Here is a 57,671-nt window from a genome sequence, read left to right on the forward strand (position 1 = left end):
GTTCATGGGCTTAAGAAAAGTGAATACATAGGTATTAAACAAGCAAATAAAGTTATGCACCTCGCCGCCATGGCTTACAACCTCAAAAAATATCTGAAATTCACTCAAAAACTAGCTAAAAGTGAGGCAAAAGCACTTGCCAACTTTTTTCTTGAAATAAAGGGCCTGCTAAACGCGAAAAGCCTTGATATAATACCACTTATTTTAAACTAAAATTAGAAGTTCCCAAAAGTAAACTGCCCTTAAAACGGCTTAAATAAAGTCATTTTTTAATGAAGATATGGGGTTAGTGTAATGGTTACTAATTTTTTGTGTATAATCAATTCAATAGGATTATTTTTTTTGAAAATTGTCCATGCTATAGTAATAGATATCCATTACATAGTCCCTTAATCATTCTCAAATTTGCAGTGTAACAAAAACATAATAAAAGATGAAAACTAAAATTCCTTTAAAATTAATACTCCTAGTTGTAATTCTAGGCATAACAATTCTAACATTTTCAAAAACTAAAAACACAAACATTATGCAAAACACAAAAAAAGAAACTATCGGATTATTAGTAATTATGAAAGCAAAACCAGGAAAAGAACAAGACGTAAAAAACTTCTTGCTTGGTGGATTATCATTAGTAAATCAAGAACCTCAAACAATGTCTTGGTTTGCATTTCAGATAGATGATAGTACTTTTGGTATTTACGACACTTTTGTTCTAGAAGAAGGTAGACAAGCACATTTAAAAGGCGAAGTAGCCAAAGCATTACTAGCTAATGCAGGCGATTTGTTACAGGGTTTTGATCCCAAGACAAGCATCCAAGCTATAGATGTGCTAGCTTCTAACCATAAAATTGGTAAACAAAACAAAGGTTTGTTAGTTATTATGAAGGCTAAAGAAGGTAAAACAACAGATGTAGAGAATTTCTTAAAAGTAGGCAAGCAATTAGTTGGCAACGAACCTAATACGTTGTCTTGGTATGCGGTTAAATTAGATGCTAATACATATGCGATTTTTGATACTTTCGCAGATGATTCAGGTAGAGATGAACATCTAACAGGTAAAGTGGCAGCAGCACTTATGGAAAATGCTCCTATTATCTTAGAAGGTTTTGAAGCATCTGCAATTCAAAAAATAGATATCTTAGCATCCAAATAATTATTATCGGTCAAAAAGAAAGGAGTGTTTGTTGCACTCCTTACTTTTTTTTAATAATTATTAAAGAAAGATAGATTAGTATGGCTCAAATTATTATTGATAAGCGCAATGGTGAACTCGCTTTTAGATTAGAGCGATTAGAAAACCTCAGCCAATTTGATCATCTACAACGCAAAAACTATTATTCTCTTATTCTATTAAATAGTAGTAATTATACGTTAAATGTAGATGTGTCAAGTTATGAGTTGGAAGGAAATCAAATGATATGCTTATCACCTTACCAACCTTTTATGATTACTTCTGAAGAATCTTGTTCAGGATGGTTATTAAACTTTCACCCTGATTTCTTCTGTACGTATAGACATCAAAATGAAGTTGAAACTGAAGGTGTTCTGTTTAATAATTTTCATGGACTTCCACATTTTAAAATTTCTAAAGAAGTTTTGTTCTTTAATTTAATAGATCAAATTTCAAAAGAGATGGATAGAGATTCTATCGCCCAGCACGAAGTTCTTGTAGCTTTTTTAAAAGTATTTTTAATCGAAGCATTGAGACAAAAGAAAGAATTTGATGCCAATATTGTACCTCGAATTTCTGATGGTCAATCAGAAATTTTGCAAAACCTAGTTGATGCAATTGAAAAGAAATACTCTGAGTTGCATTCCCCAAGTGAATATGCGGATATTTTGTGTGTTAGTCCTAAAACATTGGCAGGTGTGGTAAAAAAATATTTGAATCAAACCCCTAGTATTTTAATTTCAAATAGAATAATTATTGAAGCTAAGCGGGAACTTTATTTAACCTCAAAGCCTTTAAAACAAATCGCTGCTAATTTGGGGTATGATGATGAATTTTATTTTAGTAGGTTTTTCAAGAAGAAAGTAGGTGTTTCGCCAGATGTTTATCGAAAAACGGTCGGGTTTGCTAAATTAGATCAGTTATAATAACTGTTTTGTATATATAAATCTAAAATTGATTTGCATAAAAATTATGCTGTGCACTGATCATTGCGCCACTGTAGGGGGCGCAGATCTCTAACCCGAACTACTAACAAAAGGTTTTGACCCTACAGGGGTCACATATAATCCCATGCTCATACAGTAAATATCATAAAATGAAAAACGAGATCTCAGAAGTAAACTAAGTTCGCACGCATAACAAATAAAAAAGTTTAAAAATTACATGAATTGTTCAGAATGACAGTCATAACCGATCTTAATTTTGGATAAAGATTCAAAATCCAACATAACTTCCCGAAAATCACTAACCTGACTACTAGAAGAGGTGAATTCATAGAATTGAATAATGCCATTTTGAAGAAGGTCATTTTCATATTCTTCTTTAAGCTTTTTGATAGATTTTGAATCAAAGCCATTTTCAAAATATTTTTCGTAAAACCAATATGTTATATCACTTAATTCGTGGAAAGTGATTTCTTCTATGTTGTTTCCTACTTTTTCAATTATTTCTTCCAAAGAGATATTTACTTCATCACTTATGGTGTAGGATTTAAGAGACTTCTTTTTATTAAGGTATTTTTCAAAAGACCCCTCCCCCTTAGCTAACAGTCTTTGCGGTAGCTTAGTTGAAGCTAATTCTGTGTTGAATCGGAAATTTAGTCTATAAAAAGCGTAAACGATGTCCCTTTATCGTACCCAATTACCGCTAACGGTTAGTATATGGCAAGTAGGGTAGTAGAAAGGGATAAACTTTCATCCCGATAGAAATCGGGATTGCACTGAGCCAAAGCGTTGTATTTTGTTTTTAATTTATTCATTTTAAAGCCAAACGCTAGTTCATGAGCACCATTGAAAAATAGACTCTTGGCGAACTAAATCAACGATTTGGCGGTGTTGGTGAATAGCACTGAACTTTCATAAACCACCAAACGCCCTATTGGCTATATAAAGTGTTAGCAAAATAATTTTATTCACTTTGAAGACATATAAAGACCTTCTCCGTATTGTCTTGAATAATTGTAGTTGCAACCATCCCAATGTTTTTTTTGAAGTATGCTCTATAAGTTGTTTGACCTTCAATAGTTTCTATCACCAAACAATTATTATAAGTAGAAACAGGTGTTGTAAAAGTGGCATTAAGGTCTGTTACTTTAGAGGTGCCTCCTCTTTGAGAGGGATAAGTATCACCAACCTTTGGAGTCTCTTTCATAGCAATTACTTCCTCTCCATTTTTACTACTTTTTGTTATTAAAGAACCATCTTTTCCGAATCTATAATATGAAAGAATAACAGTCCTATTATCTTTTGAATCACCAGTTGAGCTCTCAGAAACAAAATATTTTATACCGTTTATAGTTTCAGTATTATCTAGGACTTTAACTTCAGTTGTGTAGTTTTCGTAAGGTGTACCTTTGTAGAGTGCTTCTCCGTAAGTATAAACCAGAGTTGTTCCTTTTTCTAAAGGGAAGTAGCTTGATTGACCATTCGAATAATTGCAAATCAAGATTAAAGTAATAATTAGTGTTTTTCTCATAGTTTTTATTTTTTTGCTAACGGCAGTTTGTCTAATAACCCTAAAAATAAGTATTACATCAGACTTAATACACAACGTTTTAAGCCGTTTTAATTTTTAAGTGATAATAATTGGGTTGCTGAACAAACTGGTTTATTTCGCTTGAAATCAGTTTTACCGCCCTTGCAATTCGCTAGTAAAACAAGCTCAGTTCCCTCTCGCGCTCTTTCGACCAGTTTCGGGTTAGCCCGAGCGTAATAAGCGTGTTATTCAATCGCATTTGGAATGCGAATAATCTTGAATTTTAAAAAGTAGCACAATTGGAATACTTAGAACTTTGCAATTCTCTTCTTCAGATCCTAAATAACAAACGTTCACAAAACCTCTTTAATGAAACTAATAACTTATATGATTATTGGTAGTGGCATTACAAATGCCAAAATAAGAACACACTCATTACGCTCTGCTAAATGAGCGCGAGAGGTACATGGCGCACCCAAACCTTCTGTTGCGTATAACGGCAGTTTGTCTAACAACCCTAAAAATAAGTATTATATCAGACTTAATACACAACGTTTTAAGCCATTTTAATTTTTATGTGATAATAATTGAGTTGCTGAACAAACTAGGTTATTTCATGTGAAATCAGTTTTGCCGCCCTTGCAATTCGCTAATGCAAAAAGACAGTGAGGTGAACAAAGGCCTATTCGCAGAATTAAAATCACCAATGCCAAACGAGTCAAACTCCAGTCAATTATGGCTGGAGCCGTCTACTCGACTGTAACCAGTTTTATTAATTTTTCACTCCTTAAGAATCCATCTTTAAGAATTTCTAATCGACCTTCTGTGTCAACTTTTAATTTTGATTCGCTCAAATCAAGCCTGTCAAAATTAGAGTCCCTATTTGGAGTCCACTTACCATTGTTATAATCGAGTATGCCTTTAGGTTGAAGAGTAACGGTATTATTACTCAAGGACCAAGTCCCATAAAAGTCAACCATGTCAAATGCTTCAAACGTAGTATTGATTTCTTTGTAGGTGGAATCCTTCATGAGTATTAATTTTCTTTCATATCTCTTTGAGTAATTCCATCCTTTGGAATATTCCTCAATTACTTCAGTCTTGTAAACCCCATATTCACCAACTATCTCATCAAATTGAAATTTTGATTCTACTCTGTGATTCCCACTAATGAGAAAACTCGTCATTAAAAGAATAATTAATTTCATGATATAACTGTTTGGTAGTAGAACTGCATCTTATCAATTGGTTACGGATGGTGCTAGGAAAAGTATGGCTTTTCTCGGACATAATTGTAGCCCTATTTTTTTTAGCACGTGTTATACGCTTTCTTAAAGAGCATGAGCATTTCTTTTTCACACTCTCGCGCATTTAGCCCGAGCGTAATAAGCGTGTTATTCAGTCGCATTTGTAATGCGAATAATCTTGAATTTTAAAAATTAGCGCAATTGGCATATTTAGAACTTTACAATTCTCTTCTTCAAATCCTAAATAACAAACGTTCAGAAAACCTCGCACTCTCGCGCTCATTTAGCCTTAGCGTAATGAGTGTGTTATTCAGTCGCATTTGTAATGCGAATAATCTTGAATTTTAAAAATTAGCACAATTGGAATACTTAGAACTTTGCAATTTTCTACTTCAGATCCTAAATAACAAATGTTCAGAAAACCTCGCATTCTCGCGCTCATTTAGCGTTAGCGTAATGAGCGTTGCACTGAGCTTTTGCCGAACGTGTGTGTTATTCAGTCGCATTTGTAATGCGAATAATCTTGAATTTTAAAAATTAGCACAATTGGAATACTTAGAACTTTGCAATTCTCCTCTTCAGATCCTAAATAACAAACGTTCTCAAAACCTCTTTGGTGAAACTAATAACTTGAATGATTATTGGTAGTGGCATTACAAATGCCAAAATAAGAACACACTCATTACGCTCTACTAAATGAGCGCGAGAGGGACACGAATATAATTAAAATAACTTAAGCAAATATTAACTGTAAATATAACTGCTAGAGTTGATTATAATGAGAAAGAGCGCTTGATGAACTGTTTGTTTAAACGTATAAATGACGGGTTATTATTGTTTCGCGTTAGGGATTGAAGCGGATATCCTTTTTTATCTTCCGCCCGATGCGGAGAAAAAAAGATTAGAGCGGAAAGCCCGCCCGCTTCGGCTTCGCTCAGCGAGCCAGGTAGGGAACGCCCAAAAAAACTAATAATTCACGGTTCATTCTACTATGCGCTGCGCGTCGTTCAAGCGAACAGTGCTCGACTAAAAAGCTATTAAATGTGGAACCTTTTGATGCTTTGAACTGAGGACAAAATACTTTCGTAATTTCTAGATATTACCTGTTATTGAGTCAAAACGATTATTTTTAATGACATTCTAATTAATCATTTTCATGAAGGGTTTAACTTTTATCTGTTGTCTATTTGTTATTGCTCATTCTTTTGGTCAAATCACCGGAGCATCACAAAACAAAATGATAAATGCACATTCAACGTTCTTGGATTCGTTGTTTGAATTGAATCATATCAGATTAAATAATGAGATAAAAACGAATTTATTAACGTATGACAACTCTTCTTACCAAGGTGTAGAACCTGGAATAATTAAAAAGGCTGAAAATAAATTTTCGAATGATAATGGTGACAAGCATATTATATATTTTGTAACAACTGAGTTTACTTTTAGTCTTTATGATAGTTTGAATTATTCAACAGCGATAACATCTGTTTTCAATTCTGACTTTGTTGTGTTAGATGTTTTTTTTGACAGTTATTTTCATGTTTTTAATTATATAAACAAAAATGGAAGGTTGAATATTGCAACTTTAAAAAATCCGCTAGAGGCTTTTGATGAAGGATTGAGGATTATTCAATTCCCAACGGATTCTGCATTCGGTATTATTGAGGATAAATATCTTTCTAATTCAAATTATAATTTCAATATATCATTAGGTTGTTATGTTGATCATCAGTTGTACAAATATCACGTGTTTTCATTCGAGGAAATTGAAGACCTTTCTTACTTTGAGGTTTCCTTTTTAAACTGGAATGAATTCCCGTTGATTATTATAAATGGTGATGATTTGAATTCATTTAAGGACAACGAAAAGAAAACGGGCCTAATCACAAGGCGTCGAGAAATAATATTGGATATAAATAAATTACAAGTAAAAGCATCATCAATAATATCGGACATTCCTTTTTTGGACTAACATTTCCTTTCACTTTTATAATAATTCAAATGTCATGAGATAATTCCACGTCCATCAGCAGTATTAGAGCTGCGAAAATCATTAAGACATTTCTTTACTAAAGAATAGCTACTCACAACTGTTGACTATTATTATGTGAGTTTTACGTTTTGATTTAACAATTCGACATTGAAATTTATTTTTGCATTTAAAGCTTTAAAAACTTTTAAAATTGTTTCAAAACGTGCGTCGGTTAAATGATTTTCAAGTTTGGATATTTGTGCTTTTTGGACACCTACCAAGGCTCCTAATTGTGCTTGTGTTAAATTTCTTTCTTTTCTAGCACGTTTTATAGCTTCTCCAATTAAATCAAGTTGAAGCTCGTTTTCAAATTCGTCTCTTTTTGTTGTCCCTTTTTCACCAATATATTTATCAGTTACCTCCTCTAGGCTATATGTTTTAATCTTTTTAGTTTTCATTTTTTATCTCCAAAATATTGTTTCATAATTCGCTCTGTTTTTTCTATCTCTTTTTTTGGGGTTTTAGCTGTTTTCTTTTCAATTGCATGCGTGGAAATAACGATAGTATCTGTTTTGTCGGTTTTGTCCCAAAATGCGAAAAGTCTATATTTGGTATACCAATAAAGATATAAGTTTCTTTATTAGGAAACAAATATTTTAAAGAAACTAAACGCTCTAGGCTACATTTTCTCACTTTTGCATCGATCAACGTTGCCTTGATGAAGTTGGTTTCTTCCAATCCAAGTCCAACTGCCGTATTATTAGTTCTGCGAATATTATGAAAATTTATTTTTTCACGCACGACTCGAGACTTTTAATCAAAAACGTGCTATTTTTATGGTTTCTGAGGAAATTTATTATAGTCGAAATCAGGTTAGTAGAATAAAATCATGAAAATATTACACACCGCAGACTGGCATTTGGGACATCGTTTACACGAACAATCTCAACAAGAAGAACAAGCCGCTTTTTTAAATTGGTTGCATCAATATATAGATGCGGCGGGAATTGATATTTTAATGGTTTCGGGGGATGTTTTTGATACTGGCGTACCTTCTACACAAAGTCAGCGCTTGTATTATGATTTTTTAATTAACCTGCGGAATACGAATTGTAAACATATTGTAATTACCGGGGGGAATCACGATGCGCCTGGCACTTTAAATGCACCTAAAGATTTATTGGCGGCCTTATCCATTCATGTGGTTGGTAAGGCGCCAGAAGAGGTGGCGGATGAGGTTTTTGATTTTGAGGTGAACGGCGAAAAGGTTGTTATTGGCGCTGTGCCTTATTTACGTGATCAGGATATTAGAAAGGCGGTTGCTGGGGAGTCGTTCGAAGAAATAGGCGAGCGGTATAAACAGGCATTGGTCAATCATTATACGGATGTGGCCAATTATATCGAGCAAAATTATTCTGCTGAAATTCCAGCTATTGGAATGGGGCATTTATTTGCCATTGGCGGTTCAACCTCTGACAGTGAGCAAACCATTTATGTGGGGAATTTAGGGGATATTGGCGCGGATGATTTTCCTAAACGATTTGATTATTTGGCTTTGGGTCATTTACACCGTCCGCAGAGTATTGGTGGGAACGACATGATTCGTTATTCGGGTTCACCAAATATTTTAAGTTTTAGTGAGGTTGGGTACGAAAAGCAAGTCTTGGTTTTGCATATTAACGATCAAAAGATAACGGAAGTTGAAAAGGTTTTGATTCCTAAATTCCGGTCATTAATTCGTTTGAGTGGCCCTTTGGATGAGGTGATTGAACAATTGAATGAAATAGATAAAATAACACATCAATTCGTGCCCTGGGTGGAGGTGCAACTCACAGAAGATACAGTGGGATTAGGTTTTTCATCCATCAATAAAGCGGCAGAGGATTTGAATTTGGAGGTTTTAAAAGTTACCTTAAAACAGGCGGCTGAGCGCATTGGAATTGATACGAATGCCGAAGCGGTTGATTTAAAAGAATTGTCGCCAATGGCTGTTTTTAAAATGAAATGTGAAGAAGAGGAATTCGATTTGAACGAGAACCAAGAGATTTATGATGCTTTTTGTGAAGCTTTGGATTTAGCTAAAGGTGGAGGGGAAGCATGAAGATTTTAAAGATAGAATTACAAAATATAAATTCATTAAAATCAGCGCATCCCATTCTGATTGATTTTGAATCGTCTCATTTTCAAGATGTTGGATTGTATGCGATAACAGGATCGACTGGAGCGGGGAAAACAACTATTCTAGATGCGATTACGATTGGTTTATACCACAGTGTTGCACGATTTAATAAAACCAAAGCCAATTTACAAGACGTGGTGAGTTATGGTGCGGATGAGGCTTTTGTAAATATTACATTCTTGGCGAATGGTGAACGATACGAAGCCCATTGGAGCATGCGACTGGTTTCAAAACATGGAAAGGTATTGACCAACCCAAGTGAAACGGTTCGGTTGAAGAATTTAAGTACGGGTAAAATAATAGCAGAGAAAAAACGTGAGGTTCAATCGGCTATTGAGGAGGTTACCTTATTGACATATGACCAGTTTTTACGTTCTGTTCTGCTGGCGCAAGGAGAATTTGCAGCTTTTTTATCTGCCAGTCCTGCGCAAAAAGGAGAATTATTAGAGCAGATAACAGGCGAAGAGATTTATAAGAAGATTGGGGAGGTTGTCAATAATAAAATATATGACGAGTCGCGGTTATTGAAAGATATCAAGGCGAAAATAAATGATGTTGATTTATTACCAGAAGAACTTCGGTCGACTTTAAACCTTGAGCAAACAGAGATTCAAGACAACCTTAAAACGCATCAGGTTAAAGTTGATAGATACAAAGGAATACTTGACTGGTTTAAACAAGAAAAGGCACTCGCAGCCGATCAAATTCAAATCAATCAAAAAGAGGTTGCTTTAAAAGAAGCCGAATTAAAATTCGAAGGGAATATAAAAGCGTTGGCGACACATGAAAAAGCTTTGCCTTTCCAAAATTTATTAATTGAAGATGCGCGCTTACAGGAAGATTTGGCGAATAGGCAAGCGAAGGTTAATGTATTGAAGGACGAATTGGTCAAATTAACAGCTTCCCTAAAAGAGAAAGAAGCCATTCAATTAGCGACTAAAACCAATTTAGATAAAGCGGAGCAAGCGATAGAAAAGTGGGATCCAATGCTGACCAAAGTCGGTGAGTTGGATTTATTATTTGTCAATTTAGAGAAGGATAAATTAAAAGAACAAGAAGCGCTAAAAACGGTTGTTGACGGCATAAAAGTCAGTGAAGCCAAACGAATAACATTCGTTCAGAAAAAAGAGAATTTAAAAGAAGAGATCGCGCGATTAAGCAAGGCGATTCAATCGAATGAGAACTTGCCGAAAGTGGAAGGTGAACTCAGCAATTTAAATCGCGACTTATCAGCAAGAGACAATCGGGCTGAGCGAATGGCTTTGTTATTAAAGCAAGAAAAAGAGCGAGCAGCGCAATTAAATGCCTTAACAGAGCATATTGAGAAATTAAAAAAAGCGATTCAACCTAAAGTTGATGAAATAGCGAAACAAGAAGCCGCATTAGTGGTTTTAAATAAGAGAATAGAATCGTTAGGACTAAAACAATTATTGGTCTTAAATGATACATTGAATGCGCAAGGGCAAACCTTAGAAAAAGGGAAAGAACTTGCTACCAAGCGTAAAGAAAAGGCTGTAAAGGTTGAGACAATCAAGGACAGCATTCAAGTTTTAAAAGATCAAGTTAAACTAGGCACCGAAGAAAAAGAAGCTGCGGAACCACATTATAAGTCTGCCGAGACCGCTGTTGCGGATACAGAGCGCATTGTTCAGCTAGAGCGACAAGTCAAAAATCTAACAGAAGAGCGTAAAAAACTAGTTGAAGGAGAACCTTGTGCCTTGTGCGGATCAAAAGATCATCCTTTGGTTGAGCATTATAATGCTGTTGCAGTTGATCAATCTATTAAAGATTTAGCAACAAGAAAAAAGACCTTAGAAAGTTGGCGAAAAACTGTCGACGACATAAAAATTAAACTGAATAGTGTCAATACCCAATTGACTGAAAAGACGAAGGTTTTTAAAGAAGAACAGGCGCTTTTATTCGACTTAGAAAACCAATACAAACAATTAGGCTTAACCATCAACTGGACGGAGTTAGCGTTGTTAGAAAAGGAATTTAAGACGATTCAACTGGCGATTCAAACGAATAAAGAAAAAATTGCTGCCGTACAAGAATTGCAAATCGAGCAAAGTCAATTGTCCAAGTCAATTCAAGCTGAAAAAGAGAAACTGGCATTGTCGAACAATCAATTGACAGAATCGACGGCGACTTTTGCGAATCATACAACGGAACAAACAAAGACAATTGCTGAATTGAATAGTTTACAGCAAACGCATAAGGAGTTCGCTATTCAATTGGACGACCAGTTTAAAGCATTGCATGTGTCAATACCTGAAGTTGGTTTGAGTAAAGACTTCATCAACCAATTGGAAAAAGAAATTCAAGCTTTCAATGCCAATAAGAAAAAGGTGGATGGACTTTTAAATGACATAGAGGTCAACGAAAAGGACATTCAAACACTCGATCAACAAGGTAAAGAGAATGAAGCCTTGCGTATAAAATTAAAAGCAGCATTTGAAAAATTAGAGAAAGAATGTTTGGTCAATCGTGAAGAAAGGAAAACATTATTGCGACTTGACATAACTGTAGAATTCAAGAAAAACGCTTTAAAAAACGACTTGAATTCAGTGAAAAAAGCATTTGAGGAAGCGGTACAAACTTTGCAAAAAGTTCAAGCTGACGCACAAAAAATGCAGAATGAAAAAGCGATTCATGCCAATGAAATAGAAAAAGCAAAGGCATCGTTTGATAAAATTCAATTGACCTTACAAGAGAAGTTAGCTGCAAGCGAATTCGATTTAATCACACAAGTAAAAGCGGCCTTATTAAGTGAAGAAGATTTTAAACGATTCGATAATTTAAAAGATCAATTAAGTGCACAGAAAGTACAGTTAGAGACTTTAAAAGAAAAACACAAGATTGGCGTTGGGGAATTGGATAAAACCAAAACCTTTGAAATCAGTCTTGAAGCAGCCGAAAAAGAATTTGCAACCCTCGATGAGGTCCGTGAGACGTGGCATACGCGACTAGGTGTGATTCATGAAATGTTTAGAAAAGATCTCGAGATTAAGGATCGGAATAAGGAAGTCGTGACAGAAATTGAGACACAAGAAAAGGTGTTAAAAAAGTGGAGTGACTTAATGCGTTTATTGGGAGGAGCTAAACATGCATTTAATACCTATGTTCAACGATTGACATTAAAGAATTTAATTCAATTGGCAAATGTTCATCTAGGAAAATTGAACCCAAGATATTCGTTGCGTTTGAACGATACCTATAAACCTGGAGAGGAATTAAATTTCATGTTGGTGGATCATTATCAAACCAACCAAATGCGATTGGTTGATACATCGAGTGGGGGAGAGAAATTCTTGATCAGTTTATCCTTAGCGCTTGGCTTATCTGATTTGGCAAGTCACAATGTTTCGATTGGTTCGCTATTTATTGATGAAGGTTTTGGTACCCTTGATAACAATACGTTAGAATTGGTGATTAGTACCTTAGAGACCTTAAAATCGCAAGGTAAAATGATTGGAATTATCAGTCATGTTGAGAACTTAAAAGAGCGCATTCCTACCCAAATAAAAGTGTTGAAAAAAAGCAATGGAATTAGTCAAATAGAAATTGTATAAATGATTTGGAATTTAAATTTTTTACTTAAATTTCGTCTCTATGAAAATAATAGTAATTTTACTTGTTGTCGTTGCAATTGGCGGATTGTTTGTGCGTTACGCGAAGAACAAAAATGCTAAAAAACGCAAGTTCTATAAAGATTTTGGCATACGTCATGGATTAGTATATTCTGAAGTCAAGGGATTTTTAACAGTAATGAGTACTTTAAAAGGACCTGTTAAAGGTGTTGATGTATTAATCAAGGAACAAATTTCGGGTAAAGGAAAGGGAAGTTATGTTGCTATTGAAATCATCATTGATATTCCTGAATCGGATTTTAACTTTACCATTTCAAGAGAAGATATATTGAGCAAGGTTGGCAGTGTTTTAGGGTATAAAGATATTCAAATTGGGGTTGAAGCAATTGACAAGAAATTTCATTTCATGAGTGATGATGAGGTAAAGTTTAAAGCCATATTGAATTATAATTTACAACAGGAACTGAAAAGTATCCTCAAAAATTTAAACGGAACCATTCAATTAAAAGACAAGCGGTTCATCTATAAAATGCGGTCTGAATGGTTTAATCAGAAAAAATGGGATGAATTGGATCGCGTTTTGAAGTTTATGATGATAATTGCAAGAGAAATAAAGCTTTAAGTGGCATATTAATACTGTAATAGATGACTTTAAGTGGGGAGTAAATATTAAAGAGGTGATCTTATTTTAGTATTTGCTCCCAATTTTTTATTAACGTTAATGTAATCTTTTCTTGATTTTTACTTTCTGTGTAATCGCTGATTCAGCTATACATTTGTATTGTTATATCTAAATGAAAAAAAGATGGCAATACGCGGTACGATGATTAAAAGTGCGACTAAATACGTCTCAATTTTAACAGAAAAAGCTCCTTCTGTAGGAGCATATGAACAAGAAAAGCAATTGAAAAAACTATTGCAAAAAGCAAAGTCAACAGAGTTTGGCAATAGATATAATTTTTCTAAAATTTTAAAGTCAGAGAATATATTAGACGCTTATCGTCAAGAAGTACCGGTATTCGATTATCATTTAATGTTCAATAAATATTGGCACAAGACCTTAAGTGGAGTCGCTGATGTTTCATGGCCAGGAAAAATAGAGAACTTTGCTTTAACTTCTGGAACAACAGGAGCCGCAAGTAAACGCATTCCTGTATCTAAACAAATGATACAGTCTATAAAAAAAGTAAGTGTTCGACAATTATTAGGATTGTCTAAGCTGAACCTTCCGAATGACTTCTACGAGAAAGACATTCTATTCTTAGGCGGAAGTACAACACTTACACAAATAAACGATCAATTTGAAGGTGATTTAAGCGGAATCGTAACAGGTAAAGTTCCCAATTGGATTGCGCCATTTTCCAAACCAGAAAAAGAAATTAGAGCACTTGAAAATTGGAATGATAAGATTGATGAAATCGTGAAGCGTGCGCCAGAATATGATTTAGGAATTATATGTGGCGTTCCATCTTGGATGCAGATTTTAATAGAACGAATTGTTGATCATTATGGATTAACATCAATCCATCAAATTTGGCCTAACTTAAAGATTTATGTTCATGGCGGTGTAAATTTCGAGCCATATATGTCTAAATTCAATCAATTATTCGATTCGAGGGTGATTTACTTGGACACTTACCTATGTTCTGAAGGTTTTTTCGCCTTCCAATCAGTTGAGTCAGATAGTTTACAACTCTTAACAAAATCGAATGTTTATTTCGAATTCATTCCTTTTAATGACGATCATTTTAACGCAGATGGCGAATTAATAAATCAAAATAGCTTAACCATTAATGAAGTAGTAGAAGGTGTCGATTATGCCCTACTTGTGTCCACTTCAGCAGGAGCATGGAGGTACTTAATTGGTGATACCATTAAATTTACAAACCTAGCGTCACTTAAAATTAAAATCACTGGTCGAACGAAGCACTTTTTGAATCTATGTGGCGAACATTTATCCATTGATAATATGACAGATGCCTTAACCAAAGTAGCATTCGATCAACATATGGATATTCGCGAATTTGCCGTAATTGGAGCAAAAACGAAGTCTGATAATTTTAAACATATTTGGTTTTTAGGATGTGATAATTCAGATATCAATAAAGAGCAGGTTCAAGAAGACTTGGATTATGCTTTATGTCAATTGAATATGGATTATATGATTGAGCGAAAATTTGCATTGGCTGAAGTTGAAATTAAAACAATACCGAACAAAGTCTTTTATGACTTCATGAAGATTAAAGATAAATACGGAGCTCAACATAAATTCCCACGTGTACTGAAAGGTAGATTAGCAGACGATTGGGTTTTGTATTTACAGCATTTGCAACTTATCTAGTTCAATCGGAGTAAATTAAGATTCAACTAATTGCATAGGGGGGATCATTTTTTTTACTATTTTTAGGACATTATAATATTTAAATGTTTTGGAATGAAAAGAATTGCATTTGTTGGATTTTTAGCGCTCGTATTGTTTTCTTGTAATAAAAATCAGAAAGCTTCTAAAAAATTGGATGGCACTTGGGATGCAAGCAAAATCACTTTGTCTATAGAAACAGGAGGAGGTGAGGTCTCATTTGATGCATTGGCTATTGATCCGGATGCTTACGGAATTCTTAGTTTTACGAATTGTAATCTGAAATCAGGAGATTTTTGTGAAGCTTCTGTTGATATAAAAATAGCGGACAATCATGTCAATTCAAATAGTGAATATCGTGTTATAGATGACGGGACAATTTTAGTTGTAAAAGATTCTACAGGACTGAATAATATTGAAATTCAAGAACTCAATGATGATTTTTGTAAATTGTATTGGATTAGAGATGAAGGAAAAATCACATTAGAGCTTGAAAAGAGGTAGTTAAAAAAAATTAGAAAGAATTGGATATTAAAGAATAATAGCCATCTTTACATTTAAAAAAATTACGAAAATGAAAAAAATATTAATGATTGCAGTATTAGGTTTAATTGCCTTTTCATGTAATAAAGATCAAAAGGCTGTAAAACAATTAGACGGTCAATGGGATGCACAGTTTTTTTATACAATTTTGGATGATGTAAAATCTGATAATTTAGTAGACCCTACAACGACTGAAGGATCTTTTAGTATGAGTTTTACAACTTGTAAATTGAAGAAAGACGAATTTTGTTCATTAACGATTACAGACAATGTTAGTGAAGAAGAAGAATCATTAACAGGGAGTTGGTTGTACAGAACTTCAGGAGATGGTGCGTATTTAGAATTGAAAAAAGCAGATAAACCTTTTATTCACAAACTTGAAATAGTAGAAAGAACGAAGGTTAATTTGAAAGTTATATGGGATATAACGGATGATTTAACGTTAGACATTCAATTAAAGAAACAATAGATTTCACTTGAAATTAATGAAAAGCCAGTATGAAAATACTGGCTTTTTTTATGTCTTCTTCAGCATAGATTTTAATTCGGTAAGTCGCTTTTCTTTCCCCGGTTGTCTTAAGTTTATTGCTGAAGTCGTATAATATTGATGATGATTTTCTAAGTAGTCTATTTGCTCAATTAGTCTTGTTCTTTCATCTTTAACATGGCCATGCAAAGCCATTTCGTCGAATAGATTTTTCGCTGTGATATGATAATCCATTCGACCTAGATAATCTAAATCTGCATCACACATAATCGCTTCCAAAATATTTTTAGGTTTTGAATTATATGCTGTTGATAGTATGATCGCTTCTATGGCAGCCATATCCTGTTCTTGATACCCAAACATAGGTGCATAATAACGTAAAGTATCAACTCCTAATGTTTCATTGTTATCGTAGCGATATAGATACCCAGCATCGTGGAATAGTGCAGCTGTATTCAATAAAAACAAATCGTGGTCATTCAACTTTTCAAGTTGCGCGTATTTAATCACTGCCTTTTCAACGTGCTCTGTATGCTCTACCGAATGATATGTTAAGTTTTCATTCAACTCACTCTTTAACTTATTGAGAATAAATGTGCGTAAACCATCGAAATCAGTCTCTGGTAATCCTATTTTTTTCCGGAGAGCAATATTTGGAATGCGACCTTCACCATTCTGAGAATGCTCCAGTTTTATTCCTTTAATATAAAACATGTTGATTAAGCCACCATGCTTCACTTCAACTTCTCCTCTAGCTTCGAAATTAAAATATGGGGCAATTATCTCTTTGAAATCGTTTGAGATATTTATCTGGTTGGCAGTAGAATGCTGTTCGCATCTCGCCGCAATATTTACGGTGTCGCCCCAAACATCAAAACTGAATTTATGTTTGCCTACAACCCCTGCTACTAAATCACCGACATGAATACCAATTCTGATTTGCCAAAAGTCTTTTCCTAAAGCACGTTTGGTTTGATCATCATTTATAACAAAATTCCGAATTTCTACGGCGGCTAAAGCCATTCTGATTGATGGGTGCACAGTTTGTTCCGTCACTCCGCCAACAACCATATAGGCATCACCTATCGTCTTTATTTTTTCAAGGTTGTATTTTAATGTTATTTCATCAAACTTGCTGAAATAATAATCTAAAGTTTTAACCAGTTCTTGAGGGTCTGTGTTTTTCGTTTTTTCTGTGAAATTCACAAAGTCAGTAAACATAACAGCACAATCCGTCTTTTTTTTAGGACTAGACTTTCCGAATTCACCAAACTCGCTCAAGGTAGCAGTTGGCAGAATACTTTCTAATAATTTATTAATGCGAAGGTGTCTAAAATGAAACTTTTTAAAGACTTCAACCTTTGCTAAAACCAAATTCGCTTTATATGGTTTAATCAAATAATCAACCACACCTTTTGCTTGACTTTCAATCGCGTTATATGCCTTTTCTGAAGATGTTGAACTGACGATAATTGAGATGTTACGCGTTTCTTTTTTCGAGTGTAAGAGGTGCATTATTTCAAGCGCATCTCCTTTAGGATTGTCTAAATTAAGGATGACAATCACAAAATCTTTTTGATTGATAAGTTTAAGTGCTTCAAAATTATTTGATGCCTTAAAAATATTGTAATTTGGATTTTTTAAGATACCACAAAGTTGTTCAAGACTGCTAGGGTCACTTTCAATAACAAGTATGTTGATAATCCGTTCGAACATTTAATACAATACTAACGAATAAACAGTGAGTTTGGTTGAGTGGATGTAATTTAATTTATGTCAATTGAATATAGAAATTCGATTTTAAATCTCCCAAAGTTCGGCTTTGTCAATCCAACCTACATTACCATTTACATCAATTTCGGTCCAACCATTGTCACGACGTAAAATCTTTACTTTACTTCCGTCGTGTAATTCAAAAGCCGTTTCAGCCTCCGAATTAGGACTGGTTTTAACTGTTGAAACTTCAGTGATTATTATTCCGCTATCGACTTTCATAAGTTGCGACTTTTGAAGGGAAGCTAAAACAATTGAAATTACCAATAGTGCCAAAACAACGAATCCTGATGACATGGTTAAATTCTTGATTTTTGCTTGCTGTGTGGTAAAGAAGAAATATAAAACAACGGCAAGAAGGATACTCATTATAATACTAATAGTGCTCCAGAAATTTAATCCAAGTCGGTAAAGATTAATTTTCAACCATGCCTGAACTGGTGAACCCGTAGCATCAATTTCGTCAACAGTTTTCGCGTTGGCAAATGATAAATTAAATCGGGCATCGCTATGGTCTGGTTGAATTTTAATTGCTTTTTCGAAAGCCCAAATAGATTTTCCTAATTCTAATTTCTGAAAATAGGCATTCCCTAAATTGTAGAATATATTCGCAGACATAGCGTCCGTTCCTATGATTTGGTGGTATTTTTCAATGGCTAAATCAAAATCACCATCCGCGTAGGCTTTATTACCTGCATCAAAAGTGCTGTCTTGTCCAATTGCTAAAAAGCTAAGACCAATACAAGAGATCAAAATTAATAACTGCTTCATCTTATAAAGTTTTATTTAAATTTTGAATGAGCGTTTCAGCATCCTCAATTGTTTGTTTCAAATTACTGGTCGTAATCGGCGCATATTGCCCCAATTCAATTGCACGCCAAATTGTATTGAATTGATCGATGTCAGTACCTTCTACTTCTTGCTGTTTTAAACGATTTGTAATTTCATTCTGAGACAGATTAGACAAACCAACGTTAAACTTAATTTTAAAGAAATGAAGCAACGCGTTTTGAATTGTTTTTAAAGAAAGCTTTTCGTCCGAATCAACTAACGACTTCGCTTTTTCAATGTCTAGAAGAACCTCTTTACTCACTTTCTTTTGCGCTAATTTCAATTTCTCTTCATCAGTTAAGTTTTCTTTTTTACGCTTAAAGAAGATGAAAAAGAAAGATAGAATAAGTGGACTTGAGAGTAAGGCGAAATAAGATAGTTTACCAAAAGTTATTTGGTCATAAGTAAAGATGTCGTCTTGATCTGTATGAATATAACGAATGGTGTTCTCAGCAACATCAATTTCATTTTTAGGAACAACAATTTCACCAGCGACACCATCCGGTTTTTCAACATGAATTTGGAATGATTCACTTGAAATGGTTTTCATTTTCTTAGACCCTAAATCGAAATATGAGAACGTGTAAGCTGGAATTGTAAAGTCGCCATAATGAGTAGGGATTAAGACAAAGTTATAAGTCATCTTTCCACTTATTCCAGATCGAGTAACAGTTGTTTTTTCGTCAATTTCAGGATCAAACACCTCAAAATCTTTTGGGAATTTAAGATCGAGATTTCCGACACTTTGCATATTTCCTTTTCCTTCTAAAATAATTTTAAGATCAATAGCTTCTCCCATTTTTGCAGATATTTTGGAGATCTCACTGCTCATTTTAAAATCACCTACCAATCCTTTATAATTGTTGGCACCTGCAGAATTAATAGGCTTTACATTAATTTCCAAGCTATTTGATTTGGTCTCTTTTCTGAATCGATTAAAGAAACCTTGCGAAAAGATCATTGATGTGGAATAAGGTTCGATGTTTATCTTCCCACTTCGTTGCGCGAAACAAAGTTCTTCACGTAAAATTATTGTATAATATCTTACACCGTTTACAGATTCAATATCAGTGCTAAAATTCGTTTTACTTGGATTTAAATCTTGACGCCAAACACCGTCTACATCCCCTAAATCAAACGATTCGATATTCTCTGGTGGAAGTTTTGCAAAATATTTTAAAGTAACAATAAAAGGTTCTCCTTCATAAACACTGCTTTTATTCGTTAGTAAACGCATGTAAAAATCGCTATTTACAGCTTCATTAGGTTGATTTTTTGTCGCGTTGATTGTAATGGCGTCAGTTGTCTTTTTCTTGCCATCACAATCCATTGTAACAGAAGAGATCGTGAATTTACCTTCCTTATTTGCCATAAGCGTGTAGGTATAAGTATATTCAACCGTAATTGTCTGACGACCATTGATGATACTGATCGATCTTGAACTTGATGAATTTGGTCCCGACATAACTCTCAAACCATCGAATGTTGGACTTGTAATTTGGCAATTAGAATTGGTGACGATCTGAAAAGTGAATCTTTCATTCACACCAACAGTCGTTTTGTTCACCAATGCTTCTATGGTCTCTTGACCATATCCAATTAAGGAAACAGCAATAAAAGTCAATATGTAAATTAATCCTTTCATTTACCAATCAATTTTACCAGATTCTCCAACACCAACTTTCTTTTCATCATCCAATTTTTCTTGCAATTGTTTTTCTTTTCTCTTGGCAGCATCTAAAATTCGTGCAGCTTCATCTTTAGAAATAGGTCTCCGTTGATCACCAGGTTTAGGTTGATCCGCTTTTCCATCTTGAGGATCTTTTTTCTGGTCATCTTTTCCATCTTTTTTATCCTGCGGATCGTCTTGCTTTTTCTCATCTCCCTTATCGCCATCTTCTTTTTTGTCGTCTCCTTCTTTACCGTCCTTTTCGTTATTCTCGTCTCCTTTTTGATCACCATCTTGCTTTTGGTCATCCTGATTTTCATCATCTTTTTCTTGATCTTGATTTTGCTGATCCTGCTGCTGTTGTTTGTCTTGTGCTTGTTTTAATGATTGTGCAAATGCCAAATTATAACGGGTTGCTTCATCTCTTGAATTCAAACGCAGTGCATCTTTATAAGCGTCTATAGCTTCATCAATTTTTTTATGCTGTAAATAAGCATTTCCTAAATTGTGAAATACCCATGCTCTTTCCTCGTCACTAGGCGCTGTTTTTACTATTTTTTCTAATTGCTCAATCGTTTCTTCGAATTTCTCTGTGCGATAAAGGGTATTCGCTAAGTTATAATTCACCTTATAATTTAAAGGAGATGCTTCAAGTGCTTTGTCGTAATAAGACTTGGCATCTTCAAATTCGCCATTGTCATAGAAAACATTGGCTTTATACCAATTCTTTTTTAAATCATTTTGTCCCCATCCTAAAATAGGTAAACAAACTAATATCATATAGACGAGTCTTCTAATCATATTTTTTGTAATTTATAAATTACTCCTGATCTTCTCTCACTAATTAATAGGTGACTTAATAAGCAAATTAAACCTAAGCCAAGAAACCACTGAAATTGATCCTTATAATCAGTATACAATTTAGATTCTAATTCAGTTTTTTCTATCTTTCTAATTGATTCAAGTAATCCATTTAAATTCACATAAGATCCTTGAGCACGGGTATATTCTCCGCCTCCACTTGCAGCAATGTCTTGCAACATCTTTTCGTTCAATTTGGTTGTTACCGTATTGCCTTCAAAATCTTTTTTCATGCCTACAATTCTACCATTTTGGTAATCAGGAATAGGAGTGCCAGTTAGTTTTCCCATTCCAACAGTACTGATAATGACATTGTCTTCATAAGCGAATTTAGCAGCTTCTATCGCAACATCTTCATGATCTTCTCCGTCAGATATAATGATAATTGATTTATTGATGCCATTTTCAAAATCAAAAGAGGCCATACATTTTTCTATCGCCAATCCAATTGCTGTTCCTTGATTACTCATCATTTCCGGTCGAACGGAGCTAAGGAACATTTTAGCCAATCCATAATCAACCGTTAAGGGCACTTGAACGAATGCATCTCCAGCGAAGAGAACAATTCCTACTTTGTCTCCATGTAAACTGCCCAGTACCTTTTCAATTGCCATTTTGGCTAATTTAAGTCGATCCCTTTTAGGATCTAAATCTAAAGCACGCATTGAATTCGAAATATCCAAAGCAATCATGATTTCAATTCCTTCAGAAACGGCTTTGGTTTCTCCTTTTCCATATTGAGGATTGGCAAAGGCAATGATTAAAAAGACAATGGCATTCCGCAGGAAGAAAAATTTCCAAAATGATTTTGTAGAAGAAATAGGTTGGGTGAGGTGGCTCAATAATCTAGCATCCGCCAAACGTTTAAAAACTTTATTCTTCCAAATTAGAATGAGGCTAAAGCCGAGAATTAGAACAGGTACGATTAGCATCGCCCATAAAAAAGGTTTGTTCTCGAATCTAAAAGCGTCGACTTGCTCTATCAAATAAAAATATAGACCGACAAAGGCAAGCCAAAAAACAACCTCCCATATCAGTACAGAACCGAGTATAGTTTTAAGATTATATTGATGTTTTGGTTGATCCATTGATTAAGGAATGCTTTTTAAAAGTGTATAGTTCATTAATGTTGACAATAATAGTGCGGCGATTGCCCAAAATAGTATGGCATAATATTTTTCAGGTGGATCAGTTTTAAATTCTAAAACTTTCACTTTTGATTTTTCTAATTGATCAATCTCATTATAAATTTCAAGTAATTCATCTTGGTTTTTTGCTCTAAAATAGCGCGTTCCTGTTAGTTCAGCGATTTCCATTAGTAGATCCTCATCTATTTCAACTGGCATATTCTGCATCACAACTCCAAATGGTGATTGAACAGGGAAGGGCGCCAATCCTTCTTTTCCGACACCAATTGTATAAACACGAATGCCGTATTCTTTGGCAATTTGAGCAGCAGTGATTGGATCGATGTCACCAACATTGTTAACCCCATCTGTCAATAGAATGATAACCTTACTTTTTGCCGTACTCGTTTCAAGACGATTGATTGCTGTAACCAAACCTAAACCAATGGCTGTTCCTGGTGCAACTTCACCCGACTCAATTGTATTAAACGCATCTACAAGTATGCGGTGATCGTTCGTTAATGGAACTTTGGTATAAGCCTCGCCCTCGTATAAAACTAAACCAATTCTATCTGTTGGTCGTTCACGAATAAAGTCGAGTGCCACACGTTTCGAAGCCTCTAAACGGTTTGGTTTAAAATCTTGCGCTAACATACTACCCGAAACATCTAAGGCCAGAACAATATCAATGCCTTCTATATTCTTTTTTTTGTACGATTCAATATCATTCACATCATGCGGACGAGCAAGCGCTATAATGATAAAGGCAATGGCGAATAAAACTAGAAAAAAGTTTAAATGTCTAAGAAGTTGAACCCAATTGAATTGATTCGTTTCGAATCCATCGAGTGTCGAAATGTTAATGTTTTTAAAATTCTTACGACTATTTTCTCGATATAAATACCAGAAAACAAGCAAAGGGATGATCAATAATAACCAAAGGAAATTCTTGTAGACATACTCATAGTCGAAAAGGGCGATATCAAACAAATCTATATCAGTCATTTTTCTCTACTGTTTTAGTTCGTTCAACAAAATCTATTGATTTGTTCAAATAGGCAAATGCTTCATCATCACTTGGGTTGAATTTCGCAAACTTTACCATATCTGCTTCTCTTAATATTTTACGTAAATAATATTTATCATCTTCACTGATATTCGCCAATTTTAAGTCCGTTATTATTTCACGCGTTGTTTTTTCCATTGCGTGAATATCGAATCTGTTTTCGAGGTATAAACGAACAGTATCGGTTAATTCAGAATAGTATTTCTTTTTTTCAGAAGTTTTCCAAGCTTCTTTATCTTTTAATTCGAGTAAAGCTTTTAAAGCTAGAATATGTGCTGGAATCACTTCCTCAATATAAACGATTTCTTTTTCAGGTTGACGTTTCTTGAAGTATAGGTATAGTAATATGATAGCAAGGATTAAAAGTGGGATAACAATCCAATACCAATACGTGACGATCCAATCTTTTGCTTGCTCCTCTAACGGGTAATCAATGCCATAAATAGGTTTAATGTCGTAAATTGCTTTTGCTGTATCTAATTCAACCGTCTCAACCAATAAGTTTAGCGTATCAGTCATGTATAACGAATCACCCAATCTGATTTCAAGTGGTAGGATTTGAAAATTACCAGGCTCAAAAGCTGTAATCAATAAAGCTTGTTGTCGGACGTAAATTTCTCTTATAGAATCGATGAGTGTTGCTTGATCTACCGTTTTTTTGACGATTTCAATATTATCTGTTAATTGCTCGTCAAATTCGGGCCAAATCACCATCGCTTTATGACTCGTGTCTGGATAAACGAATTGAATTTTTAAAACCGTTTGTTCTCCTATTCGAATATGATTTGTGTCCAAAGTTATATTCGCAACCTGAGCGGATGCGAACAAACTAAAACTTAATAATATGATTAGACCGAATTTTTTCACCCTCTTCGTTTAAATAAAGTCATCAATGGTTTTATATAGCCTTCATTGGTATCAATCTCTGCAAAATCAGTTTTTGATTTTCTGAATATGTCACGCAATTTGGCATTTTGCTCTTCTCTTTTTGTTTTATAGTTTTCTCTTACACGTTTCGAAGAAGTATTGATCCATTTCGATTCTCCTGTTTCCAAATCTTTAAATTTTGCAATACCTATTTTAGGTAATTCAGATTCGGCTTTATCGTTGACTTTTAAGGCAACAAGATCGTGTTTTCTTGAAGCTATTTTTAATGCATCAGTGAAGTCATTGTCCATAAAATCACTCAAAACAAAGGCAATACTTTTCTTTTTAACAACTTGGGTAAAATATTTTAATGCACCTGCAATATCCGTTGAGGTTCCTGTAGGTTCGAAATCAATTAATTCTCGAATGATGCGTAAGATATGCGACTTCCCTTTTTTAGGTGGAATGAATTTTTCAATTTTATCTGAAAAAAGTAAGAGACCAATTTGGTCATTATTAGAAACGGCTGAAAAAGCTAAAACGGCACAAAGTTCTGTTATTGTTTCTCTTTTTAGTTGGTTTCTTGTTCCAAAACCACCAGATGCGGAAATGTCAACAATCAGCATAACGGTTAATTGTCGTTCTTCTTCAAAAACTTTAACAAAAGGCTCATTAAATCGTGCAGTAACGTTCCAATCAATCGTTCGAATTTCATCACCGATGGCATATTCACGCACTTCGCTAAAGGCCATACCTCTTCCTTTGAATGCCGAATGGTATTCACCCGAAAATATTTGAGAAGAAAGCCGTTTGGTCTTAATCTCAATTTTTCGCACCTTTTTTATTAGTTCTTTAACTTCCAAATTTTAAAATATAAATGAATGGATAGTAATTAAGGATCTATGGTACTTCAACAAAATCCATTATTTTTTTAACGATATCAGCCTGAGAAATATCCTCCGCTTCAGCTTCGTACGTCAGGCCAATTCTATGACGAAGTACATCAGGACAAATAGCACGCACATCTTCAGGGATTACAAATCCACGTTTATTGATAAAGGCGTATGCTTTTGCAGCCAATGCTAAATTTATTGAGGCTCTTGGTGATGCTCCGAATGAAATTAGGTGTTCTAGATCTTTCAATCCATATTCCGCCGGATTTCTCGTCGCAAATACCAAATCTATTATGTATTGCTCAATTTTTTCATCTAAATAGATTTCCTTCACCAATTCTTTCGCTCTTAATATCTGCTCAACCGATACAACAGGTTTAACTTTCGGGAATCCTGCGCTTGAAATATTGTGGCGAACGATTAATTTTTCTTCTTCCTTAGTTGGGTAATCTAAATATACCTTCAGCATAAATCGATCGACTTGCGCTTCAGGTAAAGTATAAGTTCCTTCTTGTTCAACCGGGTTTTGAGTCGCTAAAACTAAAAATGGTTTCGGCAATTCGTAAGTTGTTTGACCAAGTGTTACATTTCTTTCTTGCATCGCTTCTAACAAAGCACTTTGTACTTTTGCAGGAGCTCTATTGATCTCATCAGCCAATAAAAAATTAGCGAATACTGGACCTTTTTTAACAGAGAACTCTTCTGTTTTCTGATTGTAAATCATCGTTCCAACAATATCAGCTGGTAACAAATCTGGAGTAAATTGAACTCTGTTGAATTTACCCCCAATAGTGTCAGACAAAGTTTTAATAGCTAATGTTTTGGCCAAACCAGGAACGCCTTCCAATAAAACGTGTCCATTTGCTAATAAACCAATCATCAAGCGATCAATCATATATCTCTGACCGATGATTACTTTATTAATTTCAAAGTTCATTAAATCCAAGAAACTACTTTCTTGTTGGATTTTTTGGTTGATCTCCTCAATTGACAGACTAGTAGTTTTTTCAGTTAATTCTTCCATAATGTTAAATAGCAATTCATTTACAGTGTAAAGTTAGCCACAGTACTATGCTCAATCGTTTGATGGCCTGTTAAAAAATGTTAAGGTTTAAGAACAACGGTGCATTTGCTGTAACAAACTGTCGTTTATAAAGTCGTTTGTAAATCACTTGGCAAACAGGTTGTTAAAGCTTGTTAAATTGATTCGTATTTATATTGAATTTGAGAAGTGAAAAATGTTAGATATGTTAACAATCGGCCATTGCAACATCAATCGCTAATCCACCTTTTGAGGTCTCTTTATAATTGGTATGCATGTCTTTTGCAGTTTCCCACATGGTGTTTACAACTTTGTCCAAAGGAACTTTTACATCGGCCGGATCAGTGTCTAATGCTAATTCAGCAGCGTTAATTGCTTTAATCGCTCCCATTGCATTTCGTTCAATACACGGTATTTGTACCAAACCTCCAATAGGGTCGCAAGTCAACCCTAAATGATGTTCCATTGCTATTTCTGCAGCAATCATTGCCTGTTCGGGTGTTCCTCCCAAAAGTTCGGTTAAAGCGGCTGCAGCCATTGCCGAAGAAACACCTATTTCAGCTTGGCAGCCACCCATCGCAGCAGATATCGTTGCTCCTTTTTTAAAGATACTTCCAATTTCACCTGCTACCAGTAAGAATTTTTTAATCTCTTCATCACCGGCGTTATGATTTTCGATTACAAGATAATACATCAGTACTGCTGGTATTACACCTGCGCTTCCGTTTGTTGGTGCTGTAACGACACGACCTAGTGCCGCATTTACTTCGTTAACAGCCAGAGCAAAACAGCTCACCCATTTTAATATTTGTCTGAATTTTACTTCAGTGCTTCTTATAGCGGTAATCCACGATTTTGGGTCGTTATAATTAGCATCCCCTATTAGGTTTTTATGTGAATTAAATGCACGTCTTTTAACATTTAATCCACCTGGTAGTATACCGTCAGTATGGCATCCTGTATACATACATTCTAGCATTGTATCCCAAACGCGCATCAATTCACTGTTGATCTCTTTTTCTGAACGCAGTACTTTTTCGTTCTCCAACACTATTTGAGAAATAGTCATGTTTTGAGATAGACAATAATTACCCAATTCCTTCGCTAAACGAATAGGGTATGGGTAGGTTTTATCTTGAATTTTTTCAATAGCGTGGGCATCATTTTTTTCTTGAACAATAAAGCCTCCGCCAATTGAATAATAAATTTCGGAAATTCTTTCTCCATTTTCTAAATCCGCTGAAAATCGAATGCCATTAGAGTGAAATGGTAGGAAGTTTTCGTTAAAAACAATATGTGTTGCAGGATTGAAAGGTAATAATCGTTCGTTTCCTAATTTTATGGTTTGATTTTGCTTAATGTCAGCAATAATCGTTTCTATATTTTCAATCGGAATATATTCTGGGTCTTGCCCACTTAAACCTAACATTACAGCTAAATCGGTAGCGTGCCCTTTACCAGTTAATGACAAAGATCCATAAAGGTCGATACGCAGAAGTGAGACTTGATCAAAAAGATTTTTCTCCTTTAAATCAACTATCCAAGCTTCGGCTGCTCGCCATGGTCCCAAGGTGTGCGAACTTGAAGGTCCGACACCAATTTTTAACATGTCAAAAACACTGATGTATTCCATATTCGTACTTAAATTTTATAACGTCCAAAATTACACTTCTTTTCAAAGTTTTTGCACTTTTGATAAAGATAATTTGGAATTGAACTAGTGTGTTAAATTAGTCTTTATTTTGTTGATAGGCATCAACTGCATTTCTAACGCTTCCGTGAGTTTTTAATAGTTGATTGGCTTCATCATATTCGATAGCCAATATTTGCATTACCATTTTGGTGCCACGATCGACTAATTTATTGTTGCTCAATTGCATATCAACCATTTTATTTCCCTTGACACGGCCAAGGCCAATCATGAGAGCTGTTGAAATCATATTTAAGACTAGTTTTTGAGCTGTACCCGATTTCATTCGTGTGCTACCCGTTACGAATTCCGGTCCTACAACTGGACAAATGATATGTTGTGCAACTTCAGCTAAAGGGCTTTGAGCATTAGATGTAATACCAGCCGTTAATACTCCCGCAGCGTTTGCTGATTTGAGTGCTCCCAATACGTATGGTGTACTTCCCGATGCCGCAATGCCAACAACCGTGTCATTTGTATTGATTTGATAGGTTTGTAAATCTTTCCATCCTTGTTCTGTATCATCCTCGGCAAATTCAACTGCTTTTCTAATGGCAGAATCTCCCCCAGCAATAATCCCAATAACAAGTCCATGTTCTACACCAAATGTTGGAGGACATTCAGATGCATCTACAATACCTAATCGGCCACTTGTTCCTGCGCCAATATAAAATAGTCTACCGCCTTTTTTCATTCGTTCTAATGCCGATTTTACGAATGATTCGATCGCTGGAATGATCAATTCAATTGCATCAGGTACTTTTTTATCTTCAGCATTCATCGCTACGAGCAATTCACGCATTGATTTCTGTTCTAAATTATCGTGTAGTGAACTTTGTTCTGTTGTTCTATTGTCTTTTGTCATTGTCTTTTATTAATTCGACATTAATTCTGCCAATTCTTTACCTACTAAACTACCAATCGCAACACCCATTCCGCCTAGTCTAACCCCGCAATAAATATGGTCGTCAACTTTTTGAATGATGGGAGCTTTTTTCTGACCAACTCCCATTATTCCTGCCCACGAATCAGTGATTTGAAATGAAGTATTCGGTAGAATATGAGTTGCCAATATTGATCCTAATTCGGTTTGTATTTTATTATTTAAGCTAATTTCATTTGTTTGCTCGACTGCAATATCTAGATTCCTTCCGCCCCCAAATAAAACACGATTCCCTATATTTCTAAAATAGTAATACCCTTCGTCAAAATGAAAAGTGCCTTTAATTTTTAAGTTGGGAATAGGTGCTGTAACAAGTACTTGTGCACGAGCAGGAGTAAGATCAATATCTGGAAGAAACTGCGAAGCGAATCCATTGACACAAATGGCAAGATTTTGAAATGCAATAGGTCCATAATTGGTGATTACATTTTGTTGATTGATCCCTTGAACATTGATTCCGTAAAGGGTGCTTATTCCATTTTTAACAGCCTTTAAATGGAGTTCGCGCATCATTTTTGCAGGATTTAATTGCCCTTCTACTGACTGTTCGATTGCGTGCTGAAAACCTTGGTATCCAAAATCATTTATCGCGTTGTCATTCGATTTGAAAGTTTGTGAAATTCCAGTGATGTCGCCAATTCGTTGATTCAAGTCATCAAGCTGCGCTATGCAATTCGAATAATTTTGTTGGTCTTTTTTACGGAACAACTCAAAAGAACCCAAATGTTGATAATCTATTTGGTTTTTTCCTAAAAGTTCGAATAGGTTATTGAGTCCTTTCCATCTTTTTTCGATGGTTTCATAAACCAAAGATTCGTCTGTATGTTTTAAATCACTTAAAATTTCAGATGGACTACCGATACAAGCAAAACCCGCATTCTTAGAACTGGCGCCTGTTGGTAAATATCCTCTCTCTAAAACTGTTACTTTTTTGGTAGGATTACGTTCTTTAAGGTAGATGGCAGTAGATAAGCCGACAATACCAGCTCCGACCACCAAAAAATCGGTATGGTTTATGTAGGATTCTTTTTCCCAGAAACTAAGCTGATCAAACTGTAACATATGCGAAAAAAATAAGGAATGCTCCTATTTTTTTTAGATATTTGTAGAAGCAGTTAATTGGCTAAAATTATTGAATTGTAGGACAAGGAACGAATTTTATGTTTTAAGTTGCAAACAAATCAATGTTAAATCGAACCTTTTTAAGGTTTTACGGTATATAATTGAGAATGAAAAAATTTTTACTTGGTATATTTTTAATGCTTGGAGCTTTAGCCTTTGGTCAGAGTCCAATTATTAATTTGGATGTCATATTGCGAGATGATGATACAGGCAAGAAATTAGCAGGTGCAAAAGTTGAGGTATTGCAGGATGGCAAACCTTTCGCTAATGGTACAGCAGCATCAAATGGTAAAGTTCCAATGATCGATTTACCAATCGGTCATACCTATACAGTTTATATTAAAAAGGATGGCTATGTTACCAAGATGACAAAAGTCGAGGCCTACTTCGATTACCCAGAAGATCTGCAACCTTTTACATTGTTAACATTTGAAACTTCGATTTTTAAGTCTGTTGAAGGAATTGATTTTAAGTTTCTAGAAACGACACCAATGGCGGAATTTGCCATGGATGCGGAAGGATTTATTGGCTATGATAAAGTCAAGGTGAAGGAAATGTTGGCTAAGATTGAAAAGCTCAAGAAGCAAATGGCTGAAAAGCAAGAAGAGTTGGCGAAAGAAGAGGAAGCGGCAGCGCAAAGGGAAGCTGATTTTCTTGAATATGTTAAAGCCGGTGACTTAGCGGTTTCAAAAGAAGAATTTGACAAAGGAATTGGACAGTATGAGTTAGCGTTGGCGATCAAAACGGATAATCAAGAAGTAAAAGATAAGATTGCTGCAGCGAAGAAGAAATTAGAAGATCTAAAAAATTCGGCTGAAAAAGATAAGCTATTTGGTGAGAAAATGACTGCTGCTAAGTCGGCTTATAGTGCGAATAAATTAGAAGAGGCATTGAGTCTTTACAAAGAAGCTTCAGGAATAAAGCCAGATGAAAAGCAACCGAAAGATCTAATCAAAGAAATAGAGGATTTATTGGCGGAACAAAAGGCAACAAAAGAAGCTTTTGAAAAGTTAGTAGCTGAAGGTGATGCTGCTGTTGGAGCAAAGAAATTCGATGATGCAATAGCAAAATACAAAGCTGCAATTAAGATTAAAGCTGATCCTGCGGTCGATAAGAAAATAACGGATGCAGAAGCTGCAAAAGCAGCGCAAGAGGTTGCCAATGCCAATTCAAAGAAAGTTGATAAAGAGTATAATGATATTTTAGCTAAGGCTAGGGGAGCTTTAGATTCGGAGAATTATGAAGAGGCAAAAACAAATTATGAAGCTGCTTTAAAATTAAAGCCGGGCGAACCTATTCCGACAATTGAATTAGAGGATGTCAATAAGATTTTAGCAAAATTAGCTGCTGAAAATGCAGAAAAAGAGAAGTTGGAAGCTGAGTATAAAAAGTTGATTGACGAAGGAGCAGCCTTTGTAAAGAACAACGAATTTGAAGCAGCAATTGAATCTTACAAAGCGGCGTTGGGTGTAAAAGAAAATGACCAACATGCTCTAGACCAATTGGATTTAATCAATAAAGCAAAACTTGATTATGAAGCGAATGCAAAAATTAATGCAGAATATAAAGCTGCGATAGAAGAAGGTGCGAAATTTGCGGAGTTAAAAGAATATCAAGAAGCAATAAACGCATATACTAAGGCTAGTGATATTAAGCCAAAAGAAGATGAGCCAAAAGAAAAAATCAAGCAACTTGAAAAATTATTAGAAGGAGCAGAAAAGGAAGCAGAAAACGAGAAAAAGTATCTCGAATTTATGGAAGCGGGAAATTCGGCCTTGAGTGTTGAAGCGTACAGTGATGCAATAGATAAGTTTACAAAAGCATTAGAAGTTCGACCTGGTGATGAGGTAGCGCAAAAAGAAATTGATACGATCAATAAATTATTGGTGGAGAAGAAAAAATTAGCGGAAGAACAAGAGAAATTTGACGGATTTGTAGCACTTGGAGCTGAAGCATTTAATGCCAAGAATCTTGATGCAGCAAAATTGAATTATAATAAGGCATTAGAAGTAAGAGAAGATGCGGAGGTTAAAGCCAAAGTAGAGGAGATTGAGAAACTAATTGCTGAGAGTCAAAATGAAGCAGAGCAACAAGCAAAATATGATGCAGCTATTAAGGCGGCAGAAGAGTTTTTCACAGCAAATGATTATACGCCAGCGTTAGAAAATTTTGAAGCAGCAAAAAGTATTAAGTCAACACCGGAAGTTGATAAAAGAATTGAAGAAACAAAACGTTTACTGCTTGAGGCAAAAGAAAAAGCCGCTGCAGATTCTGAATACACTGCGATATTAGATTCGGCCAAAGAACAATTGGCAGCAAAAGCGTATCAAAAAGCGTTAGAAACATATAGAGAAGCTTATAAACTAAGACCAGAGCCTGCTGTTAAAGATGAAATAGACAAAATTCAATTAATTCTTGAGGATGAAGAGAAAAACGCGGAAAAGAATGCTGCTTACGAAGCTAAAATAGTGGAAGCAGATCTGAAGTTTAATGATGGGAATTTAGAAAAAGCGAAAGCTTTATATGCAGAGGCTATTGAAATTAATAATACTAAGCCTTATCCGAGTGATCAGATTGTGAAAATTGATAAACTGATGCAGGATGAGACAAGCGCAGAAGAAGAAAAGAAATATCAGAAAATTATAGCCAAGGCTGATGGCCTTCGCGATGACGAGAAGTGGGACGATGCAATCTCTTATTATGAGCGAGCTTTGAGTTTTAGAAGTGAAGATCCATATCCGAAAGATGAAATAGAAAAAATTAATACACTCAAAAAAGATTTGGCTGATGCAGAAGCTAAAGCTGCTAAATTAGAGGAGGATTACGAAGCATTTATTCGTGATGGAGATGCTGCTTATGATACTGAAAGTTGGTCGAGTGCAGCAGAAAAGTACAAGGCTGCATTAGAATTAAAACCTGGAGAGGAGCATCCAACAGAGCGACTTGAAGAATTAAGTGGCAAGCTAAGTGAAGCTGAAAAATTAGAAAAATTAGAGGCTGAGTATAAAGCGATAATAGAAAAAGCAGATACAGCGTTTGAGACACAGCAATATGTCGAATCGATCAATCTTTACAACCAATCGTTCATGTTGAAAAAGGATGAAGCTTATCCAACTTCTCAAATTGAAAAAGCTGAAAATTTATTAAAATTAATGAATGAGAACGATGCTGACGCGGCCTATAATAAATTATTATCAGATGGAGAAGCAAAGTTTAAAGCGAACGAATTTGAAGCAGCATTGGCACTGTTTACCCAAGCGAATACTGAAAAACCAGAAGATCCTCTTCCTGAAAGACGTATAAATGAAATTAATCAGGCGATTGAAAAAGCAGCTAAAGATGCTTTGGTGAGAGTTGAATTTGAAGCATTAAAAGTGGAGGCAGATAATTTATTCGAACAAAGTGAATGGGCAAAAGCAAAAGAAAAATATGTGCGCGCGTACAATTTGATAAACGAAGAATATGTTGAAAAGCAAATAAAAATTTGTGACGAATCCATGCAAAATGTAACCATGGTTGAAGAGGATGCGCAATATGCTAATATATTAAATGCAGCCAATAGTAAATTTACTGCGCAGGATTATATCAAAGCGAAAGAACTATACAATCGTGCATTAAGTTTCAAACCAGGGGATCAATTTCCAAAAGATCAACTAAAGTTAATAGAGCAATTATTAAATCCAACTGCTGTCGCATCTTCTCCTCAATTGAAGAATTATGGCAAGGCTAATAGACAAACCAATGCTGTAGATATAGGGGCTTTACTTGCAGATGCTGAAGAGCAACGAAAATTCAACTTGACACAAAAAGTCGAGCAACAAAGACTTGAGGCATCAGAGGCAGAAGGAATAGATGCGGTTAGACAACGGGATGATAATTTTACCACTCGAAAAAAAGCGATTGAAATTGAGGACAATATTATTACTTCAGATGATGCGGCAACGATAAAAATTGAAGAAGCAAGTGATGCAGTTGAAGTTGCACTATTCGAAAGCTCAATTGTACAACGTGAAAGAACAACGGATAATGAAAATGCTATTCAAAGACAAAATCAAGTTGTAACCAATCTGAAAATTGCAATTGATGAAAAAAGTGAAAATAGCGATTTACCTAGGGAAGAGTATTTAGCGAATGTTGAACGCATTCATGTTGAATTGATTAATGAAACAAAATCTGCATCAAATAATCAAACCAATGAAGTGATGGAACAAAAGATAATTATTGAAAAGGAAGATATTGAGCGTGAAAACACCTTTGTTAATGCAGATTTGGAACGGAAGAATACAGAGTTAAAAGTTGAAAATTATAATGTTGATTTGATTAATACTAGTAATCAATTACTCTGGAATCAAGAGGATGAAATATTAAAAATAAAAGAGACTAAAGAAGATGACTATACTAAAATTATTAATTTAGAAAAGGCTAGAGATAAAGAAAGAATAGACAATGTAGAACTTGTTGATGAAATTGGGGTTGATATGGACAAGACCCAAAGAAATTCGAATGATGATCATTATGAAGTGTCTATTGAACAGAAAAAGTATTCGGAAAGGATAGCTGATGAAATGATTATAGAGAATCAGCTAAACGATATTCCAAGAGAGCAAATGGAAGATCTTGTTGAAAAGCAATCATTGAAAAATGAGTACAAAACAATCAACTTAGGTTTAGATCAAGAAAACGAGTCGTATAATACTGAAAAAAGTTTAGAAGATCTTGCAGTAACTGTTGCTGATCGTGAAAAAGCTGAGCAAAAAAGAAGAGAGGGTTACGAGCAAACTGTCGATGCCATCAAAGAAAACGAAAGAGATTACCAAAGGGATAAAATTGCAGATGGATATGACGATAGTCATTCAACCAAGGATTATATTGATGGCGTAGAGGATAAGAGTATTTCTATAAATAATTCCGCTGACAAAAAAGCAATTGAAAATGTGGACGACACACAGGATAAATTGGAGGAAATGAATGATGAAAATAGAGATTTAAAAGAGTCGAATGATAATACTGTTGAGGAGACTGAAAAGTATTTAGAATCACTTAGAGATATAGATGTTAAAAAGATTGATAGTGCCATGAAGAATGAATTAGGCAATCAATTTCCAGAAGGTGTGACAGAAGAAATTTTTACGACAAATGACGAAGATGGTTTGATCAATTCATATATAATTAGACGAGTAGTGGTAAGGAATGGCGAAGGGAATGTCTATGAAAAAATTCAAACCAAATACGGTACTTCTTCATATACTGTGAACGGAGTTGGAATCGCCGAATATCAATGGCAAGATGAAACTGAAGCTGCAGACTTGATTCGCAACTAAAATCAAGTTACCTTTGTTCCCAAATTCTTACATGAAAAAGTTTAAATTTTTATTCGCATTAATTATTTCATTGGGATTGATCTCCTGCGATAATTCAGAAAAACCTGCTGCACCAGCTAAGGAATCAGGGAAAATAGAATTTTTCGGGAATACACAAGGAACTACTTTTACGGTGATTTGTAATGACCCCATTCAATTAACCAGAGAAGAGATTGTAAGCGAATTGGCAGCCTTTGATGATGCATTGAGTGGATACATACCCAATTCTATTGTTTCTTTACTGAATACAGCGGGTAAAGGCATATATAACTATACCGATAGAAGAGGTTTTTTTGATACCTGTTATAATCTTTCCCAAAAAGTTTATGCGATAACAGATGGCGCATTCGATCCAACGGTTTATCCTTTGGTTGATGGCTGGGGATTTTTAAGAGATAATCATAATGTACCAGATTCAGCTGTGGTGGATGAATTAATTAAATTACTTGGGTTTACTGACGGGAAACATTTTAAAAAAATGGAATCAACAGCCGACTCAATGGGGGTTAAAACCAATCATATTTTAAAATTAACAGACAAAGCGAAATTAGATTTTAATGCGATTGCACAAGGTTATTCAGTTGATGTAATTGCTGACTTTTTGGAAGATAAGGGAGCGCAGAACTATTTTGTTGAAATTGGTGGAGAGATTAGAGTGAAAGGTGTAAATGCAGATAGCGTTCTATGGAGAATAGGTATAGATAAACCAGTTGAACATTCGACAAGTGATAACAGATCTATTCAAGATATTATACAGTTGGAAAATAGAAGTATTGCGACTTCTGGATCATACAGAAAGTTTTATGAGAAAGATGGTGTGAAATATTCGCATACACTCGACCCTAAAACTGGTTACCCTGTTCAACATAATTTACTAAGTGCAACGGTTGTTACTGAAACTTGTGCGATGGCGGATGCTTTGGCTACAGCTTTTATGGTAATGGGCACAGAGAAAGCAATAGAATTTATCCGTATTCACCCTGAATTAAACATTGAGGCATACTTTATATACGTAAATAATAAAGGCCGCAATGAAGTTTATTACACAAAGAATTTTAGAGATAAGGTTATTAGTTAATGACGATTAATTACTGCAAATAAAAGAAGGAGCATTTAAATGACATTTAAAAAACTAAATCCGAAGTTGGTAGAAATATTAGCTAAGCAAGGTGTTGAAGCACCAAACGAATTTCAAGATAAGGTGATACCCGTGATTAAGGGAGGGAAAAATTTGTATGCTATCACTGCAGACGGAGGCGGTAAAACAACAGCTTTAATTATTGGCGTTTTACAACGTTTAAAATGCGCTCCTTTTGGTGATAACCCAAGGGCGTTGATTTTTGTAAAAAACAAAGAGGCTTGTGAGAAATTATATGCTGAATTTGAAAAATATATTAAACGAACAGAGATTCGAGTTGCAATGGTTTATGAAGAACGTATTATCAATCATCAGAAAGATGAAATTTATGCGGGCTGTGATATTGTGATTGCAACACCTAAGCGATTGAGCAAACTTTATTTTTTAAATGGTATTAATTTGACGCAATTAATGATGATAATTGTTGAAGATGCTGATTTTTTAAAACAAGGTAGTTTTCATACTGATATTGATCGAATAACAGAAAGTGTTGAACGCAGCCAACGCATCATATTTGCATCAGAAAAAGATGACAGATTAGATCGTTTGGACGATTTGTTTATGAGTCGTGCTGAGGTAGTTTCTGTTTAAAAACGCTAATAGTAATGATACATTCTACGGATCGTATACTGATGGTTCGGCCCGAGAACTTCGGGTTTAATTCTGAAACGGCCTTTTCTAACGCTTTTCAGTTTTCTGTAGATTTGGATGCTATTCAGATTAAAAATAAGGTCCTTCAAGAATTTGATCGGGCAGTTAGGTTATTGCGTGATTGTGAGATTGATGTCACTGTGATAAATGATACGAAAACCCCCGTTAAACCAGATGCAATTTTCCCAAATAATTGGATCTCAATGCATGAGAACGGTCAAATAACACTGTATCCAATGTCTGCTATGAATAGGCGATTAGAACGCCGAGAGGACATTGTTAATGAGTTGTCTAATAAATTCGAGGTAAAGAAAGTTATAGATTATTCTTTTAATGAAGAAGAAGATAGGATAGTAGAAGGAACGGGGAGTATTATTTTTGATCATAAAGCGCGTTGCGCGTATGCTTGTTTGTCTTCACGAACGAATCAGTCATTGTTTCAGAAAATAGCCAAAGATTTAAATTATAAAGCTTTTTATTTTAATGCAATTGATGCGTCGGGTAAAGCGATTTACCATACCAATGTTATGATGAGCATTGGTAGTGAATATGCTATGATTTGTTTAGAAAGTATTCGGGATTTACAGGAACGCGAATTGATTTTAAAGGCTTTAGAAAATTCGGGAAAAGCGATTGTTGATTTAAGTCTTGACCAAATCAAATTATTTGCAGGAAATACTATTGAATTAGCTCCAAAAGATGGTAGAAAAATATTGGTTTTATCTGCTTCGGCTCATCAATCCCTACGATCGGATCAAATATCAGTATTAGAGGGGTTTGTAGCGCTCGTTCCAATCCCAATTCCAACAATTGAAAAAATAGGTGGTGGAAGTATTAGATGTATGATTGCTGAAATATTTCTACCAGCTAGGAACTTGTAAAACAATCAGTTTGCATAGGATTATTCGCGTTAATAATTTGGGTGTTAATTCGAATTTTACTACATTACCTTTAGGTTAATAATTTACATATGAATTGGTTAATAATTACTGGCGTTTTATTTGCTGCAATTGGCGGAGCTTTGCTTTATCTAGGTGTGAATAAACTGAAGGATTAGTTTAATTTTTTACCACCAGGGATTGGCGTGATAGCTTGCCGAATTTTAATTGGTTAAGGCATGGTTTTTAAGCAGTGACAACAGGAACTGATTATAATGCTTTTGGCTTACAAATTAAAAGAGGTAACTAAAGCAGAAAGCCCGCAGGTGGCCAAGTAAAATTCGTTGAAATAATATAATTTTTAAATGAGAAAAGTACTGTTGTGCTTCGCTGTAATTTTGATGTTTGCATGCTCTAAAGAAAAGAGCAAAGGTTGGATTGTAATTGATTTGGACGTTGTAAGCGGCAGAACCGGTTTGGCCGTTAATTTAGAATCTTTAATTTTAGAATATAGTGAAAAAGGTAGCTCAAGTGAGGCGGTGAAAAAGGAATTAGCAATTGAAATGGGGACAATTGAAGGAGAATTATATGCAGAGGTGCCTGTTTTTAAAAAAGATGACGATTTTGTTTTGAAATATAAATCAGACACCTACTATATGCCTTTTGACGCGGATGAAAACACTTATATTGGGTATCATAAATTAGAAAAAACGGAATTAAATCAATTGACGATTATTCTTGATCCGATTACTTTTTCGACTGAATTGACTTTGAATAATATTACTTGTATTGACGAAACTGATTCGATGTGGATTGCATTGTATGAAAAAGGTGACTGGTCGACAGAAACACTTTATACAGGTTGTATAGAAGAGGTATTGTATAAGATTAATGCGGATACACGGATTTTAACGGACGGGAATGAATTTAAGGTAAATATTCGAACGAAAAAAGGTGGTGTTGAAGATAGTTATGTGGTGAACCACGTTTTGCTGCCTGAAATTGTAAATGAATTGAGGTTAGATTATTAAACATTATCTCACCTCAATTCATTTGATATTTTATTTGTTTCTTACGGGCAACATAAAGCGTACTCCTCCGCCAAATTGTTGATGTGCATCGAATACTGTTGGGACCGTTGAAAATTCATTTAAAGGATCTTTTTTATTCGTTTCGTCAATTAGAATTGGAATACCAAAATTACCCGCGGCATAAAGATTAAGCATAAAATATTTATTGAGTGGTACATCTAACGAGATGCCTACACGCAGTGATGGGGTTATAAAATGCCTTGTAGTGGTGCCTTGATTCATTGCTAAGCCTTCAGAGATTAATTCGTATTCTGGCGGAATTGCTTGCCAAATACCATCAATTAGTTCATGCGTTGTATTGTAATTAGAAAAATAAGCCTTTTGATAAGATATATTCAGATCGCCCATGAGTGAAAACATAGATTTTCCTAATTTTTTTTCGCCTCCAACACGCAATCCACCTATTTGTGTTTTTTCTCCAAAACGGCGCTCTACAATTAGTGAGTCACTCGCTGAAATAATATTGACTTTGTAATCAGGAAAAGCTCTTATGTTCTCACCGATTGAAGCACCTAATTTGAATTTGTACTTATCGTTAAGTGGTATTCGGTATTCAAAGCTCGCGGTAATCTCACTTGTAGCAAATGGGGAGATAATAATACCGATATCTGATCGATTTTGAGCGTGTAATGTATGGCCTGCTGCGATCATGGCAAAACCAAAACACAATAAATTTATAACTTTCATAACCAACGATTTATATTTTTGTTGTAGAACGTTTAAATTCTGGTTTTGTTGTATAAGTTAAATAAATTTTGAGCAAAAAAAAGGTGAACCGATTAAAGTTCACCTGTTGATTTACAAAATTAAAAATTAAGGAGTTACGATAAGCTTTTCTTCTTTACCGGGCGCAGCCATACTTTTTAATTCAATTGCAGCCTTATGTACTGAATTCTCTTCAGGTTGATTGTATAATTCAGGGTGTAAGTACGTTCCTTTTTCCGCTTTTGGCTCTTCAGGATCAACGCGATTGGCATTCGACCAATTGTCATTTCTAACCCCTGTCACTTGCCAAGAGACTTCTACATTTGATTCGTCTGTTTGAATGATAAATGTATTGCCAGAAATCCTTTCTTTCACAATGGCTTGCGCAAATGTTCCGATGACTGTTAATTGGTATCTAAAATCTTTATTTGCAGCGTCAAAATATGTAGGTAATTCGACCGTAGCATATCCTTCAGCATCTGTTTTAATATTACCATTATAGATGTTCATCATTTCTGGAGATTCAACAAAAGAATGGACTAAATATTTGTTAGCAGGATCGAGTGGATGATCGATTTTAAAAGTACCACCACCTTTAGATAGGGTCCCCGTAATATTTAAGTCTCCATCAATTGTAACATTACCGTCAAAATAACCAGCAGTATTTACATCTCCACCAATAGCAACGCCGTATATACCGTAATTATTTGTGCCAGCGCCCTCTGCAGAGCCCCAAGTCCCGATATTAAAAGTACCAGTTCCAGCAGTGTAGCCATTTACACCTACGTTAATTAATGTAGAGCCTGAAGCGTGTCCTTCAGTACCAAAATTTCTATTATCGTGTATTCCATTAGCTGAACCATATATGCCCGTATTTCTATCGATACCCGAACCATCTGTTGCGCCTCTAATTCCCATATTGGTAGACTCAGAGTTTTGGGCAAATCCGTATGCACCATAATTTGAACTTCCTGCTCCACCAGCACCATTGCTAAAACCTATTGTCCCCATATTAGTCGTTCCTGTTCCAACAGTCAGCCCTTGAACGGCTCTATTTGTTACAGAACTACCTGATGCAGCACTTCGAACGCCAATATTAAAATTGTCACTCGTACTAATCGCATTTGCTTGAACGGCGAAAGATTCTGAACTTATGTCTGAAGAAATTTCGAAATAAGCAGCAGCTTTGCTTATTACACCTTCCGAATTTTCAGCAATAACGCGTTGTGCATATATATTATCATCATTTAATAATTCTTCAACATGTAACTTGCTTAAAGGTGCATCTGTTCCTATACCAACGTTTCCCTCATTAGGGTTATAGATATTGTCTTCGTCAACGGTCCAATCACCATCAGATAAATCGACCAAAGCAATTGAATGAACTGTTTCATTTTCCGTTATTTCTAAACTCCCTTCATTGATTTCGAATAAAGAGATTAATTCATTTGTTGCATCTGCATCTGGGTCATCAATTAAACTACTTAAGTCAGTCGATACCGTTCCTCCAGCATCCGTTAAGATTAAGTCCGTTCCTGATAATTCTATACCTTCGTTTAATTCGTTTGCAGGATCTGCATCTGCATCGTCAATTAAATTGCTGAGGTCGGCTGTTATGGTTCCTCCGGCATCAGTTATACTTAAATCCGTACCAGATAAAACGGCGCCTTCGTTCAATTCGTTGGTCATATCAGCATCAGCATCGTCAACGTTTTCAGTGTATTTCGAATACATTGCATAGGGAACAGAAAGCAATTCGCTTGTTCCCATTGTTTCGTATGCAGCACCACCAGTTTCATCTAGGGCGATTTCCATAAAATAAGGACCATCTCCCCAAGGAATAGTACTGAAATCACCTGAAACAACCGTTCCATTCCCGATATTTAAACTCACCAAACCAAAAGGATTGGTCTCATCGGTAAAAGTTTCTTGGTAAACAATTGTGCCATCGGGCGAACCTTGATGTAATGTGATTTCAAAACCAACGGCTTGTTCGGTTAGTATTATACTTGAAGCGTCTCTAACAACGGCTTGATATTTAAATCCATTTGGTGCTTGCGCAAAGGCAAATTGTATGGCTAAAAATGTTGCGACTGTGAATATTAATTTTTTCATTTTATTGTTTAATTAATTTGAATACTTGTGATTGATTCGATTGCGTTTTTGAGGTCAGTGTGATAAAATAGATGCCATCAGCAATGCTGCTCACATCTATATTTTGACTTTTTTGACTGATTTCGCCATTTTGCACAATTTGACCAATACTATTGCTCAACGCATAGGTTAAATTGGTTTCATCCGTTTCAATCGTCAAATAATCGATAGTTGGATTAGGGTATAATTGAATTGATGAAAAATAAAGCACATCGTCAATTCCTGTAAAGTAAAAGCTGGTTTGTTGTTGACCTTGTGTCAATTGATTCGCACCTTCAGTAAAGGTTGCTGTGATTAGTTCTCCCATTGTCCAACTTAATGAAGCATTCTCGCCTTCAAAATATTCACCAGCGGTGGTGACGACTTGTTGCGCCTTTGCTCCGTGACCGATGAGTAATACGACACTGAGGTAAAATATTAATCGTTTCATAATAAAGTGTTTGTTTAAGCACAATATTATAGAGACGAGTTTATTAATAGCTCACTGTTTACAGGGAGTTTCGTATCGTTGATTATCGTTAATAAAAAACGCCAATGCTACATTTCTGTACCATTGGCGTTATGTATAAGGTGTATAGAAAAACTACTTATCCTTACCTAGCGTATAAATTAAATCTAAAGTGAATCTAGGTTTAGAATTTATTGTTGTTAATTGATCGGTTTTAAATTTTTGATAGATTGGCAATTGACATAAAACGCCAACTCTAAACTTCTTGATATAGACTTGTGCACCCAGATTTCCAAACAAACCAAAACCACCAGTATTAAAAACATTTTTGTTATTTTCTAAATTGACTGCTGCACGTTCAAAATACCCACCTGTATAAAAAAGGGTTGTGGTTTTAATTCTTTCGAGCATGTAAAAGCCATTTAAAGCACCATTAAATTGATTTCCATATCGGTAATTCGAACGATTCTTCGTATTCATTTTATAAGCAGCTTCTACATTATAACCAAAGCTTTTTTTACGATAAGTATAATTGGCATTGACAAGAAAATCAATACTACCAGTCCCCATTTGGAAGTTAGGGTTAATCAATTCACCGTTGTCTTCTTGGTCGAACTTTCCTAAGGGCGCTTTAACACCGGCTCCTAACACAATTGAATGATTTTCCCATTTGATATTGCCTTTAAAAGGATGGTAAGTAAGGATAATTGTAGGATCACCAATACCACTTGTTGTGACCGTTTGATGAGACCCTTCCATGATATTAATCAAAAAAGGTACTTGGAAGTTTAGTTTAAAATTCTCGCTCAAATTAATTCTACCAACCGCGTCTATTCTTTGGTAAGTATCGTTCGAATATTCGTAACCTTCGTTTGTAGTGTTATGATTAATTGATGCATGGAATTGAGCAAAACTATAACGCAACCCTATATAAGGTGTGTTTTGATTCTGCATGAGTCCCATGCTGAATGCATTCATAGAACAACCACAAACATCACATGCAGATGCAAAGTTTGTTGTAAGTGCTAAAAATGCAACTAATATAAATTGTTTCATTTTCTTATAATTTCAGGAATTATTAATATCCTCTAAAGTGAGTATTAGATGAAGAAACAGTAAGGTTTATTGCGCAGTTAATGCATGTAGGAAATTGTCACTGAAACGTATTGATACTTCAATGTCATCATAATTCCCGTGCCAGTTAGATTCGTTGATAACATCCATTCTACTGCCATCGACATTGAATAACTGTTGTACATCGATATTGAAGTTTTCTGAATAGGATTCTTTCTTGTCAAAACTAAAAGATCTGGTCAATTCGAATTCTCTTAAAGATACTGCATAACCAGTATGGTAGGAGAAAGTGCCATCACTAATTCCATCAGCATCCTCATCATATCTTCCATCTACCATTACAAATCTGTACATACCATTCATGCCCCAATATGTATTTTGAGATGAACTCAACGGATGCTCTTCTTCTGTAAAGCTTGATGGATCTTTTTCGTTTAACTCATTTGGAACACCGATGCCAAATTTCAAAGCTGAATAATCACCTGCTGGAATTTTAATTTCAACACTCGCATGACCAGAAAGGTCAGTTTTTAATAAGGCGATTTCCTCTGCTAATACTTCTTTTCCCTTCTTGTCAATAAAACGAATGTCTGATAAGTAGAACTGTAATAGTTCTAAGCGAATTAATGTACCGTCACCATTTTCGTAACTATCGGCAAACGTATAATTATTGCCGTCTGCTGTGGTTTGAAAATTTAAAGAAACAATTGCTTTTTGAGCATCACTTTTTTTACAAGATGACAGCACTATTGCAAACAAAAAGAAGATATAAATCAAGTTTTTCATACGACAATTTAAATGTGTTTCACTGCGATTAAAAAACCAGAGGTGATTATTTATCACCCCTGGACTGTTTCAATACTTAAGTTATGGCATAAAGTGTAACATGTGACTTGCTGATGTTGTTTTACCTTCAGCATCACTTACTTCAAAATGTAGATAGTAAACCATTCCAACTGAATCTGGCACCATTACATGATCATGAAAATCGTAAGATGTACCTGAAATTGTTCCAGTAAAGTCAATATCGAAATCAGTTGATTTAACACCTAATTGGTTACCTAAATAAACTCTATAAGATTCTAATTCTCTATCATCTTCGAAAGTTGCTTCAATGTGTAATTGATCACCCCACATTAATTCTGTATGATCAGCAGGTTCGTTCACTGTAATTGTAGGTACTTCTTTATCTTTTTTACAAGATGTTAAACCCATTAAACTGATAAATGTAATTGCTGTAATAATATATACTTTATTCATGATAATTTAATTTATAATTGCACTGATTTTTCTTTAAATCAGTGATGTGACTAATTGATTTAATTTGCGAACACGAGCCATTATGCAAATGGTAGGAACGCATTTGTAGGAAGAACCAAGAAGGATCTAACAAAATAAAAATTAGCCGATATAAATTGGTGGAATAAAGAAGTCTGGATGATAAGAATTTTCATCAACAGATTGATAGTTCACGATAAAGTTGTTTTCGCAAGTCATAGGAGAGATGCGTAATGTTTCGAGAATTTCAATACCAAAAAACCAGAAAGAAACCTCTTGTACTGTTTTATCCGAATTATTCGTTTCGGCATCTGTAGTTGTGAGTTGTAACTTTAAATAACATTGACCGTGACAATTAAGCTCTGGTTTAGTCTTGTTTACACAAAATTGAGCTTCAATTTCATTTTGGTTGGCATAAAAGTTAACAACAGTTGCTGTTTGCCATGTTATACCTATGACAAAAGAGAAAACTAATAGAAGTGCAATATGTGCTTTTGCTTTTTTGATAATGTAAAGTTATACAATAAATTTAATATTTGTTTAAGGTAAAAACTGATAATCGTCAATTATTTACAGCTCTATATTGGTTTAAGTAGCCTTCATTAACTTATTATTAGTTTGTGAAGGATTATGTGTCAACCTGTTGTTTAACACGTTAACGTAGAGGAGGAATTCAAACGAAAATTTTCAAAGTTACCTTCAGTCGAATCAAACATTAATTAATACTAACTTCGTTATTGAATGAGAAACTTACTTGTTTTACTTTTTTTTGGTGCATCATTTAACGCATTAACACAAGATACTATTCGTATTTATTTTAAATATGGAAGTGCAAATGTTAATGATATAAATGCGAGTATGCTCAGAACGCTTCATAACGATTATGATTTGCGTGATGTAGAATATGCAGAATTCATTGGCTATGCTGATTCTACCGGTGATTTTACTAAGAACAAATCCTTATCAGAAAAACGCGCAAGAAATGTTTTGAAATATTGTAAGAAGAGTTTTTCATCGGATACAGAAATCAAAATATTGGCAAGGGGTGAGGATGTAAAAATTGATCAAGCAGAGAATAGGCGTGTAGAAATTATTCTGTATTATCCTGCTGAAATTGAGCCACCCAAAAAGGATATCATAGTAAACGTTGATCCGAAGTGTTTTTATATTGATACAGATGCTTTGAAGTATTGTAATGTCAAAGAAATAAAAAAGCGTGGACGTAGATTTATGTATATCGAAGCGTTGCCTGTCGATTTATTCAAGACGCGGCAACATTATTATTCCGCTCGAACGAAGTTAGGAGGGAAGACAACCATTCAACGGGTGCGATGGAAAATGAAAACAACAGGCAAGTTATGGTGGAGAAAAAAAAGGTGGGTAGCAATAATTCCACGAGCAAGTTTTATACAATATCAATTCTTCACGCTTGAAGATGCTCCATGTTCTGGTTGTACAGAAGAGATTTTTACAAAAGACACCATTGTTTTGACCGTTGAAAAATATTTTCCGGATTATTTTTTGATGCAGAATATTCAAGCGAAAGTCCGTTTATTTAATCATCACCAAGTTAAGATTCGTGCACCGAAAGAATATGTTGATTTGAAGGCTGAATATGGGATTCGAGAGGACTATTTTAATGGTAACTATAAGCGTAACCGTTTTTCTCGAATTGATTGGACCACCAAAAAAGGTTTTAGAGGTAGAAAAGAGGATTATTACTTTACAACAGTTAATTTGTATAATAAAGAACTGGATAATATTAAGCAAAAACGAATGACAACCATTTGTTTGAATGCGCCAGTTTGGGATGGTGAAGGATGGTGGAATAATCCAATGAATTGTGGTACGGGGAATTTAAACGGATGGGCTTTAGGTCTTAAAGGGGTTTTTGAACCAGGCGTATTTTATCACAATGATACCTTAACGGGTTATGTTGCCTTGGGGTTAGCGTTTACAAAACGAATTAATTTACAAGTTGTAGCAGGCATCAATACGCATAAAGGGTTTTATAGCGCATTAAGTTTCCGATATCCATTTTTGAACTTCAGGTTAAATGCCTTAAGTCTAAAAAACAAGTGGATCAGTCCAACAATGTTAGCGCCAAGTGTATTTGAAAGTCCTATTATTCATATTTATTCGGGATTGGATGCGAAAACGAGTTATAATAAAAAATACCAATCATTTTTAGAAAGCAATTTACATTTGGGCTTGGCTATAGATAAATCAATTTTTGGGATCTATACTGAGTTCTATTTACAAGGTGGAGCGGCTTTTGATTTCTTGCAAAGGATCAATAACAAAATCTATCCATACGGTCAATTCGGAATACGTTTTTATGCGCGCAGTATAATTTAACAATTCATTGCAGGGGAGGCAAAAAAAAACAATCACCATTAATTGATGATTGTTTTATTAAGACTATTTTATTAAAGTACGCAATAGGCTGATTCTATCCAAAAAGATAGTATAGTCCTACCGAAACTTGATTGTTTTTGTATTTTGTATAAGTGCTTGCAAAACCTGGTGTATTTAAACCTAATGTGAATGCTGCTCTTAAGCCAATTATTTTCTCTTTAATTTCAAATTGTCCACCAAGATCAAATTGCGGGCCTACAGTACTGCCAGAACCATAAGTGCTAGCCATTACTGAAGCCGAAAAACCTACGCCTACAAAAAAGCAGTTTTGTTCAATGTCTCCAAAGTATAATTCTGCTAATAATGGGAATTCTGCTCCTATTGAAGTTCCTTCACTAGCTCCTGATTGTGAGTTTATACTTCCGCTCATACCAATAAAAGGATATGCACTAACTGCAAAATTCATATCTCTATTTATTTCAAAAGCTAAAGTCGCTTTATAAAATAAACCAGGTACAATTACAGGTTCTTTCTCTAAATCATCAAGGGGATTAACTTGTGCTGCGAAAAGGCCAATATTTGCCTGGATACCAAGTGCGTGATAGTAATCTTGTGCTTTTATTAAACCAGTGAATGTTAAGCACAATAGTGCTAGGATAATCTTTTTCATATCTAAAAATTTGTTAGGTTTTAATTCAAATTGTTTGAATTAATTAAGCGCAAATTTAGCATTCATATCGAGTTAAACAAATGAATAGTAATGTAAAGTTGAATGTTTTAAGGTGTTTAGATGGAAGTTTATCGTGTAAAAAAAATATTACACTTTTTTAATTGATTCTTAATTAGTGTTTTATATAGATAGTGAGGTTTACAAGTAGCTATGTTAAGTACTACAATTTGTCCTGGATAATTAGCATTATCGGTATCAAGTAAGGTTGCTTTATGAAAAATAAAGTGATTGTAGATGTTTTGAGAATGAGCAAGCGGTCAAAGAGATAAAATTTATTCTTCATTCTTTTTACGCTTCTTCCATTTCCAATAAATAAGTGAACCTGCTATCACAATGAACAGTGGAATCACTATCAAGGCGATGAACTTAGCTGGATCTGTAAAATCAACGGGTTCATTGTCCAGATCAATTTCTCGTACTGTTTGGGCAAATACGTTTGTTGTGAAAAGTATTGTCAGTATTAATATGAATTTTCTTTTTATCATCTTGTTTGTGCTTCAAAGGATGCGTCTTTTTAATTCAAACTTTCAGCCCTTTTTGTTCTCTTTTAAAATAGTGATTATTAAGTGAAAAGAGGTTGTTTAAAATGTTAAATAATGATAAGATAATTAGATGCCGTTCGATTGGCTATACTTTTTATAACGATTGCAGATATGGTTTTAGTTTCACCAATCAAAGCCCTTTTTTATTTCAGCGATAAACAAAAGCTTAAATAAAGGTGTAATAAAAGCCCTCCTAAACAAAGGAATATTCATATCTTTCTATTCTAAATAAATTTAACAGATAGCAAAAACATGACAATATTACTTTTGTTTTTAACCTTGAGTATTGGCTTTTCTTTTTTATGTTCAATTCTTGAAGCGGTTATTTTAAGTATTACACCATCATTTATTAGAAAACAGCGAGATAAGAATCCTCAATTGTATAAAGATCTCAATTCATTTAAAGAAGATATTGACAAACCGTTATCAGCGATATTAACCTTGAATACGATAGCGCATACGGTCGGAGCGATAGGTGTAGGTGCCCAAGCCGCGGTTGTTTTCGGAAGTACAGCGATTAATATTTTCTCTTTTCAAATTCCAGCAGAATCTATAGTTGCAACAGTGATGACATTGGCTATATTAATTCTAAGTGAAATTATACCTAAAACATTAGGAGCGAATTACTGGAAAAGTTTAACTCCAATTTCTATTAAAGGGATTAAAATTCTAATGAAAATATTGATGCCTTTGGTGTGGATGAGCCAGTTGATTACTAAGAAGCTTAAAAACGACAAGAATAAGAGCGTGCTCAGCCGTGCTGATTTGATGGCATTAACATTGGCAACAAAAGAGGATGGTGCATTGAGCAATCCTGAGACCAATGTGATTCAAAATGTATTGAATTTACCGAATACTACTATTCATGACATCATGACGCCACGCGCTGTGCTATTCGCTACTATTGAGAATATAACTGTAGAAGACTTGAGTAAAACAGAAAGGTTCGAGCAATTCTCAAGAATTCCAGTTTTTGCAGAAAACAAGGAAGAAATTCTGGGGATGGTCTTAAAAAATGATATCCTTTGGCAACTGATAGAGGACAATAAAACTGTCAAAGTAAAAGAATTGATTCGACCACTTTCAAAAGTGCAAGAGGATGAGCTTTTAGCAGATTTCTTCAAACGGAATTACGATAAAAGAGCACATATGTTTATTGTAGAAGACACCTATGGTAGTATAACAGGGGTTGTTACTTTAGAGGATATTCTAGAAACAATTTTAGGGTATGAAATCATTGATGAAACAGACAAGATAGCAGATATGCAAACGCTTGTGGAGAAGAAGGATAGTAAAACCGACTAAATTAATCGTTCAACCGATCTATAATATAAAGGTTAATACTCGCTATCTCAAACGAAATAGCGAGTATTCATAAAGTTTATAATTCAAGTTGTTTCAGGTAAAGCCTTGGTATTATCTATTGACTTATGATTAACAGTGAGGTAAGATTTTCCTTTACCAATTCTCTTGATACACTTCCTGTTCGCAAGCGTTGAAAGAAACCTTTTGGTTGTGTTAATGTGATTAAAACTTCTATGTTATTATTATCACGCCAATGTTGTATGCCTCCTAATATGTTTTCATCTTTTACGATTTCAATTTCACCAAAGCCCATGTTGGTTGAAATGTGCTGATAAAAATCTGTTGTCTCATTTACTTCTCTACTCACATGAAACATTTTCACGTCACTTTCAAAATAAGCTGCCAATTTCTTGATTTTATATAAAGTCTCAAGTGTAGGACTTTCATTTTTGTCAATTCCAAGCCCCATTTTTGAAATTGTATCTAATTCAAAATCAATAGGTATGATTAATAAAGGTGCTGTCAATTCTCCAATAAAATTAACAGATTTTTGTCCACTTACATATTTTAGAACGCCATGCTTTGCTTTAGAAAGTAGGACTACTAAATCTGGATTCGTTTTTTCAACATGCCATTTTAGTTCCCTATCATAATGCCCAACTTTAACAGCTGAAGTAACTTCAATTTTATGCGCCGCTTCAATGTTTTTCTTTTCAGTAGCAAGTTTTGCTGTAGCATCGTCCATCAATATTTGTGATAAATCACGAACAGAAGTCGATCCATACCCAGTGCTATCTATAACATGAAAAAGCACAATTTCGGTCGGTTTATCACTTGAAATAATTTTTGGTAATATTGTTTTAATAGCTGAGAATGATTCTTCTGTTAAGTCAGTTGGGAATAAAATTTTCATAGTGCTAAAATTTAAGTATTTAATAAATCCGTTTTAATTAAACCTTAAAATTAGCCAGTTTAAAGCCAAAAAATATTGACTTTTGTTTGTGCCCAGTGAGATAATTTACGCATTGAAAAATGACTTAAATCAGTCGTTAATTGAAAAAAACATGTTGTAATAACAAAAGGGCTGATTTGAAGGGGTGAGTTTTAAAAGAAGTAGATCTTGCCTTTAAGGGGAGAATTAAGCATAAAAAAAGCCTTTGGGTTTACCAAAAGCTTTTTTCGTGATCAGTTTTTAAACGATACTATTAACAAGTACTATTTATTTATAATTACTTTTTCTGTTCCAATTATATTAGAATTGTTATCATAAATTGAAACGAAATATAAGCCGTTAGCTGTTTCCAATTCAATCATTTCATTACTACCGCTATAACTTGAAGAATAAACCAGTTCACCAATTACGTTACGAATTTCAACCTTGCCATTCGTTAAAGCATTTGAGGCTATATTGATTAGCCCGTTACTAGGATTTGGATATACAGCGAATGAACTTTGTTCGTTATTATCTACACTTGCAAACTGATGATCTAATCTATAAACACCATCTGAATTTTGATCAACAAACCAAATTTTACCTTTTGGTCCAATTTTTACACCTTGAACACTATTTAAATCTGTACTAATACGACTAAGTTCTGTTGCTGGCATTGAAGAGATGTCATAAATAATAATTTCACCTGTTTCATATTCACTCACAATCATCCTATCATCAATTACATCTATACCTGATGGTTTAATCAAACCTGAAACAACCAATTCTTGTGTGTAACCTGTATACTCTGTATATTCAATAACTGGTTCAGGATTTGGATAATTAGGTGTACCACCAATATCACTCCCCGTTGTTATATCAATTCTGATGACACGTTGATTTCCGTGATCAACTACATAAAGCCATTTTTTTTCGTCGTCTAAAATTAAATGACTTACAATTTGCGATGCAGGATCTTTTTGTACTTCATCGTCAGAATATCTTCTAATAATGGCATCACCATGGTAATCATTTCCTGGTCCGTGATCTTCAGCAAAATCGTATCGAACGATGTCATTCGTATATCCATCAAAGATCCAAAATACATTGTCTTTTTCAGCAGCAATACCTTGACAATATGGACTTGCATGAAGCATATCTAAGTGACTTCCATTTCCACCCGAAGGTTCAGCATAAATAGCCATATCACTCGACCATAAAGAAGGTCCGGTGAAAGCACTACCACCATCATGATTTGCATCATAAACTCCTGGTGATGTTCCAAAATTTCCATTTTGACTAAATGCTATACCAGTAGTAAGAGACATAAAATGCCAAGCATTTCCATCTTCCTTATTAATGGATGTTTGCCCTTCTTCACCTGCGTTAAAAATCGTTGTTGTATTACTTCCTGTACCTTCAGTACCACGATTTACAACCCACAATTCCATATTTGTTAAAGTAGGGTGGAAATCCAAATCAGTTGGATCGTCAATACTTTCGCCTGTACCAGCAATTAATGTTGGTAATACTGGAGAATCTATATAACTTTCAATGTCATTTACTGTACCTGGACCGACTTGTATTTCTTTATTCAGGGTATCATTTACATTATATAAATCTTCATTTCCGATGTTGATATTATCCGCCCAAACTTTGATATTGTACATGCCTTCTATTGGCAAATCAATTGCAATACTATGTTCAACTGTAATTGATGAATAATTAGGAATCGACACACTAGCTACATTATGCGTTTCAGTTGCTCCGCCATCCACACTATAATTCAAATCAAATGAAGTGATAGTCTCCGTTCCTCTATTAAAAACTTTAGCTTCCAAATCATAGTCACCTGTTTCTATATATTCAAACAAATTAGATTCGTATACTGAAAGATCATACAATGGTGGCTCTTCAACTACAAAAGTATAAGTACCGCCTAAGCCAAGTCCTTCAAAAGTTGCGATTTGATAACCGTTGACCAATACATCAAAAGAAAAACCGCCATCACCCCAATCGTCCGTGTATATAATGTCATAGCTATTTCCTAAAGGTAAACACCAAGGACCTTCTATGATGTCTGCATTGTTAGGGTATCCACCAGGAGGATTATCTCTATTCCCAGCACCGTCGCATCCGACTAGTTCATTTTCTCCTTCAAAGATGGTTCCATCTCCACAGTCATTACCACTAGGTAATAATTGCCAATAACCCTCGTTCCCAAAAGCATCAGTATGCACAACAATAGTGACTTCTCCTTCTGATATATCACATTGTGCAAACGTTTGATGACCAAATGAAAAAACAGAAACAATGGTGAATAAGCGTATTAATTTTTTCATATTCAATTTGATTACTATTTAATTTTTATAATTGATGCAAAACGCATTGAATTCAAATCATAAAGCGCCTTAAAATGCTCTTTATGAATGAATTTGTAAAGCTAGTGAATTCATATAGCTTGCCAAAGTCAAAATAGTTGAACTATTGGAATTTTAAAATCGGACAGTCAATCTACATAGGCTGAGCTTAAACCTATAGGGTGTTTTGCTGTAAATTAAAGCTTGTAATTTTGGACTGATCAACACTTTTTTCGACAAAAATTAGATTCCTTTTCGGGGTATTGTCAGATTTACCGATAGAATTTTTAGGAGTACAATTTTTGGGTTATCTTGAATTTCCTTTATTTTTAATTAATGGTAACTTCGCTATCGAAGGATAAGGTTTCTTTTTTTAACTGAATATCTGAGGGCAAAATCTGCTATGAGTAAATACACTTTCATTTTATTATTTCTATTCGCATTAATTCCATTTAAAGGATCCACACAAGATGTCTTTCAAAAGTTTTATGGTTCTCGTGATGGCGATCAAGGTTATGCTATAATCAATAGTGCTGATGGGAATTTTGTGATAGCAGGGTCATACGAAACTGACGGTTTAGGAACTGCAATTTATTTGTTGACAAAAGTAACACCGACTGGTGATACATTGTGGGTGAAAACATTTGGACTTCGTTCCGATACTTCAGTTGCTCGAATCGATCGACATAGTACGCTTGGTATGAAATCGTATGGTATTGTTGAGTGTGTTGATAATGGCTATTTATTAACAGGAGCAGCATTTGAAGTTGGTTTTGGAGCGGATGATGTTTATATGGTAAAGACTGATGCCGATGGAGAACTCTTGTGGTCCAAGGCTTACGGTGGATCGAACGAAGACTATGGGAATTCGTTGGCACGAACGCGTGATAATGGATTTATTGTAGGTGGTGCAACGGAGAGTTTCCGCGTTGCTATTCGTGATGGTTACGTTTTACGATTAGATGAATTTGGCGATACCTTATGGACTTTAACCATTGGCGGTTCAAGTATTGATGAAATAAAATCAATTATTGAAACGGAGGAAGGTGACTTTATCGCTACTGGAAGTACCTTTAGTTCTGGTGCAGGAAATTCAGATGTGTCTTTGGTGAAAATAAGTGCCGCAGGTAATATTGTTTGGGAAAAAACTTATGGCGGTTTAGCCAATGATTATGGAAATGAAGTGATCGAGACTTCAACTGGATACGTGATTGCAGGTGCGTCGGTGAGTTTCGGTTATGGTGAAGAGGATGCGTATCTAATAAGTGTTGATTTTGACGGGGATTTACTGTGGTCGAAGACTTATGGCTCGGATAGTTTTGATGGTTTTAGCTCGATTATTGAGGGAAGTGATGGTGGTTATTTGATGGTAGGCTATACCCAAAGTTTTGAAAACTTAATGGATGTACTGCTGATTAAAACAGATGATGAAGGCAATTTAGCATGGAGTAGGGCATACGGAGGAATTGGATACGACTATGGCGAAGGACTTATAAAAACGGATGATGGTGGATATTTATTGGTTGGATATAGTCGGAGTTTTGGGAGTGGAACTGATGATATTTATTTGATTAAAATAATAGCGCCTGACAATCTACAATGTAATATGAATATTCCTTTTTTAGGTGAGAAAAACGCGGAGACTTTGGCCTTCTCTACTTCATCTTCGATTACTAGAAATGGTTCTCTCGCAATTCCAGAAACTATTATTGGAGCTAGCTACATCAACATCATTACGGAATGTTCTTCAAATCTGTCAATTGATCATTTTAATGATGAGATCGACAACTCATTTACTATTTATCCAAACCCAAGTTTAGGTCAAGTTTATATCGAATCGGAAGAAGGGATCATGGAATCAATAAAATTGTACAATTCAATTGGCCAAAATGTCATGTCAATGCAAGTTGATGAATCGATAGTCTCAATCAATCTCAATAATTTTGCGCAGGGAATTTATTCGGTTTTAATAGAAACCGCAGAAGGGATTTCACGGAAGCAAATTGTATTGCAATAAGGATTTATTGAAAATTAGAGCTTAATAAATTGCTTTTGCATTGTGATGTTATCCGTTGTGATTTGAACGGAATAAACTCCATTTTGCAATGCCCGTACATCAATTTGAGTTTCCTTTTCAGCTTCCGAAAAGATTTCAGATTTTATTAAATTACCGGTGCTATTGTATATTTCAATTAAGAAGCCACCTGTAAATTGCGGATGATTAATAGTTAGATAATTCGTTGTAGGATTTGGATAAATAATTAAATCATTTTCGATTTCATTTTTATCAGTACTGAGTGAGAAGTTACTTCCGCATTCACCATCAGCGTCAGAATAATATCTTATTCCTTCGGAGACATCTTGCATGCCATCACCTACATAAAAAGAGCTATAACCAAAGTATTGACCGCCTAATCCTATCACATTAAACTTATTATAATAACTGACACCCATATCTACTTGCTGTAAACACTTGCAGGTGGTATCTTCATCATCATGGCATCCGTACCCTGATAGATAGTTAGTTACTTCCGCTAGGCGCCCACAATGTAAGTACGTTAAGTGGTTTTGTGCTATATCATAATCTACCCAATGAAATTCTTCTGGTAAGTAAGGAGAGGCTTTTTTATCTAAATTTGAAACAACCTTCGTTTCAGTTCTAGTACCATAAATTGGACCTGTTCCATCATCCCATGAATTGAATGTTGAGTATTTGTATTTCACTTCCATTGTGTACGCAAGTGTATCTTCACTGATATAATTTTTATCTATGAATAATAATTCCCTGATACGACTTGAACCGAAGGAGCTGAACATTGTAGAGGTTTCTTCATAAGATGAGTATATAATTCTATCGCCGATTTCATGATCATGAATTTCACCAACTGTATTTTTAGTAATGCCAACTCTGGGGTATTCCGATCCTACTAATTTTAATGGTTGGTACATTTTTTCATCTGTATATATCGGTTGATAAGCCTCAGGAAAAGTATAAAAAGGGTAAATAGTCGTAAATCCAGTTAATTTTCCAATTTTAAATTCGGGATCAATTAAATTGAACTCGTCACTATTGCTGAATAAACTTATTGTTTTAACAGAGTCTAAAACGCCTAGTATTTCTTCTTCAATAATCGACGAAATCCAACCTTTAATAAATTCACCAGTTGGATATGTGTAGACTGTGAAGGTATCGTTTAATTCTGCTTGAGTGAGAATGGTTATGGTATCTCCATTGTTATTGAAAAATAAATTAGTACCATTCGTTTCTACTATTACTTTTTCGCCAAGCCAACATGGTGATATTAGTACCTCACAAGTGTCAGTATTTCTTCTAAAAGTTTGAAAACTATAAAAAATTGAATCTTCATCAACAAGATGAGTTGAGTCTATTCTGGTTGCTAGATAATAGTTGGCTTCAAAATTTTCAAAATAATTAATGTCTTTTGAGTTGATTGTCTGATAGTTTTGGCTCCAAGTAATAACTGCTAGAAAAACTCCGAATAGGGTCAAAATTAGTTTCATACTTTAATTATTAGCTAGTTAGTTCTAAAAAGATAACGATTTTGAATTAATAATGGTTGGAATTTTAGGCATATTTAAAAGATCAAACCGTTTTATCAATTTTGGGATTAAAACACATCTCTAACATCTTGTACAATTCGGGATGTTTGCGTTTTAAGAGTTTTGGACGCTCGAAAAAATATTCGGAAACCACAGTGAAAAATTCGATTTGAGAAGTGCCTCCGTACGAACGAACATCCGATTTATTGGCATTGATTTTTTCCATTTCCTTGTGCATTAAATTCACCCAAGGCAAAACATATTCTTGACCGATAAAGTTCGAAGGAATACCGTCCATTTCACCATCTAATTTGTCGAGCAAGTGCACGAATTCGTGAATGGCAGTGTTGTGTTTGTCTGTTTTGTTTTTAAAACCATGGTGCAATGCTTTCCGTGAAAGAATCATTTGATTTTCGTATTTACCATTGCCTACCATACCCGAAATCCAACGGTCTTCAACATTCATCTCATAACCCAATTTCTGATTAAAATTGTCAGGATAAATAATCACACCTGTGATATTCGTATATCGCCAATTCCTAAAATGAAACACAGGAATAATTGCACTAGCCGCCACAAATACCCGATCAATTTCTTCTAGATCAAAACCAATACCTTCAATATAAACCTCATTAATAAAATTGAGCATCTCATCCTTAAAAATCACTTTTTGATTCGGATTTAAACGTTGATAGAAACGCACATTTTTCTCTAGTATTTCATCCCATTCAGCAGGAGTTTCAGCTAGCGGTTTCTTTCTGAGTTTAATCACAAAGTATATGGTGCCAGCAATGACTAGTAAGGGAATTATATATTGCATTTAAATAGGCGTTTTTTAAGGTTGGTTAAAAATAACAATCTATTCTAACCAATCTTATTTCATTGGGATCAGTCACAAAAGTTGGGGAGGAATTTAGACTAAAATGATTTTCTTTGTAAAAAAGAATAAGTTTTGGAGGGATATTTAGACTTAATAAAAATGATTTTACCTGAGATTTTGGTAGCACATTTTGAGCTTACGGAATCAAAAAAAGTAGGAGAACGATTGAACCTTTATTTTGAGGAAAAGAATACTGTTCCCCAAGAATTTAATTCACGTCAATTAATTTCAAAAGGTTTTCATAAAACCATTACAGTTCAGGATTTTCCTTTAAAAGGTATGTTTGTTTTTTTTCATATTAAACGACGTAGATGGAC

Annotated in this window: 46 protein-coding genes and 1 pseudogene (1 of these 47 running past the window's edge); 19 read left to right on the forward strand and 28 right to left on the reverse strand. The window is 34.7% G+C overall.

The window, feature by feature from the left end; translation table 11 throughout:
- The 3 genes and pseudogenes from T367_RS25060 to T367_RS0115545 form a co-directional block, all read left to right on the forward strand.
- A pseudogene (locus tag T367_RS25060) lies at nt 1-213 on the forward strand (hypothetical protein); the annotation flags it as partial.
- Between the two features lie 220 nt (nt 214-433).
- Nucleotides 434-1,153 (forward strand): putative quinol monooxygenase, encoded by a 720-nt coding sequence (locus T367_RS25395; protein ID WP_051568600.1) that lies wholly within the window; start codon nt 434-436, stop codon nt 1,151-1,153.
- Between the two features lie 80 nt (nt 1,154-1,233).
- The gene (locus T367_RS0115545) at nt 1,234-2,097 is read left to right on the forward strand and encodes a helix-turn-helix domain-containing protein (RefSeq protein ID WP_027420673.1); all 864 of its coding nucleotides are present in this window, start codon (nt 1,234-1,236) and stop codon (nt 2,095-2,097) included.
- Between the two features lie 234 nt (nt 2,098-2,331).
- Here the strand turns inward: T367_RS0115545 and T367_RS0115550 are convergent, their stop codons facing one another.
- The 3 genes from T367_RS0115550 to T367_RS0115560 all read right to left on the reverse strand — a co-directional run bounded on the left by T367_RS0115550 (nt 2,332) and on the right by T367_RS0115560 (nt 4,833).
- Complete coding sequence (locus T367_RS0115550; protein ID WP_027420674.1) at nt 2,332-2,628, reverse strand: hypothetical protein; 297 nt, start codon at nt 2,626-2,628, stop codon at nt 2,332-2,334.
- Nucleotides 2,629-3,079: 451 nt separating this feature from the next.
- Nucleotides 3,080-3,646, reverse strand: coding sequence for a hypothetical protein (locus T367_RS0115555; RefSeq protein ID WP_027420675.1), 567 nt, complete (start codon nt 3,644-3,646; stop codon nt 3,080-3,082).
- A gap of 749 nt (nt 3,647-4,395) precedes the next feature.
- Nucleotides 4,396-4,833, reverse strand: a complete 438-nt coding sequence (locus T367_RS0115560) for a hypothetical protein (protein WP_157454269.1) — start codon at nt 4,831-4,833, stop codon at nt 4,396-4,398.
- Nucleotides 4,834-6,049: 1,216 nt separating this feature from the next.
- On the opposite strand from T367_RS0115560, the gene T367_RS0115565 reads away from it, so the two are divergent.
- The gene (locus T367_RS0115565; protein WP_027420677.1) at nt 6,050-6,868 is read left to right on the forward strand and encodes a hypothetical protein; all 819 of its coding nucleotides are present in this window, start codon (nt 6,050-6,052) and stop codon (nt 6,866-6,868) included.
- A 131-nt stretch (nt 6,869-6,999) separates the two neighbouring features.
- Here T367_RS0115565 and T367_RS0115570 read toward each other — a convergent pair whose 3' ends face one another.
- Entirely contained in the window at nt 7,000-7,326 is a 327-nt protein-coding gene (locus tag T367_RS0115570) for a helix-turn-helix domain-containing protein (protein WP_035845261.1), read from the reverse strand.
- Nucleotides 7,323-7,430, reverse strand: coding sequence for a type II toxin-antitoxin system RelE/ParE family toxin (locus T367_RS24555; RefSeq protein WP_394331577.1), 108 nt, complete (start codon nt 7,428-7,430; stop codon nt 7,323-7,325). Before T367_RS24555 ends, T367_RS0115570 begins: the two co-directional genes overlap by 4 nt.
- A 327-nt stretch (nt 7,431-7,757) precedes the next feature.
- Between T367_RS24555 and T367_RS0115580 the strand changes: the two genes are divergently transcribed.
- The 6 genes from T367_RS0115580 (at nt 7,758) to T367_RS0115605 (ending at nt 16,008) form a co-directional block, all read left to right on the forward strand.
- Nucleotides 7,758-8,969, forward strand: coding sequence for an exonuclease SbcCD subunit D C-terminal domain-containing protein (locus tag T367_RS0115580; protein ID WP_027420680.1), 1,212 nt, complete (start codon nt 7,758-7,760; stop codon nt 8,967-8,969).
- Nucleotides 8,966-12,619 (forward strand): AAA family ATPase, encoded by a 3,654-nt coding sequence (locus T367_RS0115585; RefSeq protein ID WP_027420681.1) that lies wholly within the window; start codon nt 8,966-8,968, stop codon nt 12,617-12,619. Before T367_RS0115580 ends, T367_RS0115585 begins: the two co-directional genes overlap by 4 nt.
- A 40-nt stretch (nt 12,620-12,659) precedes the next feature.
- Nucleotides 12,660-13,259, forward strand: coding sequence for a hypothetical protein (locus tag T367_RS0115590; protein WP_027420682.1), 600 nt, complete (start codon nt 12,660-12,662; stop codon nt 13,257-13,259).
- Between the two features lie 183 nt (nt 13,260-13,442).
- A complete protein-coding gene (locus T367_RS0115595; protein WP_027420683.1) occupies nt 13,443-14,978 on the forward strand; it encodes a GH3 family domain-containing protein in 1,536 nt (511 codons plus the stop codon).
- A gap of 93 nt (nt 14,979-15,071) precedes the next feature.
- Nucleotides 15,072-15,500, forward strand: a complete 429-nt coding sequence (locus T367_RS0115600; RefSeq protein WP_027420684.1) for a hypothetical protein — start codon at nt 15,072-15,074, stop codon at nt 15,498-15,500.
- Nucleotides 15,501-15,570: 70 nt separating this feature from the next.
- Nucleotides 15,571-16,008: a hypothetical protein gene (locus T367_RS0115605; protein WP_027420685.1), complete on the forward strand. Its 438-nt coding sequence runs from the start codon at nt 15,571-15,573 to the stop codon at nt 16,006-16,008.
- A gap of 48 nt (nt 16,009-16,056) precedes the next feature.
- Here the strand turns inward: T367_RS0115605 and T367_RS22715 are convergent, their stop codons facing one another.
- The 12 genes from T367_RS22715 to T367_RS0115665 all read right to left on the reverse strand — a co-directional run bounded on the left by T367_RS22715 (nt 16,057) and on the right by T367_RS0115665 (nt 29,850).
- The gene (locus T367_RS22715) at nt 16,057-17,742 is read right to left on the reverse strand and encodes an adenylate/guanylate cyclase domain-containing protein (RefSeq protein WP_051568601.1); all 1,686 of its coding nucleotides are present in this window, start codon (nt 17,740-17,742) and stop codon (nt 16,057-16,059) included.
- Between the two features lie 84 nt (nt 17,743-17,826).
- A complete protein-coding gene (locus tag T367_RS0115615) occupies nt 17,827-18,570 on the reverse strand; it encodes a tetratricopeptide repeat protein (RefSeq protein ID WP_027420686.1) in 744 nt (247 codons plus the stop codon).
- 1 nt (nt 18,571) lies between these two features.
- A complete protein-coding gene (locus T367_RS0115620; RefSeq protein ID WP_027420687.1) occupies nt 18,572-20,275 on the reverse strand; it encodes a BatD family protein in 1,704 nt (567 codons plus the stop codon).
- The gene (locus tag T367_RS22720; RefSeq protein ID WP_051568602.1) at nt 20,276-21,100 is read right to left on the reverse strand and encodes a tetratricopeptide repeat protein; all 825 of its coding nucleotides are present in this window, start codon (nt 21,098-21,100) and stop codon (nt 20,276-20,278) included. It abuts the gene before it with no gap.
- Complete coding sequence (locus tag T367_RS0115630) at nt 21,097-22,248, reverse strand: vWA domain-containing protein (RefSeq protein WP_084274452.1); 1,152 nt, start codon at nt 22,246-22,248, stop codon at nt 21,097-21,099. Before T367_RS0115630 ends, T367_RS22720 begins: the two co-directional genes overlap by 4 nt.
- A 3-nt stretch (nt 22,249-22,251) precedes the next feature.
- Nucleotides 22,252-23,292 (reverse strand): vWA domain-containing protein, encoded by a 1,041-nt coding sequence (locus T367_RS0115635; protein ID WP_072032215.1) that lies wholly within the window; start codon nt 23,290-23,292, stop codon nt 22,252-22,254.
- Nucleotides 23,285-24,220: a hypothetical protein gene (locus T367_RS22725; RefSeq protein WP_035845262.1), complete on the reverse strand. Its 936-nt coding sequence runs from the start codon at nt 24,218-24,220 to the stop codon at nt 23,285-23,287. The genes T367_RS0115635 and T367_RS22725 overlap by 8 nt, the downstream gene beginning before the upstream one ends.
- Nucleotides 24,217-25,083, reverse strand: coding sequence for a DUF58 domain-containing protein (locus tag T367_RS0115645; RefSeq protein WP_027420690.1), 867 nt, complete (start codon nt 25,081-25,083; stop codon nt 24,217-24,219). Before T367_RS0115645 ends, T367_RS22725 begins: the two co-directional genes overlap by 4 nt.
- Nucleotides 25,084-25,120: 37 nt before the next feature.
- Nucleotides 25,121-26,137 carry an AAA family ATPase gene (locus tag T367_RS0115650; RefSeq protein ID WP_027420691.1) on the reverse strand — a complete coding sequence of 339 codons (1,017 nt, stop codon included), beginning with the start codon at nt 26,135-26,137 and terminating at the stop codon, nt 25,121-25,123.
- A 226-nt stretch (nt 26,138-26,363) separates the two neighbouring features.
- Nucleotides 26,364-27,788: an L-serine ammonia-lyase gene (locus tag T367_RS0115655; protein ID WP_027420692.1), complete on the reverse strand. Its 1,425-nt coding sequence runs from the start codon at nt 27,786-27,788 to the stop codon at nt 26,364-26,366.
- Between the two features lie 97 nt (nt 27,789-27,885).
- Nucleotides 27,886-28,710 (reverse strand): N-acetylmuramic acid 6-phosphate etherase, encoded by an 825-nt coding sequence (gene murQ, locus T367_RS0115660; RefSeq protein WP_027420693.1) that lies wholly within the window; start codon nt 28,708-28,710, stop codon nt 27,886-27,888.
- Nucleotides 28,711-28,719: 9 nt separating this feature from the next.
- The gene (locus T367_RS0115665; protein WP_027420694.1) at nt 28,720-29,850 is read right to left on the reverse strand and encodes an NAD(P)/FAD-dependent oxidoreductase; all 1,131 of its coding nucleotides are present in this window, start codon (nt 29,848-29,850) and stop codon (nt 28,720-28,722) included.
- A 167-nt stretch (nt 29,851-30,017) separates the two neighbouring features.
- Between T367_RS0115665 and T367_RS0115670 the strand changes: the two genes are divergently transcribed.
- The 5 genes from T367_RS0115670 (at nt 30,018) to T367_RS0115695 (ending at nt 38,968) form a co-directional block, all read left to right on the forward strand.
- Nucleotides 30,018-35,231 (forward strand): tetratricopeptide repeat protein, encoded by a 5,214-nt coding sequence (locus T367_RS0115670; RefSeq protein ID WP_027420695.1) that lies wholly within the window; start codon nt 30,018-30,020, stop codon nt 35,229-35,231.
- 31 nt (nt 35,232-35,262) lie between these two features.
- On the forward strand, nt 35,263-36,348 hold the full coding sequence (locus tag T367_RS0115675) for an FAD:protein FMN transferase (RefSeq protein WP_027420696.1): 1,086 nt from the start codon (nt 35,263-35,265) through the stop codon (nt 36,346-36,348).
- 39 nt (nt 36,349-36,387) lie between these two features.
- A complete protein-coding gene (locus T367_RS0115680) occupies nt 36,388-36,999 on the forward strand; it encodes a DEAD/DEAH box helicase (protein WP_027420697.1) in 612 nt (203 codons plus the stop codon).
- A 14-nt stretch (nt 37,000-37,013) separates the two neighbouring features.
- The gene (gene ctlX / locus T367_RS0115685; RefSeq protein ID WP_027420698.1) at nt 37,014-37,940 is read left to right on the forward strand and encodes a citrulline utilization hydrolase CtlX; all 927 of its coding nucleotides are present in this window, start codon (nt 37,014-37,016) and stop codon (nt 37,938-37,940) included.
- 362 nt (nt 37,941-38,302) lie between these two features.
- Nucleotides 38,303-38,968, forward strand: a complete 666-nt coding sequence (locus tag T367_RS0115695; protein ID WP_157454270.1) for a hypothetical protein — start codon at nt 38,303-38,305, stop codon at nt 38,966-38,968.
- A gap of 30 nt (nt 38,969-38,998) precedes the next feature.
- On the opposite strand, the gene T367_RS0115700 is transcribed toward T367_RS0115695, so the two are convergent.
- From T367_RS0115700 to T367_RS0115725, 6 genes are all read right to left on the reverse strand, one after another.
- Nucleotides 38,999-39,715 (reverse strand): hypothetical protein, encoded by a 717-nt coding sequence (locus T367_RS0115700; RefSeq protein ID WP_027420700.1) that lies wholly within the window; start codon nt 39,713-39,715, stop codon nt 38,999-39,001.
- 126 nt (nt 39,716-39,841) lie between these two features.
- Nucleotides 39,842-41,848, reverse strand: a complete 2,007-nt coding sequence (locus T367_RS24150; RefSeq protein WP_027420701.1) for an autotransporter outer membrane beta-barrel domain-containing protein — start codon at nt 41,846-41,848, stop codon at nt 39,842-39,844.
- A 1-nt stretch (nt 41,849) separates the two neighbouring features.
- The gene (locus T367_RS0115710) at nt 41,850-42,317 is read right to left on the reverse strand and encodes a T9SS type A sorting domain-containing protein (RefSeq protein WP_027420702.1); all 468 of its coding nucleotides are present in this window, start codon (nt 42,315-42,317) and stop codon (nt 41,850-41,852) included.
- 153 nt (nt 42,318-42,470) lie between these two features.
- A complete protein-coding gene (locus T367_RS0115715; protein ID WP_027420703.1) occupies nt 42,471-43,391 on the reverse strand; it encodes a transporter family protein in 921 nt (306 codons plus the stop codon).
- Between the two features lie 66 nt (nt 43,392-43,457).
- Nucleotides 43,458-44,195, reverse strand: coding sequence for an MbnP family protein (locus T367_RS0115720; protein WP_027420704.1), 738 nt, complete (start codon nt 44,193-44,195; stop codon nt 43,458-43,460).
- Nucleotides 44,196-44,276: 81 nt separating this feature from the next.
- A complete protein-coding gene (locus T367_RS0115725) occupies nt 44,277-44,669 on the reverse strand; it encodes a DUF4625 domain-containing protein (RefSeq protein WP_027420705.1) in 393 nt (130 codons plus the stop codon).
- Nucleotides 44,670-45,428: 759 nt separating this feature from the next.
- Here T367_RS0115725 and T367_RS0115730 point away from each other — a divergent pair.
- A complete protein-coding gene (locus T367_RS0115730; RefSeq protein WP_027420706.1) occupies nt 45,429-47,045 on the forward strand; it encodes an OmpA family protein in 1,617 nt (538 codons plus the stop codon).
- A gap of 94 nt (nt 47,046-47,139) precedes the next feature.
- Here the strand turns inward: T367_RS0115730 and T367_RS0115735 are convergent, their stop codons facing one another.
- Nucleotides 47,140-47,715, reverse strand: coding sequence for a hypothetical protein (locus T367_RS0115735; protein WP_027420707.1), 576 nt, complete (start codon nt 47,713-47,715; stop codon nt 47,140-47,142).
- Between the two features lie 854 nt (nt 47,716-48,569).
- On the opposite strand from T367_RS0115735, the gene T367_RS0115745 reads away from it, so the two are divergent.
- Entirely contained in the window at nt 48,570-49,622 is a 1,053-nt protein-coding gene (locus T367_RS0115745) for a CNNM domain-containing protein (protein WP_027420709.1), read from the forward strand.
- A gap of 115 nt (nt 49,623-49,737) precedes the next feature.
- On the opposite strand, the gene T367_RS0115750 is transcribed toward T367_RS0115745, so the two are convergent.
- Nucleotides 49,738-50,535: a universal stress protein gene (locus T367_RS0115750; RefSeq protein ID WP_027420710.1), complete on the reverse strand. Its 798-nt coding sequence runs from the start codon at nt 50,533-50,535 to the stop codon at nt 49,738-49,740.
- A 302-nt stretch (nt 50,536-50,837) separates the two neighbouring features.
- A complete protein-coding gene (locus T367_RS0115755) occupies nt 50,838-52,895 on the reverse strand; it encodes a T9SS type A sorting domain-containing protein (protein ID WP_027420711.1) in 2,058 nt (685 codons plus the stop codon).
- 421 nt (nt 52,896-53,316) lie between these two features.
- Between T367_RS0115755 and T367_RS24155 the strand changes: the two genes are divergently transcribed.
- Nucleotides 53,317-54,930, forward strand: a complete 1,614-nt coding sequence (locus T367_RS24155; RefSeq protein WP_051568603.1) for a T9SS type A sorting domain-containing protein — start codon at nt 53,317-53,319, stop codon at nt 54,928-54,930.
- A gap of 14 nt (nt 54,931-54,944) precedes the next feature.
- Here T367_RS24155 and T367_RS0115765 read toward each other — a convergent pair whose 3' ends face one another.
- Entirely contained in the window at nt 54,945-56,435 is a 1,491-nt protein-coding gene (locus T367_RS0115765; RefSeq protein WP_027420712.1) for a T9SS type A sorting domain-containing protein, read from the reverse strand.
- 82 nt (nt 56,436-56,517) lie between these two features.
- Nucleotides 56,518-57,294 (reverse strand): M90 family metallopeptidase, encoded by a 777-nt coding sequence (locus T367_RS0115770; RefSeq protein ID WP_027420713.1) that lies wholly within the window; start codon nt 57,292-57,294, stop codon nt 56,518-56,520.
- Nucleotides 57,295-57,426: 132 nt separating this feature from the next.
- Here T367_RS0115770 and T367_RS0115775 point away from each other — a divergent pair.
- Nucleotides 57,427-57,671, forward strand: part of the annotated coding region (locus T367_RS0115775; protein WP_027420714.1) for an ISAon1 family transposase N-terminal region protein (this coding region is incomplete at its 3' end). 24 nt of the annotated region lie beyond the right edge of the window; 245 of its 269 annotated nt are in view.

The sequence above is a fragment of the Crocinitomix catalasitica ATCC 23190 genome (genome assembly GCF_000621625.1).
In the GTDB taxonomy this organism is placed as follows: domain Bacteria; phylum Bacteroidota; class Bacteroidia; order Flavobacteriales_D; family Crocinitomicaceae; genus Crocinitomix; species Crocinitomix catalasitica.

Coding starts and splice junctions, on each gene's coding strand:
- T367_RS0115650 (WP_027420691.1), bottom strand. CDS start 26,137: ATGGAAGAATTAACTGAAAAAACTACTAGTCTGTCAATTGAGGAGATC.
- T367_RS0115675 (WP_027420696.1), top strand. CDS start 35,263: ATGAAAAAGTTTAAATTTTTATTCGCATTAATTATTTCATTGGGATTG.
- T367_RS0115710 (WP_027420702.1), bottom strand. CDS start 42,317: ATGAAACGATTAATATTTTACCTCAGTGTCGTATTACTCATCGGTCAC.
- T367_RS0115555 (WP_027420675.1), bottom strand. CDS start 3,646: ATGAGAAAAACACTAATTATTACTTTAATCTTGATTTGCAATTATTCG.
- T367_RS0115770 (WP_027420713.1), bottom strand. CDS start 57,294: ATGCAATATATAATTCCCTTACTAGTCATTGCTGGCACCATATACTTT.
- T367_RS0115720 (WP_027420704.1), bottom strand. CDS start 44,195: ATGAAAAACTTGATTTATATCTTCTTTTTGTTTGCAATAGTGCTGTCA.
- T367_RS0115615 (WP_027420686.1), bottom strand. CDS start 18,570: ATGAAGCAGTTATTAATTTTGATCTCTTGTATTGGTCTTAGCTTTTTA.
- T367_RS0115585 (WP_027420681.1), top strand. CDS start 8,966: ATGAAGATTTTAAAGATAGAATTACAAAATATAAATTCATTAAAATCA.
- T367_RS0115755 (WP_027420711.1), bottom strand. CDS start 52,895: ATGAAAAAATTAATACGCTTATTCACCATTGTTTCTGTTTTTTCATTT.
- T367_RS0115545 (WP_027420673.1), top strand. CDS start 1,234: ATGGCTCAAATTATTATTGATAAGCGCAATGGTGAACTCGCTTTTAGA.
- T367_RS0115595 (WP_027420683.1), top strand. CDS start 13,443: ATGGCAATACGCGGTACGATGATTAAAAGTGCGACTAAATACGTCTCA.
- T367_RS0115620 (WP_027420687.1), bottom strand. CDS start 20,275: ATGAAAGGATTAATTTACATATTGACTTTTATTGCTGTTTCCTTAATT.
- T367_RS22720 (WP_051568602.1), bottom strand. CDS start 21,100: ATGATTAGAAGACTCGTCTATATGATATTAGTTTGTTTACCTATTTTA.
- T367_RS24155 (WP_051568603.1), top strand. CDS start 53,317: ATGAGTAAATACACTTTCATTTTATTATTTCTATTCGCATTAATTCCA.
- murQ (WP_027420693.1), bottom strand. CDS start 28,710: ATGACAAAAGACAATAGAACAACAGAACAAAGTTCACTACACGATAAT.
- T367_RS0115715 (WP_027420703.1), bottom strand. CDS start 43,391: ATGAAACAATTTATATTAGTTGCATTTTTAGCACTTACAACAAACTTT.
- T367_RS0115560 (WP_157454269.1), bottom strand. CDS start 4,833: ATGACGAGTTTTCTCATTAGTGGGAATCACAGAGTAGAATCAAAATTT.
- T367_RS0115745 (WP_027420709.1), top strand. CDS start 48,570: ATGACAATATTACTTTTGTTTTTAACCTTGAGTATTGGCTTTTCTTTT.
- T367_RS0115600 (WP_027420684.1), top strand. CDS start 15,072: ATGAAAAGAATTGCATTTGTTGGATTTTTAGCGCTCGTATTGTTTTCT.
- T367_RS0115655 (WP_027420692.1), bottom strand. CDS start 27,788: ATGGAATACATCAGTGTTTTTGACATGTTAAAAATTGGTGTCGGACCT.
- T367_RS0115605 (WP_027420685.1), top strand. CDS start 15,571: ATGAAAAAAATATTAATGATTGCAGTATTAGGTTTAATTGCCTTTTCA.
- T367_RS0115670 (WP_027420695.1), top strand. CDS start 30,018: ATGAAAAAATTTTTACTTGGTATATTTTTAATGCTTGGAGCTTTAGCC.
- T367_RS0115630 (WP_084274452.1), bottom strand. CDS start 22,248: ATGGATCAACCAAAACATCAATATAATCTTAAAACTATACTCGGTTCT.
- T367_RS22715 (WP_051568601.1), bottom strand. CDS start 17,742: ATGTTCGAACGGATTATCAACATACTTGTTATTGAAAGTGACCCTAGC.
- T367_RS0115725 (WP_027420705.1), bottom strand. CDS start 44,669: ATGAATAAAGTATATATTATTACAGCAATTACATTTATCAGTTTAATG.
- T367_RS0115680 (WP_027420697.1), top strand. CDS start 36,388: ATGACATTTAAAAAACTAAATCCGAAGTTGGTAGAAATATTAGCTAAG.
- T367_RS0115665 (WP_027420694.1), bottom strand. CDS start 29,850: ATGTTACAGTTTGATCAGCTTAGTTTCTGGGAAAAAGAATCCTACATA.
- T367_RS0115590 (WP_027420682.1), top strand. CDS start 12,660: ATGAAAATAATAGTAATTTTACTTGTTGTCGTTGCAATTGGCGGATTG.
- T367_RS0115735 (WP_027420707.1), bottom strand. CDS start 47,715: ATGAAAAAGATTATCCTAGCACTATTGTGCTTAACATTCACTGGTTTA.
- T367_RS0115700 (WP_027420700.1), bottom strand. CDS start 39,715: ATGAAAGTTATAAATTTATTGTGTTTTGGTTTTGCCATGATCGCAGCA.
- T367_RS0115695 (WP_157454270.1), top strand. CDS start 38,303: ATGAGAAAAGTACTGTTGTGCTTCGCTGTAATTTTGATGTTTGCATGC.
- T367_RS25395 (WP_051568600.1), top strand. CDS start 434: ATGAAAACTAAAATTCCTTTAAAATTAATACTCCTAGTTGTAATTCTA.
- ctlX (WP_027420698.1), top strand. CDS start 37,014: ATGATACATTCTACGGATCGTATACTGATGGTTCGGCCCGAGAACTTC.
- T367_RS0115730 (WP_027420706.1), top strand. CDS start 45,429: ATGAGAAACTTACTTGTTTTACTTTTTTTTGGTGCATCATTTAACGCA.
- T367_RS0115565 (WP_027420677.1), top strand. CDS start 6,050: ATGAAGGGTTTAACTTTTATCTGTTGTCTATTTGTTATTGCTCATTCT.
- T367_RS0115635 (WP_072032215.1), bottom strand. CDS start 23,292: ATGACTGATATAGATTTGTTTGATATCGCCCTTTTCGACTATGAGTAT.
- T367_RS24150 (WP_027420701.1), bottom strand. CDS start 41,848: ATGAAAAAATTAATATTCACAGTCGCAACATTTTTAGCCATACAATTT.
- T367_RS0115765 (WP_027420712.1), bottom strand. CDS start 56,435: ATGAAACTAATTTTGACCCTATTCGGAGTTTTTCTAGCAGTTATTACT.
- T367_RS0115580 (WP_027420680.1), top strand. CDS start 7,758: ATGAAAATATTACACACCGCAGACTGGCATTTGGGACATCGTTTACAC.
- T367_RS0115750 (WP_027420710.1), bottom strand. CDS start 50,535: ATGAAAATTTTATTCCCAACTGACTTAACAGAAGAATCATTCTCAGCT.
- T367_RS0115570 (WP_035845261.1), bottom strand. CDS start 7,326: ATGAAAACTAAAAAGATTAAAACATATAGCCTAGAGGAGGTAACTGAT.